Source organism: Acinetobacter sp. B-6, from assembly GCF_056930735.1.
Genome location: NZ_JBXPBY010000011.1, coordinates 114,850 through 163,543, shown reverse-complemented (window position 1 = coordinate 163,543; position 48,694 = coordinate 114,850). Strand labels below are relative to the sequence as shown.

At 36.8% G+C, this 48,694-nt stretch carries 48 protein-coding genes (1 of these 48 cut by a window edge); 22 read left to right on the top strand and 26 right to left on the bottom strand.

What is annotated here, in order from left to right:
- Nucleotides 1-177: 177 nt before the first annotated feature.
- The 8 genes from glmS to AC1Z3T_RS14735 form a co-directional block, all read right to left on the bottom strand.
- A complete protein-coding gene (glmS, locus tag AC1Z3T_RS14770; RefSeq protein ID WP_100886187.1) occupies nt 178-2,016 on the bottom strand; it encodes a glutamine--fructose-6-phosphate transaminase (isomerizing) in 1,839 nt (612 codons plus the stop codon).
- Nucleotides 2,017-2,028: 12 nt separating this feature from the next.
- Complete coding sequence (glmU, locus tag AC1Z3T_RS14765; RefSeq protein WP_005035042.1) at nt 2,029-3,393, bottom strand: bifunctional UDP-N-acetylglucosamine diphosphorylase/glucosamine-1-phosphate N-acetyltransferase GlmU; 1,365 nt, start codon at nt 3,391-3,393, stop codon at nt 2,029-2,031.
- Between the two features lie 21 nt (nt 3,394-3,414).
- The gene (locus AC1Z3T_RS14760; protein WP_167387403.1) at nt 3,415-3,891 is read right to left on the bottom strand and encodes a phosphatidylglycerophosphatase A family protein; all 477 of its coding nucleotides are present in this window, start codon (nt 3,889-3,891) and stop codon (nt 3,415-3,417) included.
- A gap of 22 nt (nt 3,892-3,913) precedes the next feature.
- Entirely contained in the window at nt 3,914-4,831 is a 918-nt protein-coding gene (gene thiL, locus AC1Z3T_RS14755; protein ID WP_004825934.1) for a thiamine-phosphate kinase, read from the bottom strand.
- Nucleotides 4,832-4,842: 11 nt separating this feature from the next.
- Nucleotides 4,843-5,292, bottom strand: a complete 450-nt coding sequence (nusB, locus tag AC1Z3T_RS14750) for a transcription antitermination factor NusB (protein WP_004825937.1) — start codon at nt 5,290-5,292, stop codon at nt 4,843-4,845.
- Between the two features lie 3 nt (nt 5,293-5,295).
- Nucleotides 5,296-5,766, bottom strand: coding sequence for a 6,7-dimethyl-8-ribityllumazine synthase (ribH, locus tag AC1Z3T_RS14745; RefSeq protein WP_004718750.1), 471 nt, complete (start codon nt 5,764-5,766; stop codon nt 5,296-5,298).
- Nucleotides 5,767-5,867: 101 nt separating this feature from the next.
- Nucleotides 5,868-6,989 (bottom strand): bifunctional 3,4-dihydroxy-2-butanone-4-phosphate synthase/GTP cyclohydrolase II, encoded by a 1,122-nt coding sequence (ribBA, locus tag AC1Z3T_RS14740; protein WP_004825939.1) that lies wholly within the window; start codon nt 6,987-6,989, stop codon nt 5,868-5,870.
- 291 nt (nt 6,990-7,280) lie between these two features.
- Nucleotides 7,281-8,585 carry a hypothetical protein gene (locus AC1Z3T_RS14735; RefSeq protein WP_100886185.1) on the bottom strand — a complete coding sequence of 435 codons (1,305 nt, stop codon included), beginning with the start codon at nt 8,583-8,585 and terminating at the stop codon, nt 7,281-7,283.
- A gap of 59 nt (nt 8,586-8,644) precedes the next feature.
- Between AC1Z3T_RS14735 and serB the strand changes: the two genes are divergently transcribed.
- The 3 genes from serB (at nt 8,645) to AC1Z3T_RS14720 (ending at nt 11,299) form a co-directional block, all read left to right on the top strand.
- The gene (gene serB / locus AC1Z3T_RS14730; protein WP_005035050.1) at nt 8,645-9,865 is read left to right on the top strand and encodes a phosphoserine phosphatase SerB; all 1,221 of its coding nucleotides are present in this window, start codon (nt 8,645-8,647) and stop codon (nt 9,863-9,865) included.
- 425 nt (nt 9,866-10,290) lie between these two features.
- On the top strand, nt 10,291-10,605 hold the full coding sequence (gene aciT, locus AC1Z3T_RS14725) for a ciprofloxacin tolerance protein AciT (RefSeq protein ID WP_004825944.1): 315 nt from the start codon (nt 10,291-10,293) through the stop codon (nt 10,603-10,605).
- A 214-nt stretch (nt 10,606-10,819) separates the two neighbouring features.
- Nucleotides 10,820-11,299, top strand: a complete 480-nt coding sequence (locus AC1Z3T_RS14720) for an SCP2 sterol-binding domain-containing protein (RefSeq protein WP_004825947.1) — start codon at nt 10,820-10,822, stop codon at nt 11,297-11,299.
- Between the two features lie 77 nt (nt 11,300-11,376).
- Here AC1Z3T_RS14720 and dtd read toward each other — a convergent pair whose 3' ends face one another.
- Entirely contained in the window at nt 11,377-11,817 is a 441-nt protein-coding gene (gene dtd / locus AC1Z3T_RS14715; protein ID WP_004825949.1) for a D-aminoacyl-tRNA deacylase, read from the bottom strand.
- Between the two features lie 272 nt (nt 11,818-12,089).
- Between dtd and pncB the strand changes: the two genes are divergently transcribed.
- The 3 genes from pncB to asd all read left to right on the top strand — a co-directional run bounded on the left by pncB (nt 12,090) and on the right by asd (nt 15,105).
- Nucleotides 12,090-13,301: a nicotinate phosphoribosyltransferase gene (gene pncB, locus AC1Z3T_RS14710; RefSeq protein ID WP_004825951.1), complete on the top strand. Its 1,212-nt coding sequence runs from the start codon at nt 12,090-12,092 to the stop codon at nt 13,299-13,301.
- Between the two features lie 107 nt (nt 13,302-13,408).
- Entirely contained in the window at nt 13,409-14,257 is an 849-nt protein-coding gene (locus AC1Z3T_RS14705; RefSeq protein WP_010590830.1) for a sulfurtransferase, read from the top strand.
- A complete protein-coding gene (gene asd / locus AC1Z3T_RS14700; RefSeq protein WP_005035058.1) occupies nt 14,254-15,105 on the top strand; it encodes an archaetidylserine decarboxylase in 852 nt (283 codons plus the stop codon). Before AC1Z3T_RS14705 ends, asd begins: the two co-directional genes overlap by 4 nt.
- A gap of 539 nt (nt 15,106-15,644) precedes the next feature.
- Here the strand turns inward: asd and AC1Z3T_RS14695 are convergent.
- From AC1Z3T_RS14695 to AC1Z3T_RS14680, 4 genes are all read right to left on the bottom strand, one after another.
- A complete protein-coding gene (locus AC1Z3T_RS14695) occupies nt 15,645-16,076 on the bottom strand; it encodes a hypothetical protein (RefSeq protein ID WP_004825956.1) in 432 nt (143 codons plus the stop codon).
- A gap of 16 nt (nt 16,077-16,092) precedes the next feature.
- On the bottom strand, nt 16,093-17,451 hold the full coding sequence (gene phoR / locus AC1Z3T_RS14690) for a phosphate regulon sensor histidine kinase PhoR (RefSeq protein ID WP_004825958.1): 1,359 nt from the start codon (nt 17,449-17,451) through the stop codon (nt 16,093-16,095).
- 25 nt (nt 17,452-17,476) lie between these two features.
- Entirely contained in the window at nt 17,477-18,187 is a 711-nt protein-coding gene (gene phoB, locus AC1Z3T_RS14685) for a phosphate regulon transcriptional regulator PhoB (protein ID WP_004825961.1), read from the bottom strand.
- Between the two features lie 274 nt (nt 18,188-18,461).
- Entirely contained in the window at nt 18,462-19,139 is a 678-nt protein-coding gene (locus tag AC1Z3T_RS14680) for a TetR/AcrR family transcriptional regulator (protein ID WP_005035061.1), read from the bottom strand.
- Between the two features lie 213 nt (nt 19,140-19,352).
- Between AC1Z3T_RS14680 and AC1Z3T_RS14675 the strand changes: the two genes are divergently transcribed.
- Together AC1Z3T_RS14675 and AC1Z3T_RS14670 are read left to right on the top strand one after the other, a co-directional pair.
- Nucleotides 19,353-20,198, top strand: a complete 846-nt coding sequence (locus AC1Z3T_RS14675; RefSeq protein ID WP_004825964.1) for an SDR family NAD(P)-dependent oxidoreductase — start codon at nt 19,353-19,355, stop codon at nt 20,196-20,198.
- A 205-nt stretch (nt 20,199-20,403) separates the two neighbouring features.
- Entirely contained in the window at nt 20,404-22,671 is a 2,268-nt protein-coding gene (locus tag AC1Z3T_RS14670; RefSeq protein ID WP_100886184.1) for a YncE family protein, read from the top strand.
- A 61-nt stretch (nt 22,672-22,732) separates the two neighbouring features.
- Here AC1Z3T_RS14670 and AC1Z3T_RS14665 read toward each other — a convergent pair whose 3' ends face one another.
- Nucleotides 22,733-24,100, bottom strand: coding sequence for an MATE family efflux transporter (locus tag AC1Z3T_RS14665; protein ID WP_100886183.1), 1,368 nt, complete (start codon nt 24,098-24,100; stop codon nt 22,733-22,735).
- 124 nt (nt 24,101-24,224) lie between these two features.
- Nucleotides 24,225-25,379 (bottom strand): methionine aminotransferase, encoded by a 1,155-nt coding sequence (locus AC1Z3T_RS14660; RefSeq protein WP_100886182.1) that lies wholly within the window; start codon nt 25,377-25,379, stop codon nt 24,225-24,227.
- A 304-nt stretch (nt 25,380-25,683) separates the two neighbouring features.
- On the opposite strand from AC1Z3T_RS14660, the gene AC1Z3T_RS14655 reads away from it, so the two are divergent.
- Nucleotides 25,684-26,592 (top strand): hypothetical protein, encoded by a 909-nt coding sequence (locus tag AC1Z3T_RS14655; protein ID WP_100886181.1) that lies wholly within the window; start codon nt 25,684-25,686, stop codon nt 26,590-26,592.
- Here AC1Z3T_RS14655 and AC1Z3T_RS14650 read toward each other — a convergent pair.
- Nucleotides 26,573-27,589, bottom strand: coding sequence for a DNA cytosine methyltransferase (locus AC1Z3T_RS14650; RefSeq protein WP_046759481.1), 1,017 nt, complete (start codon nt 27,587-27,589; stop codon nt 26,573-26,575). The genes AC1Z3T_RS14655 and AC1Z3T_RS14650 overlap by 20 nt on opposite strands.
- Nucleotides 27,590-28,225: 636 nt before the next feature.
- On the opposite strand from AC1Z3T_RS14650, the gene AC1Z3T_RS14645 reads away from it, so the two are divergent.
- Entirely contained in the window at nt 28,226-29,050 is an 825-nt protein-coding gene (locus AC1Z3T_RS14645; RefSeq protein ID WP_100886180.1) for a hypothetical protein, read from the top strand.
- A 169-nt stretch (nt 29,051-29,219) separates the two neighbouring features.
- On the opposite strand, the gene AC1Z3T_RS14640 is transcribed toward AC1Z3T_RS14645, so the two are convergent.
- The 3 genes from AC1Z3T_RS14640 to AC1Z3T_RS14630 all read right to left on the bottom strand — a co-directional run bounded on the left by AC1Z3T_RS14640 (nt 29,220) and on the right by AC1Z3T_RS14630 (nt 33,429).
- Nucleotides 29,220-29,468, bottom strand: a complete 249-nt coding sequence (locus AC1Z3T_RS14640) for a hypothetical protein (protein ID WP_100886179.1) — start codon at nt 29,466-29,468, stop codon at nt 29,220-29,222.
- A gap of 404 nt (nt 29,469-29,872) precedes the next feature.
- Nucleotides 29,873-32,074 (bottom strand): calcium-binding protein, encoded by a 2,202-nt coding sequence (locus AC1Z3T_RS14635; protein WP_419320231.1) that lies wholly within the window; start codon nt 32,072-32,074, stop codon nt 29,873-29,875.
- A gap of 665 nt (nt 32,075-32,739) precedes the next feature.
- The gene (locus AC1Z3T_RS14630; protein WP_100886177.1) at nt 32,740-33,429 is read right to left on the bottom strand and encodes a hypothetical protein; all 690 of its coding nucleotides are present in this window, start codon (nt 33,427-33,429) and stop codon (nt 32,740-32,742) included.
- An 88-nt stretch (nt 33,430-33,517) separates the two neighbouring features.
- Here AC1Z3T_RS14630 and AC1Z3T_RS14625 point away from each other — a divergent pair, with 88 nt between their 5' ends.
- The 6 genes from AC1Z3T_RS14625 (at nt 33,518) to AC1Z3T_RS14600 (ending at nt 37,336) form a co-directional block, all read left to right on the top strand.
- The gene (locus AC1Z3T_RS14625; RefSeq protein ID WP_100886176.1) at nt 33,518-33,841 is read left to right on the top strand and encodes a hypothetical protein; all 324 of its coding nucleotides are present in this window, start codon (nt 33,518-33,520) and stop codon (nt 33,839-33,841) included.
- A 1-nt stretch (nt 33,842) separates the two neighbouring features.
- Nucleotides 33,843-34,673, top strand: coding sequence for a hypothetical protein (locus AC1Z3T_RS14620; protein WP_100886175.1), 831 nt, complete (start codon nt 33,843-33,845; stop codon nt 34,671-34,673).
- Nucleotides 34,674-34,693: 20 nt separating this feature from the next.
- Entirely contained in the window at nt 34,694-35,209 is a 516-nt protein-coding gene (locus tag AC1Z3T_RS14615) for a hypothetical protein (RefSeq protein WP_100886338.1), read from the top strand.
- 125 nt (nt 35,210-35,334) lie between these two features.
- Nucleotides 35,335-35,766, top strand: coding sequence for a hypothetical protein (locus tag AC1Z3T_RS14610; RefSeq protein WP_100886174.1), 432 nt, complete (start codon nt 35,335-35,337; stop codon nt 35,764-35,766).
- Between the two features lie 147 nt (nt 35,767-35,913).
- Nucleotides 35,914-36,333, top strand: coding sequence for a hypothetical protein (locus AC1Z3T_RS14605; protein ID WP_100886173.1), 420 nt, complete (start codon nt 35,914-35,916; stop codon nt 36,331-36,333).
- Between the two features lie 109 nt (nt 36,334-36,442).
- Nucleotides 36,443-37,336 carry a hypothetical protein gene (locus AC1Z3T_RS14600; RefSeq protein WP_167387377.1) on the top strand — a complete coding sequence of 298 codons (894 nt, stop codon included), beginning with the start codon at nt 36,443-36,445 and terminating at the stop codon, nt 37,334-37,336.
- 73 nt (nt 37,337-37,409) lie between these two features.
- Here the strand turns inward: AC1Z3T_RS14600 and AC1Z3T_RS14595 are convergent, their stop codons facing one another.
- The 3 genes from AC1Z3T_RS14595 to AC1Z3T_RS14585 form a co-directional block, all read right to left on the bottom strand.
- Nucleotides 37,410-37,901: a flavin reductase gene (locus tag AC1Z3T_RS14595; protein ID WP_004825996.1), complete on the bottom strand. Its 492-nt coding sequence runs from the start codon at nt 37,899-37,901 to the stop codon at nt 37,410-37,412.
- A 204-nt stretch (nt 37,902-38,105) separates the two neighbouring features.
- Nucleotides 38,106-39,134: a methionine synthase gene (locus AC1Z3T_RS14590; RefSeq protein WP_100886172.1), complete on the bottom strand. Its 1,029-nt coding sequence runs from the start codon at nt 39,132-39,134 to the stop codon at nt 38,106-38,108.
- Between the two features lie 23 nt (nt 39,135-39,157).
- Entirely contained in the window at nt 39,158-40,138 is a 981-nt protein-coding gene (locus tag AC1Z3T_RS14585; RefSeq protein WP_100886171.1) for a DUF1852 domain-containing protein, read from the bottom strand.
- A 540-nt stretch (nt 40,139-40,678) separates the two neighbouring features.
- Here AC1Z3T_RS14585 and AC1Z3T_RS14580 point away from each other — a divergent pair.
- Nucleotides 40,679-41,116 (top strand): hypothetical protein, encoded by a 438-nt coding sequence (locus AC1Z3T_RS14580; protein ID WP_100886170.1) that lies wholly within the window; start codon nt 40,679-40,681, stop codon nt 41,114-41,116.
- Nucleotides 41,117-41,317: 201 nt separating this feature from the next.
- On the opposite strand, the gene AC1Z3T_RS14575 is transcribed toward AC1Z3T_RS14580, so the two are convergent.
- Entirely contained in the window at nt 41,318-41,755 is a 438-nt protein-coding gene (locus AC1Z3T_RS14575; protein ID WP_100886336.1) for a GNAT family N-acetyltransferase, read from the bottom strand.
- A gap of 151 nt (nt 41,756-41,906) precedes the next feature.
- Between AC1Z3T_RS14575 and AC1Z3T_RS14570 the strand changes: the two genes are divergently transcribed.
- Entirely contained in the window at nt 41,907-42,665 is a 759-nt protein-coding gene (locus AC1Z3T_RS14570; RefSeq protein ID WP_100886169.1) for an SIMPL domain-containing protein, read from the top strand.
- 139 nt (nt 42,666-42,804) lie between these two features.
- Here the strand turns inward: AC1Z3T_RS14570 and AC1Z3T_RS14565 are convergent, their stop codons facing one another.
- The gene (locus tag AC1Z3T_RS14565) at nt 42,805-44,124 is read right to left on the bottom strand and encodes a DUF445 domain-containing protein (RefSeq protein ID WP_005035114.1); all 1,320 of its coding nucleotides are present in this window, start codon (nt 44,122-44,124) and stop codon (nt 42,805-42,807) included.
- A 29-nt stretch (nt 44,125-44,153) separates the two neighbouring features.
- Nucleotides 44,154-44,720, bottom strand: a complete 567-nt coding sequence (locus tag AC1Z3T_RS14560; protein WP_004826010.1) for a CC0125/CC1285 family lipoprotein — start codon at nt 44,718-44,720, stop codon at nt 44,154-44,156.
- 211 nt (nt 44,721-44,931) lie between these two features.
- Here AC1Z3T_RS14560 and AC1Z3T_RS14555 point away from each other — a divergent pair, with 211 nt between their 5' ends.
- Nucleotides 44,932-45,459: a dihydrofolate reductase family protein gene (locus tag AC1Z3T_RS14555; RefSeq protein WP_042087817.1), complete on the top strand. Its 528-nt coding sequence runs from the start codon at nt 44,932-44,934 to the stop codon at nt 45,457-45,459.
- A gap of 38 nt (nt 45,460-45,497) precedes the next feature.
- Here AC1Z3T_RS14555 and AC1Z3T_RS14550 read toward each other — a convergent pair whose 3' ends face one another.
- Nucleotides 45,498-46,037 (bottom strand): DUF924 family protein, encoded by a 540-nt coding sequence (locus AC1Z3T_RS14550; protein ID WP_004826015.1) that lies wholly within the window; start codon nt 46,035-46,037, stop codon nt 45,498-45,500.
- Nucleotides 46,038-46,248: 211 nt separating this feature from the next.
- Here AC1Z3T_RS14550 and gshA point away from each other — a divergent pair, with 211 nt between their 5' ends.
- From gshA to AC1Z3T_RS14535, 3 genes are all read left to right on the top strand, one after another.
- A complete protein-coding gene (gene gshA, locus AC1Z3T_RS14545; RefSeq protein ID WP_100886168.1) occupies nt 46,249-47,826 on the top strand; it encodes a glutamate--cysteine ligase in 1,578 nt (525 codons plus the stop codon).
- Nucleotides 47,827-47,855: 29 nt separating this feature from the next.
- Nucleotides 47,856-48,350 carry a disulfide bond formation protein B gene (locus AC1Z3T_RS14540; protein ID WP_042087820.1) on the top strand — a complete coding sequence of 165 codons (495 nt, stop codon included), beginning with the start codon at nt 47,856-47,858 and terminating at the stop codon, nt 48,348-48,350.
- A gap of 86 nt (nt 48,351-48,436) precedes the next feature.
- Nucleotides 48,437-48,694, top strand: the beginning of a protein-coding gene (locus tag AC1Z3T_RS14535) for a hypothetical protein (RefSeq protein ID WP_228153642.1). 258 nt of this gene lie beyond the right edge of the window; only the first 258 of its 516 coding nucleotides appear in the window; it begins with the start codon at nt 48,437-48,439; its stop codon lies beyond the right edge, outside the window.

Genomic DNA, 48,694 nt, shown 5'->3' with positions numbered 1-48,694 from the left:
CTGCTCTATTTTATTATTGATCAAAATATTTAAAGTCTGATGTACTTCTATACAGTCTTATATAAAAAAATCCACACATCCATGCCATTTTCATGCATGAATTGTGTGGATCTTTTACTATGGGTATATATTAGATTTTATCAATCAGATACATATACTCAATATCTAAAACATGAATTATTCAACAGTGACTGATTTAGCCAAATTACGCGGTTGGTCTACGTCAGTACCACGTAATACCGCAACATGATAAGATAATAACTGTACTGGCACACTATAAACAATCGGTGCTAACCATCCATTGACCGCAGGTACATTAACAACATGTTGGCGGTCTTTATTGACGATTCCACTGTTCTCATCGGCAAATACGAATAATTCACCGCCACGCGCTTGAACTTCTTCCATGTTTGATTTGAGTTTATCCAACATATCATCATTCGGTGCAAGAATAACCACAGGCATATCATTGTCAACCAAAGCCAATGGACCATGTTTCAATTCGCCAGCAGCATAACCTTCAGCATGGATATATGAAATTTCTTTAAGCTTTAAAGCACCTTCCAAAGCGATCGGGAATTCTGTACCGCGACCCAAGAATAAACAGTGTTGTTTCTCTTTGAACAGGTCTGATAAACGTAAAATTTCCGCATCATTTTGTAAGGTATCAAGAATAACCTTTGGAATATGCCATAACGCAGAGGTAATTTGTTCAATAGATTCTGCACTGATGCTTTGTTTAACCTGACCCAGTTTCAGTGTTAACAGCATTAAAGCGGCAAGCTGAGTGGTAAATGCTTTGGTTGAAGCAACACCAATTTCAGGACCAGCAAGGGTTAAAAGATGATGGTTGGTTTCACGAACCATTGACGATGTTGCAACGTTACAAATGGTCATGGTGCAAATATTTAAGCCTTTTGCCTGCGCGCGTTTTTGTGTATCACGTAAGGCAGCTAAAGTATCCGCTGTTTCACCTGATTGTGAAATACAGATATACAGGGTGTTTGCTACAATCACTGGCGAGCGATAACGGAACTCGCTGGCAATTTCAACTTGGCATGGCAAATCGATCAGTTGTTCAAACCAATATTTTGCAATCATCCCCGCATGGTAGCTGGTTCCACAAGCAAGAATTTGAATTTGTTGGACATTTTTAAAATCAACTTCAGCATTTTGTAAAAAGTCTTCACGCAATGCATTGCCATTTAATGCTTGAGAAATGGTTTGCTGAATTGCTTCAGGCTGCTCATAGATTTCTTTGAGCATATAATGCTTGTATTCACCTTTTGATGCATTGCTTACTGCGGCATCTAACTCCTTAACAGGACGCTCAACCAATTGATCTTTAACAAAAACCTCAATAGTTTCACGGGTTAAACGTGCAATATCACCTTCTTCAAGATAAATAAAACGATTGGTGACAGGTAAAAGCGCCAATTGATCAGAACTGATAAAGTTTTCGCCAATACCTACACCGATCACTAAAGGTGAACCTTCACGCACAGCGATCAATTCATCAGGAAAATCAGTATGTACGATACCCAATGCATAAGCACCTTTCAGTTGAGGAACAACTTCTTCAACTGCTTTCAGTAAACTTGGCGTTGATTTGAGTGCTTCAGAAATTAAATGTGCAACAACTTCAGTGTCTGTTTGTGAAGTGAATATATAACCAAGCGCTTCAAGATCATCTTTGAGTTCTTGGTAATTTTCAATAATACCATTATGTACAACAGCCACATGCCCAGAAATATGTGGATGGGCATTATTTTCAGTAGGTTTACCGTGAGTTGCCCAACGGGTGTGCGCAATACCCAGGGAACCTAAAATATTTGATTCAGAAATTGCCCCTTCTAAATTGGCAACTTTACCAACACGACGTTCACGCAAGATTTGACCTTGGTCAACAAGGGCAACACCAGCAGAGTCATAACCACGATATTCAAGGCGCTTTAGACCTTCAATTAAAATATTTGTAATGCTTCGTTCAGCAACGCCACCAACAATACCACACATATTAATATCCTCTTATTTCTTGACCTTTTGGGGACGTTGATAATTTTCTTTAGAAATTTGTTTTGCACGTTCAAATGCAAGACTGTTGTCAGCGACGTCATGGGTAATCACAGAACCAGCACCTGTGGTTGCGCCATGACCAATCTTGATTGGGGCAACCAGAGAATTATTGGTGCCGATAAAGGCATTATCACCAATGATTGTTTTGTGCTTATTGGCACCATCATAGTTACAGGTGATGGTACCTGCACCAATATTCGAGCCTGCACCAATTTCAGCATCACCTAAATAGGTAAAATGATTTGCTTTTGAGCCTAGACCAACTGTGGAGTTTTTAACTTCTACAAAGTTTCCAATATGCACTTCGTCTGCGAGTTGAGCACCTGGACGAAGTCGCGCAAATGGACCAATCAATACATTCGAACCCACCACAGCATCTTCAAATACGCTATACGCTTGAACTTTAGTACCTGCAGCGATTTGAGTATTTTTAATCACACAGCCTGCACCGATTTCAACACCATCACCAAAGCTACAATTGCCCTCGATAATCACATTGATATCAATACGAACATCGGTACCCACTGTGAGTTGACCACGTAAGTCAAAACGTGATGGATCGATTAAATGCACACCTTGTTGCATCAACTGTTTGGCCTGATAGTTTTGAAATTCACGTTCCAAAGCCGCAAGTTGGATACGATCATTAACGCCTTCAACTTCAAATGCCAATTCAGGTTGAATTGAGGCAATTTCCATTCCGTCAGCCAATGCCATTGCAACGATGTCAGTCAGGTAGTATTCACCTTGCGCATTGTCATTACTGAGTTGAGGTAACCATTCATGCAGTTTGGCATTGCTGACACAGTAAATACCTGTGTTAATTTCTTTAATCTGGCGTTGTTCTTCAGAAGCGTCTTTATGTTCAACGATTGCTTGAATTTTTCCATCTTTACGAACAATACGTCCATAACCGGTTGAATCTTCAAGCGTCAATGTAACTAAGCCAATACCTGTTGTCGTTGACACATCGATTAAACGTTGCAAGGTACTGTGTTGCACACAAGGTACATCACCAGAAAGGATTAACGAAATTCCATCTTTAGGTAAAACAGGTAAGGTCACTTTAACGGCATGCCCTGTACCCAATTGCTCAGTTTGTTCTACCCATTCAACGTTTTCTTGTGCGAATGCCTGTTGAACCAGATCACCGCCATGCCCAAAAATGGTAATAATATTTTTTGCTTGTAATTGTTTTGCTGTTTCAATTACATGACCGAGTAATGGACGTCCTGCTAAAGGTTGAAGTACCTTCGGTAAACGTGAGCGCATACGCGTTCCTTTACCCGCCGCAAGAATGATCACAGTTGTAGACATATCACACCTAACAGATCTGGCTTAAGCCATTTTAAAATATAAATAAATCATGATACATATTGTTGCCCAGACCCCTGCAATAATGTCGTCGAACATGATGCCAAAACCGCCATCGACTTTTTCATCAATGATGCGAATTGGCCAAGGTTTCCAAACATCAAATAAGCGGAACAATGCAAATCCAACCACCACCCATATCCAATTCATTTGTCCAATATAGATCAAGGGAAGAAATGTAATAGATTGCCCTGCAAACTCATCCCAAACGATTCGACCATCATCATGCACATGAATAATGTCTGCCGTTTTTCCACAAATCCAGATGCCGACCAAAGACATAATTATGATTGCCAATATGGCGCCATAAAAGCCAATTGCAAGCCAAATGGGGATAAACAATAGGGCAAAAGCAGAGCCGAAAGTGCCTGGTGCTTTGGGTGCTAAACCAGAACCAAAGCCTACACCACAGAACACAATAAAGCGTTCTGTCCATGTCATATTTTTAAAGACAATCGGAGGTTTATGCAAAGTGTTGGTACCCTTGAAGTTGCAATGAATGGTCTAAGCCATCTTTCTCAAATGCAATGCCACATTGTTGTGTAACTTTTCCAATAATTGTAGTGCTTACATTGGGTTGTAATTGCAAAAGTTTATCATAATTTTGCATACTTATTGTAAAGCATAATTCATAGTCATCTCCGCCAGCCAAAGCATATTTCCATTGCTGATTTTCACTTAAATCCCTTAAAGCAGGATTAATCGGGAGTTGATTTAAATTAATTTTAGCACCGACCTTAGAAGCGTCCAAGATGTGCCCAAGGTCTTGAGCTAAGCCATCTGAAACATCAATCATGCTGGACGCTAAACCTTTGAGCATTGCGCCAAGTTCACAACGAGGCGTTGGGTAGTCTAGACGTTGTTGAAGGGGATGCCCTAAATGTTGTAGCGCAAATGCGGCATCACCTATAGAACCACTGACCACAATCAGATCATTCACTTGTGCTTGCGCACGCGTCACAGCTTGACCAGTTTCAATCCAGCCAAGTGCGGTTACGGTGATGGTCAGCTGAGGGCTTTGTGTGGTGTCACCACCAATTAAACGTACCCCAAATTGATCACAACAATCATATAATCCCTGACTAAAATCTTTTAGCCAGTCATGATCGATTTGGGCTAAGCTCAATGCTAGAAGAATGCTATGCGGTTTTGCACCCATGGCAGCAATGTCTGAAAGATTGACAGCGACAGATTTCCAACCAATGGCATGGGCAGAAGTATCTAAGGGGAAATGCCGTCCTGCGACAAGTGTATCTGTGCAAATCACCAGTTGGTGATTTAAAGGCGGGGTGAGCAGGGCTGAGTCATCTCCAACACCTAAGTCAACATCAGACTGTTGCTGACGATTGAAATAGCGTTCAATAATTGAAAACTCAGCCATGTAAAAACAACTTATTTCGCTTGTTGTTTTTCTGCTTCACGCAGGCTTGTTGCTAAACGGTCTAATACACCATTGATGTATTTGTGACTGTCTGCACCACCAAAGTGTTTTGCCAATTCAATGGCTTCATCCAGTACCACGCGATATGGAATTTCAAGATGATCTTTGAGTTCATATGCGCCTAAACGTAATGTAGCAAGTTCTACACCGTCTAATGCATCAATCTCACGATCAAGTACTGGAATAAGTAAAGCATCCAATGCTTCATGGTTTGCGATCACAGTAGTGAGCAACTCATGATAATAGCTCAGATCCACTTTATGCATAGCATTTTCAGCACGTGTACGTGCTTCGATTTCATGCACTGGGTTGTGGCTCATTTGCCATTCATAAATCCCTTGTACAGCAAAGCGACGTGCTTTACGTTTCGCTGCATAAGTAGCTTGGAGTGTTTGCGACATGCTTTAAATTGCCTTTAACAGGTTAACCATTTCAATTGCAGTAAGGGCAGCTTCACCACCTTTATTACCTGCTTTTGTACCAGAGCGTTCAATCGCCTGTTCAATACTATCCGTAGTCAATACACCATTAATTACAGGTAAACCAGTATCTAAACCAACTACACCTAAACCTTTGGCACATTCACCTGCAACGAAGTCGAAATGTGGTGTACTTCCACGAATCACTGCGCCAAGAGCGATCACTGCATCAAACTTACCTGAAGCTGCAAGTTTTTTAGCGACAACAGGAAGTTCCCATGCGCCAGGTGCATGAACGACAGTGATATTATCGTCGCTTACACCATGACGATGCAATGTATCAATTGCACCTTCTAATAAATGTTCAACAACAAAGCTGTTAAAACGACCAACTAAAATCGCGTAACGGTCTTCGCTCGCGAGATGTAATAAACCTTCAATTCGGCGAATCGCCATAGCAACCTCGATAATTTTACAGATAAGTTATTTTACAGATTTCTTTGATCAAATGCTTTCTTTCATAGGATCATCCAGATCAAAGAGATCAATTGAAACAATTATGAATCAATCTCTTGTTCAGCGGTTATATACTCAACCACTTCCAGATTAAATCCTGATAATGCATTGAAACGGAGTGGCGAGCTTAGCAACTTCATTTTTTCTACGCCTAAATCACGTAGAATCTGAGCACCTACACCAATCGTTTGATATTGCTGAGAAAGTGCGGCATTTGATTTGGTCGGCTTTGGTTTGCCCAATGCTTCTAACGCTGGACCTAAATCAGATAAATGACGTTGCCCGATCCAGACCAATACACCACGATCACTATGGGCAATCGTTTTCAGTGCTTTATCTAGATTCCACGCAGGCTCACCATCTTTTTTATTGAGTTTAAGTAAGTCGCGAGCAGGATTGAAACCGTGTACACGTACAGTGGTTACACCTTGTTTAGGTTCACCTTTCACCAAAGCCAAATGAATATCTGGGTTACCGATTTCACGGTAACGGTAAAGATCAAATGTTCCATATTCAGTATCAATGCTTTGCTGATCCAAACGTTCTACCGTTTGTTCATTGGTCATCCGATAATGGATGAGGTCTGCAATCGTGCCAATTTTCAAACCATGTTTTTCTGCAAACACTTCAAGATCTGGACGACGTGCCATTGTACCGTCTTCATTGATGATTTCGCAGATCACTGAAGCTGGTTCTAAGCCTGCCAAACGAGATAGGTCACAACCTGCTTCGGTATGCCCAGCACGGTGAAGTACACCACCTGGTTGAGCCATCAATGGGAAAATATGACCTGGTTGTACAATATCAGAAGGTTTGGCATGTGCAGCAACCGCAGTCTGAATGGTATGTGCACGTTCTGCCGCAGAAATACCTGTTGTAATACCGTTTGCCGCTTCAATTGAAAGCGTGAAGTTTGTGCTGTGTTGTGCACCGTTGTGATCGACCATCAATGGTAAATCCAGTTGCTTACAGCGATCACGACTCAAGGTCAAGCACACTAGACCACGTGCATGTGTAATCATAAAGTTAATGTCTTCAGGACGTACATGTGTTGCAGCAATCACCAAATCGCCTTCATTTTCACGATCTTCGTCATCCATCAGGATAACCATTTTCCCTGCACGGATATCTGCTACAAGCTCTTCAACGGTATTGAGCGGCATCAACCTTCACCTTTTTGTTCTGTCGTGTGACATTTTCATTGGATTCATTCGGCACATAGTCTAACGCGTTTTTACGTATTTTGCCTATGCTTATCATCTTCCTTTACCGCTCATAGTTATACACAAGCTTATAGGGGTATGAAAAGAGAAGGAAAATTGATTTATGCAGATTTTGAACAAACATTAAACGCTTATTTCGAAAAAAATAAGATGAGCTTATGAGTATTAAAGCAAGTAAAAATAAAAAAGCGCTCTACCTTTATGGGTAGAACGCTTTTATGCTGATTTGAATTATAGGTCTGAAACAGGTTCAGAACTGACGTTTTGTTTTTTTCCTTTTAAAATTTCTGTACGAATATTTTGTGCAAGCTCAGCACACTCATTATTCATTCCATTAATCATAAAGGCGTGGCGTGTCAGTACATTGGTAGGATTTGGCAAAGCGACCAATTGATAACAATCACCAATATGTTTGAGTTGATCATTGCTTAAGTACAGTGCCATTTCTTTAGCAATTAAATGATTCACCAAACGTTCTGCTGCATGTTTAGCATCCAACTGCATTGCTTCTACAGAAGTGGTCACGGCACAGCGTGTTTGTAAAACGAAGCGTTTGTCTTCGCGATAACGTTTGTACAGAACCTCAGACAGCAATTGGAACACTGAACCAATCATCAGTATGGATTGTGCAGCATCGGGCTTTTCAGCATCAATACTCAAGATCGCCCCGTGTTGATTAAACGCTTGATGAATGACGAAATCTTTAGAATTGAGTTTGAAATGTTGTGCACAAAGTTCAATGCTTTTATTCAGGAAAATCTGACATAAGTTAAAATAAGGTACAGATACAGATTGATTGACGGTATTCATCAATTGTTTTGGATCATAATACTGAATATTCAATGCAAGAATTTCTTGATCATCATCGACAGCAGAAGTGACCGCAACTTTAGGTTCAGGTTTAACTTTGTTTTGAGCCTGTTGCTGTGCCTGAGCAATTGCTAAGGTGCGATTGGCTTTTTCAGCCTCCAAAGCTTCTGTTAATTGTTGAATTTCGTGTTTTAAGCGCGCCTCATTATTGATACGTGCCAAATATTCACTACGCGTTGGGCGTGCAATTGCACGATAAGCCAACCAAAGAAAAGCGTGGATTAAAAGTGAAACTAAAATCGCAAGCCATTGGGTCCGTAAAATTTCACCAATACTCGGTTTGATTAACGTAATTTCAATCGTTCCGACTTTTTTCTCGTTCTGCAATGCATCACGAACAAATACTTCGCCTTGGCGAGTTTTTGCCATGCCGCTGGTTGCAAGCACTTGTTTTTTAGCATCAAGTATTCGAATCGAAGCAACGCTTGGATTGGTCGCATAACGATTTGCCAACAGTGCCAATGAAACTGTATTCGCAGGTTCAAGCTCAGACAGGCTGTCTGTGACCAGTTGACTGGTCATCAGTTGCCCTTGACTGGCACGGTTTTCATTTAACTGATGTGTTGTTGCAACTACCAATAAAAAGGTATGAAATGCAAAACTTACAATAAGTAGGCTAGCAAATAGCCCTTGTCTTGGCGCATTCAACGTAAACTTCCAAAGCAAAAAATTTCGATTTCGATTATGATTCTTCCAATTGTTGTAGCTCAGACCCGAGTCAATTCATGCGAGAAATCATTCTTATTTCATTTTTAGGACCTGACCAACCCAATCAGTTTACTCGATTAATGCAAGTGTTGTCCGTACATTCTTTGCAAATATTAGATGTAGGGCAGGCGGTCATTCACAATCAATTGACTTTAGGTATTGTAGTGTCGTCAAACGACCAGACTGCAACAGCTTTAGCAATGAAAGACATCCTTATTTTAGCACATGATATTGGTCTTACCGTTCGTTTTAAACCAATTTCAGGTACAGAATATGACCAATGGGTAAGCGAAGGTGGGCGTACCCGCTATATCGTGACGGCATTGGCACCTGAATTAACTGCTGCACACTTACAAGCTGTAACAAATATTGTTTCAAGTCAGGGATTTAATATTGAAACAGTGACTCGTTTGTCTGGTCGTCCTGAGCGTGATGGGCATCAAGATATACTCAAACGTTCATGTGTCCAATTTGGTTTAAGTGGACAGATGCTAGATGCACAAGCGATGCGTGCAGCATGTTTACGTCTTTCGGCTGAATTAAACATTGATGTCGCTGTGCAGGAAGACAATGCTTACCGACGTAATCGCCGTTTAGTTTGCTTTGATATGGACTCAACTTTAATCGAACAAGAAGTCATTGATGAGTTGGCGAAAGAAGCAGGTGTGGGAGACAAGGTTGCTGAAATCACCGAACTTGCCATGCAAGGTGAATTGGATTTTCAGCAAAGCTTCCGTGCACGTGTAGCCTTGTTGAAAGGCTTAGATGCTGAGGTTTTACCAAAAATTGCCGCACGTTTAACCATTACTGAAGGTGCGGAGCGTTTAATTTCTACCCTGAAGTCTTTGGGCTATAAAACTGCAATTTTATCGGGTGGTTTTCAATATTTTGCAGAATATCTACAAGAGAAATTAGGTATTGATGAAGTTCATGCCAATATCCTTGATGTTGAAAATGGTCAAGTCACAGGTGAAGTGAAAGGACATATCGTAGATGGTGCACGCAAAGCATATTTATTGACTGAATTGGCTGAAAAAATGGGAATTTCACCAGAGCAGGCGATCGCTGTGGGTGATGGTGCAAATGACTTGCCGATGCTGTCTATCGCTGGTTTAGGCGTGGCATTCCGTGCTAAACCTTTGGTTCGTCAAAATGCCAATCAAGCCATTTCAAGTGTTGGTTTAGATGGTGTACTTTACCTCTTGGGTGTTCATGATAAAGACCTCACTCGTGCTTAAATGCTTTAAATAAGATTGCCGAAACATGAAAAATAGCGACATAATGTCGCTATTTTTGTTTGAAAATGAACCACTTTGCTGTCATCAAATCTAAATAATACTTTTTGAAAAAGAGATTCGTTTTAAAACTTAAATTTTTTTATTTCTATAGAAAAACAACATGTATTTTTTTGTAATGACACTGCATGATTGATGGCAATTAGATTTTGAGAAAAACAGGATTCTTAAAAAATGTAATGACAAATGCATGTTGCGACAAAGTGTGTCGTTTACCCGAAAAACAGCACTTTCCTTCTCATAAAAACCATACATAATGCAATGCATAAGCTTCTATAAGATGGTTAAAGAAAAATTATAAAGCTTGAACTTGTTGTGAAACACCACTTAGACGGTTTATGAGAGACATCATTTTGACGGAGGTTGTTATGGTATCAGCGACATTTGCAACATTGATTGGATTCGCTCTAATTGCTGCAGCGTTGGCTACTGTTTTCTTTTCCCCTTATCGTCATTGGTTAGGGTTTATGTTTGCGGGTATGATCTTCTGGGGCACTCTAGAAGCAATGCGTTACAGCGTACAGAATATTTTCGATCTTTCGGTAGCATATAGTTATTTAACGGCAATCATGCTTGCAATGTCTGCATTGATTGCGTTGTTATTACGTGAAGACAGCCGTGCCCAAAAAGCACTGGCAAATCGTCAATATATTGAACATACCCCAGTCTATGAAGATGAATAAATATTGAGTGAACAGAATGACAATATGCAAACCAAGATAACAATAGTGACTTTAATTACACGAAAAAAATCAATTTAGACATTTTAAGGTATATCAAAATGGTATACCTTTTTTCAGTTTATACTTTGTTCTCAAAGCCATGTCTAAGAAATGACAAGTTATGCTAGGATGAGCAAATTCGGATCTAATTTAAAAAACAACAGGCTTAAATGTCATGAAACTTTCTGCAATTCCAGTTGTGAAGTTACCAATCGTTGATGCAAGTACAGATCCATTGGATTTACTTGTATTGGGTTTAGCGCTTCGTATGAAACAATTGGCGCGTACCAGCCCAAAATTTATTGAATTGACCCATGATCGTCAGTTCCGTATCCAGATTGGTACAGACTTAGGCGTGGCTCGCCAAATTATTGTCAATAACGGTCAAATTGATACAGTTTCAGGTGCTGAACAAAAAGCGGATTTCGTTTTACAGTTTGCTGACAGTGATCAAGGTGTGAAAACTTTGGTCAAAGGTGATCCAACTGCATTTATGACGGGTATGCAAAACGGCACGATTAAAATGGAAGGTGATTTTAGTTTACTGGTGTGGTTTAACCAAGTTGCTAAGTTAATCCCACCGAAAGTACCAAAACCTGTCAAAGAAAAAATCAAATTGGCACGTCAGTTCTTAAAGGAAAAGACAGGTCGATAATTGTTTTTCAAACATTAAAAAAGCCCATTCGGGCTTTTTTATATTTTAAACAGCGATTTTGTATTGTGTATGCGAGCTTATTCGACCTCTAGGTTGAAGGTCACAGGTCCGTCATTGACCAAATGCACTTTCATATCTGCGGCAAAGATTCCTGTTTGTACATTTTCAAATTGTGATTGCGCATATGCAACCAATTGTTCATACAGTGCTTTGGCTTCAGTGGGTGGCATTGCTGGTCCAAAGTCGGGACGCAAGCCTTTTTGCGTTTGCGCCATTAAGGTAAATTGCGAAACCAGCAAAAGTCCACCATTGGCTTGGCTGACGTTCCAACCCATTTTTCCTTGTTCATCATCAAAAAATCGATATTTTAAAATCTTATCAATCAGTTTTTGACCCTTTTCAAAGTTATCCTCTTTACCTAAACCTAAAAAAACCAAAATTCCTGTTTGGATTTCTCCTGTGACTTGACCATCAACCACGACTTTGGCTTCTAACACTCGTTGTAATAATGCACGCATAAGAACAATAAGACTAAAATATGATAAGACCATTCTAACAGTTATAGAACATCAAGATTGTCTAAAAAAGCCCAACTTTAAAACATTATAAATATTTGAATAAGCATGGTTTTTGTTTGATTATTCAGCATTTTCCGATATGAAAAAGACCTAGGTGTTCGATTTTTAAGCACTGTTAAATTGCAAATATAGCCATTCACAGCGAAATGATTACGTTATGCACTTCAAAAATATGCTTTAATAAAAAAAGCATAGCGAAATTACAAACAGATATGGCTCCAATCATTCAATCTTTGCTGGATACCGATTTATATAAATTTACCATGTTGCAAGTGGTACTGCATAAATTTCCCCAAACTCACAGTGTCTACCATTTCCGCTGCCGTAATCTGGATGATACCGTTTATCCATTAACGGATATTTTGGAGGATTTGAATGAACAATTGGATCATCTTTGCTTACTAAAATTTAAAGAAGACGAATTACAATATTTACGCAGCATGCGTTTTATCAAAAGTGATTTTGTTGATTATTTAGAATTATTCCAACTGAAACGCCGTTTTATTAAAGCGGGTATAGATGAAGAAGGTCGTTTGGATATTTGGGTAGAAGGTCCAATGGTTCAAGCGATGATGTTTGAAATTTTTGTTCTTGCGATCGTCAATGAGCTTTATTTTAGCCGTATTCGCAATGATGAGGTGTATGCTGAAGGCGAACGACGTTTACAAGCCAAAGTTGAGTTATTAAAGAAACTTGAACAGCAGCAACAGACGGATAAGCCCCCATTCTTGGTATCTGACTTTGGTACGCGTCGTCGTTATAGCTTGGACTGGCAGCGACATGTCATTCAAACGTTCCATGCAGCGGTACCCAATGTTTTCAGAGGAACCAGTAATGTTCTCTTGGCAAAAGAATTAAATATTTATCCAATTGGAACAATGGCACATGAGTTTTTGCAAGCTTTCCAAGCCTTGGATGTGCGTCTAAGAGATTTTCAAAAAGCCGCTTTGGAAACTTGGGTACAAGAGTATCGTGGAGATTTAGGGATCGCCTTGACCGATGTTGTTGGTATGGACGCATTCCTACGAGATTTCGATCTGTATTTTGCCAAACTATTTGATGGCTTGCGCCATGACAGTGGTGACCCTTTTGAGTGGGGTGATAAGGCGTATCATCATTATCGTAAATTAAAAATTGATACCAAAGCGAAGATGTTAACCTTTAGTGATGGTTTAGATATCGAAAGAGCTTGGGCATTGTACCAATACTTCAAAGACCGTTTCCAAGTCAGTTTTGGTATCGGCACCAATTTGACCAATGATATGGGACAAACTCCATTGAACATTGTTTTAAAATTGGTGGAGTGCAATGGTCAGTCTGTCGCGAAAATTTCTGATAGTCCAGGAAAAACCATGACAGATAATGATACATTTTTGGCATATCTGCGACAGGTCTTTGAAATACCAGAAGTTGTCGAAGCATAGAAAATTCTTATCTGATTTTTTGCTAAAAGAATGTGAAAAATCAGCTTATTGGAAAAAAACACTGTGCTAAGATCATGCATATTCAGGGTCTTAAAATAGAAAAACTTATGACTACACCTGCCTTTAATTTTGAATTACTCATCGAAGCAGAACAACTCGTGCCTTTTTTAGGACACGATAAGATTCGTATCGTCGATTTGAGTCGTAGTTCCGTCTACGAACAATTACATATTCCTCATGCTTTACATGTTAAACCACAATTGTTGGTAAGACAGGAAGAACAAGCTTCAGGGCTTTTACCTGATGAAGACGGTTTAAATGCGTTGATTGAATATTTAAATATTTCGCCTGAGCATCATGTTGTGGTTTATGACGATGAAGGAGGCGCTTGGGCTGGACGTTTGATTTGGAATTTACATTGCCTTGGCTTTTACAATACCAGTTTATTAAATGGCGGTATTCATGCATGGTTGGCAGAAGGTTTTCCAACCTCATCTGACGTTGAAGTGTTTGAACCAGTAGAAACATTGGTTCCAGTCAATTTAAATCACCTTGAGCAACATCGTATTGAATATGCAAAATTGTTGGAAAAGGTTCAGCAACAAAGTATTCAAGTCTGGGACTGTCGGACATCCGAAGAATATACAGGACAACGTTTGGCAGCTAGACGAGGCGGTCACATTCCAAATGCACAACATTTTGAGTGGAGTACTGCAATTAATCGTCAAAATCATTTAAAATTGCATCCTCTAGAGCGCACGCAACAACGTTTAGAACAATTAGGCTTTCAATTTGATCAACCTGTGGTGGTGTACTGTCAGTCGCATCATCGTTCAGGCTTGGCTTACATTTTAGGTCGGTTACTGGATTGGAATATTCAAGCCTATGATGGTGCGTGGAGTGAGTGGGGCAATCGCCTCGATAGTCCAATTATTACTGGAGAATCACCTGCGTGAGTCTTACATCAAACTTAAAAAAACAAATTTTTATCCAAGCTCAAAAAGTTGTTCCACAGCAACAACTCAGCCGTGTGGTAGGTAAAGTTGCAGCCAGTGAAAATCCGATTATTAAAAATATAGCGATTCAAGCGTTTAAAGCTCAGTACGGGATTGACCTGTCGATCGCTGAACAAACGGATGCATTGAAATATAAGTCGTTTAATGAATTTTTTACGCGTGCCTTAAAACAGGGTGTGCGTGAAATTGATACAGACCCGAGTAGTATTGTTTCTCCTGCTGATGGTGCAATTTCACAGTTGGGTAAAATTAAAGATGGAGATATCTTTCAAGCCAAAGGTCAGAGTTTTACTGTAGACCAATTGATTGGTGACCCAAAGTTGGCTGCACCTTTTGTGCAAGGTGAGTTTGCCACAGTGTACCTATCACCACGCGATTATCATCGTGTGCATATGCCATTCGCAGGAACACTGACAGAAACTTTATATATTCCAGGTGAATTATTTTCAGTCAATCAAACCACGGCTGAAAATATTCCGGGCTTGTTTGCACGTAACGAACGTATGGTGTGTTTGTTTGATACTGAACTCGGTCGTATGGCTGTTGTTTTAGTGGGTGCGATGATTGTGGCAGGCATTGAAACTGTGGCAACGGGTAAAGTGAAGCCAACTGGGCGCTTAGAATTAAATCATCATGAATTAGCACTAGAAAAAGGTGCTGAGCTTGGACGTTTCTATTTAGGCTCAACTGCAATTGTATTGTTTGAGCAAGATAAAATGAATTGGGATGCACAATTTAAAGCCAACTCTGTTGTTGTGATGGGTGAAGCTTTAGGGCATACACTTTAATTTGCTTTATTTATAAGGGGTTGTGTTTTTTCATGTAAGAAATACAACTCTTCTTAAATGTTACAGTTGCCTATATAAAACCAAACGTCAAAATAAGTTAACCTGAGTTTGATAAAAATCCTTGATGAAAGATGGTACAGCCAAACCGCCTGATTATTCATACAAGTGATTTGGATGATTCATTTATTTTGTACTTTTGAATCATCGATGGTCTTGCGATCTTGAGGCGACATGGATGTCGCCATGTTGAGTGGGGGTATGAGGATGTACCCCTCGCTCATCGAAAGATTTTTGTCACTTTTCTCACAGTTTTTTGTTTAAGCACATTCTTGTTCATATACCCCTGCTAAACATGGCGAGCCGCAGGCTGATCCCAAAAATGGATGGAAACCCAGCAAGAATCTGCAAATACTTATTATTTTTCAATGTGTTGATGTGTGGTTGCATCGAACTCACATTATTTAAATTATGTCGAACTTACGTTAAGTGAATAATATTGATTGGTCTCATATAAAACTTGTTTTAGTTTTTAGAATAAATCAAAACCCATGTGCTTTTAAATAAGACAGTTTTAAAGCCTGTGCATCTGCTAAAGCGTTGTGTGGGTTTTGAGAAGGTACATGAGTTTCGATCGGATCTTGCATCCAAAGTTGCATGGAAAGTGGTGGTGTTCGTATACATTTTCCTGCTGAAAGCACTAAACTCCGCATAAATAAAGCGAAATCTTCAGGCCAATCTGCAATGATTTCAATCTGATCATATTGAAATAGAAAAATCTGCAAACGACTTTGAAATTTTTTGAATTGAATGGGTGGTTGGTTTAAACGTGGTATCACATGATCGTTTACCCAAGGTACAGGGTTTGGGCATTCTAAAACTTCATAAAAAGATTGATGCTGTTCATCGACCAATGCCAATGAAATCAGTTCACCACCAAAACCATTAAATTCACAATCTAAAAATAATTTCATTTGGATTAATCAAAAATCAGCCTGCAAAATCAAGGCGCTCTTTCGGGAACACCACTCTAAAAACTGAACCTTGGTTTTCTTTAGAATCAATTTCAAGATAAGCATTATGTTGCATTAAAACATGCTTTACGATCGCTAAACCTAGACCTGTTCCACCTGTTTGTCGGCTTCTCGCACTGTCTACACGATAAAAACGTTCAGTTAGACGTGGAATATGTTTGGGATCAATCCCAATGCCTGTGTCTTCAACTGTAAAATAACCATGTTCAGTGTCATCATGCCAACCAATCGTCACAGTACCGCCTTTAGGTGTGTATTTAATGGCATTGGTAATTAAGTTACTGAAAGCACTGGCGAGTTCTGCATCTGAACCAATCAGGTCACAATGACTGTCAATATCCAGATTTAAAGTATGTCCATAATCGACGTTATAGGCTTGCGCATCATCAAAAAGCTGATTCATTAAATTGGGCATATCAATAATTTGATTTTTCGCGACCTGTTTATTGCCTTCTAATCGCGAAAGTAACAATAAATCATTCACCAAAGCATTCATACGTCGCGTTTGTGACTGCATCTGTTCAAAGGCGCGTTTCCAACGAGGATTTAGATCTTCTTGGTCGGTAAAAGTTTCAATATACCCACTGAGTACAGTCAAGGGGGTACGAAGCTCATGTGAGATGTTATCGACAAAGTCTTTACGCATCTGCTCAAGATTATGCACACGGGTTACATCATAAGCGACCAACAAGCGACTTTCACTGCCAAAGCGAGTCAGTTTGATTTGTACATAATGTTCTTCATAGACCGAAGACTTTATTTTTATACCATCAGGTGATTGGTCAATATTATTAAAGTATTCAATAAAACTCGGCTGGCGGATAATGGTTAAAATATTACGACCACGATCTAAAGGTTGAATACCTAAAAGTTTTTCCGCAGCAGGATTCCACCATTCGATTTGATGAAGTTCATCTGTTAAAACGACAGCTTCAGCCAAAGCCACTAAGGAGGATTGTGCACGATCAATCAAGCCAACCATTTCAGCTTGAACAACGCGTTCTTGGCGCTGTGCACGATAGACATTAAATAGAAGCGCTCCCCAAATACCTTCGAGATTTGGCGGAGAATCATAAGGACGATTGGAAATCCATTCATTGACCAAATACAAAGAGCGCAATTGAAATATAAAAAAAACGGCAAAACCGATGGAAATACAAATCCAAAAATAACCGATCCCTAAACCAATAAATCCGCCAATCACCAATAAAAAAGCCAACAGGCGTAAGTCTTGTTTTGCAAACTCCCATAAACTGCTGTAGCGAAACTTTTTATGTTCACGTGCAAGATCTGGGACGGGATAGGGTTCATACATAGAAATTTATTTACCTTAACAGTGCTTAACCTATAGCGACATCTGCGCGTGTAGAGAAGCGATAACCTGTTCCACGAACAGTTTGGACATAGCGATCTGCGCCATAAGGTTCAAGTACTTTGCGTAAGCGACGGATATGCACATCGATGGTACGGTCTTCAATATAAACATTTCCACCCCAAACTTGGTCAAGTAATTGGGCACGTGTATAAGCACGTTCTGGATGGGTCATAAAGAAAGCCAACAAACGGTATTCTGTTGGTCCCATATCTAAAATACTGTCACCAAAACTAACTCGTTGGCTGACAGGATCAAGCACTAAGCCGTTCGCATCAATGGTTTTTTCACCACTCAATGCATTGGCACGACGAAGTACAGCTTTGATACGAGAAACTAATTCCCGTGTTGAAAATGGTTTGGTCATGTAGTCATCCGCACCTGCATCAAGACCTTGAACTTTATGGTCTTCTTCGCCACGTGCAGTTAACATAATCACTGGAATTTCTGCTAGATTCTCATCTCGTTTTAAGCGGCGACACAAATCTACACCACTTACACCACCGGGCATCATCCAATCGAGTAAGATTAATGATGGTCGTTGGTCTACGATCATTTGATGTGCTTGTTTTGCATCTTCAGCTTGCAGGCATTGAAAACCTGCCATATCCAGTGAGGTATGGATCATTTCTCGAATCGGAAGCTCGTCATCGACGATTAATATATAGTCATCTTTCACAACGCAATATCCTATGTATGAACGGTGTACCGTCTTTTATTTATGACAGGCTTATTACAAAGATTAATTATGACAGTATCATTGCAAAAACAAGATGTAGACGAATTTTTGCAAAAAAATGTGACAAAAAATGGGCGATGTGATGAAAATTAGATGACATTTTTAAATAATCTTTGCAGTTTCAGCTTAAAAAGAGCATCAAATTGGTGACTAAAAATGCAAATATGACAGTTTGATGACACCGTTATACTTACTTCACACTACTCAAATCAGTCTAGGGCTGAGGAGCAAAGGTATTAATCAATGACACAAAGACCACTTCACATGCTGAAACAATTTCGTCTAAGGACTGTTTAAAACCACCCATCACCCAACGCACAGCAATTTGTGTAACATAACCATTTAGACCAGTCGCAACCAGCGAAATTTCCTGTTCACTTCGTTCAATATGCGGCATCATCAGCGTCACAAAAGAGTGAATTAAGCGATCAAAACGTCCCATAGTTTCGTGAATAGTCGCATGATTATGTAATTCTTGAACCAGCATGGCATCGATATAAATAATACGAGCAACACGTGGGTCATTTTTTAACATGGTAAAAATCGCTGTCAAACCGCCTTTGATCATGTTTTTAGGCTCTGGCGCACCTTGCATCACGCCTTGCATCACGGTTTGTTGTAACTGTTCAATCAATTGTAAAAAAATAACTTGAAACAGTTCCTCACTCTTTTTAAATGACTCATAGAAGTAGCGTTCAGTAAGTTTTGCTTCATTACAAATATCTTTAACAGTCACGGAAAAGAAACCATGTGTTCCATATGCCGCGATGCCTGCTTCAATCAATTTTTCACGACGGGCGAGCTTTCTTTCAGACAAGGACATGCCTTTGAATTGGCGTTCTTTTGTGGTTTTATTTATGGTTTTCTTTTCAGTTAAGCGAGATTCAGTCATTGTAAAAAATTACTCGTGTCATGTTCGATTGTCACAAAGAAGTGGTTATTTTAGCAATAAAAGTCATTGAAACCTATTTAAGATTTTTTGTATAAAAAAACAACTGCTCATTCACAATATAATATTGACAATAGTTATTGTCAAAATTATATTGGGCAGGTGAGCTGCACATTATCAGTATTATTGTGTGCGGATTTTAATAAAGGATAGACAATGAAAAATTTTAAAAACAAAGTCGCTGCAATTACAGGTGCTGGCTCTGGTATGGGACAACAGCTTGCGATTTTACTGGCAAAAGCAGGCTGTCATTTATCAATCAGTGATGTGAATGAAAAAGGTTTAGCAGAAACGATCGAATTGGTTAAGCCTTATAATGTTCGTGTTACTTCAAAGAAAGTGAATGTGGCAAATGTCGAAGAAATGCGTACATGGGCTGCTGAAACCGTACAAAATCATGGCTCTGTGAACATGATTTTCAATAATGCTGGTGTTGCTTTAGGTTCGACGGTAGAAGGCGCGACCTATGAAGAGCTTGAATGGATTATGAATATCAATTTCTGGGGTGTGGTATACGGAACCAAAGAGTTTCTACCATACATCAAGAAAACAGGTGATGGTCATATTATCAATATTTCAAGCTTATTTGGTCTAACGGCTCAGCCGACGCAATCTGCTTATAATGCATCAAAATTTGCGGTACGTGGTTTTACTGAATCTTTACGTCAAGAATTAGATATCGAAAACTGTGGTGTATCTGCATTATGTGTACATCCGGGTGGTATTCGTACCAACATTGCCAATGATGCACGTATGAATGACAGTTTACGTTCTTTGGGCATGAATCCTGATAAGTCAGCAAAAGCATTTAATAAATTATTACGTATGCCTCCAGAAGATGCTGCTCAACAAATGCTTGATGCGGTGCTCAAAGATAAACGTCGTTTATTGATTGGTAATGATGCAAAAACGTTAGATTTGATTCAGCGGATCTTACCAACGGGTTATCAAAAATTGACAGGTTTTGCGACCAAATTTAGTAAAAAATTAGAACCAAAATAAACCTTTCTATGAAAAGCCGCCAAATTTGGCGGCTTTTTACTTTCTCAGGAAATGTGTCAAGTTCCTTGATTGATAATAAAAATCTTCATACTTTTACTGTACCGATCATCTACGGATTGGGATTGATAAAATAATTTGTTAGACTGACTCAGAAAATATTAAATTTTTTATTTTTATTATAAAGATAATTTGAATTGAGCATTTTATGAAAAAAGCCATTTTAAGCCTCAGTATAGGTATGATTTTATTTGCGTCACATTTAGCCTATGCGTCTACTGATCAAGAGAATGCCAGTATTTTAGACAGCATTGCAGGGGTACCAGAGCATTCAAGCCCTGATCCAGCAGACGATAGAGCGCTTTATAGAGCAGAAGTGGAGCGACTCTATCCACAATATATCAAAGAGGACGAAGGGGATCAGTTATATTCAACGTTCTTAGCAGATTATCAATATAGAAAATTTTGGTCAGCATATTTTGATCGCTCTATACAATATTTAGATTTATATCAAAGCTCAATTCAACAAGAGCAATTGCGCAAAATCGATCCTGAGCTTTCTAAACTGGATGCGATGTTATATGCAGATTTAACCCGTATTCATCAGTCGCTTGATCAGATTCAAAATCACTTAAAACCCGTGGTTGATTTTAACCGTGTGATTGTCGATCAGATTCAATTTGATCAGCCTTATCCATTGCTGGATGAGGAACAAGGCAGTGCCTATCGTTCGGCATTACGTAACATGAATGATGTTCAGAACGCAGAGAAAAAACAACTCGTTTTACTTGCCCAAATGATCGATCAGTACCAAGATCGAGTAGATGAATTTGCAAAGATTGTATCAAAACGCGTAAAAAAACAGCATCAGAAAAATATCGATGTGTTGAATCGAAAAGTGGCATTGATTGGGCATTATTTATCTGCTCAACTGCAAGGCTACGATGCATTTAAGGCGACCTATAGTGTATTAGATTCCTATGATGCTGAAGCGCATCCAGCCTATGCTAAAAAATACCAACATGCTGCGCAGTCTGAGCAGAACCTAAAAAAAGTAAATGCGATCATGGCGGCGATTGCTCAAGAACAAAGTCCAGATACAGCGTCATCTGAAGCGCCAGATCAGGTTGGGGCTTTACAGGATTCTAGTCAATATTGTGATTATTTATGGAATGGTGAAGAAAGGGATGAGATTGCAGGTTACTTAGGAAAAACCCAACAGCAATATATTCGGGATTGTCAGGAACAAAAGACCAAGATTCAACAATTTTATAAAAGTCAGGTCTTTTTGGAAGCAGTCCCACAGCAAACTGTTACTTTACCCAATATGAATGCAATGGGAGATTTTCGTCGATATAGGGATGATCTTTACTATACCGAAACAGAGAAAAATGCAGTCTATCGATTTAATCTTATTTCATTCAAAGAGGAACTGCTTTACCAATATGCTTTAGCTGATGATGAAAGCGGTTGTATGCACAATATGTGCCGTGGTGTGGGGGCAACCGATGTGGTGTTAAGCCACGATGGTCAAATTATCTATGTAGCATCTTTAGATTATGATCAAGTTTTTGCAATTGATTTAAAGACCAAGCAAATATTGCAAAAGTTTAAAGTTGAACGTTATCCACGCAAACTATTATTGGATCAACAGGGTGAAAATCTATATGTTTACAATGGTGTAGGGAACAGTATTTCACGCATCCAGTTGAAATCAGGCAAAATCACCACAGCCGCATTGCCAGCAAATTATCAGGAACACTTTTGTCGTGAAATCGATATGGTATTTGAACCAGACCAAAAAAGCATTCGTATTTTAGGTGATTGGGCAAATCGTCCTTTTATCTATATGAATACTGCCGATTTAAGCTTTTTTGAACTGAATTTTGATGTACCACAAAAAGTGCTCTATACAGTCGATGACTATCGTTCAGTGGTGGAGTTTTATCAAGATTCAGAAAATCAGATCGGGATTTATGATCAACGGATTGCAGATTTGGTCAGTGTGATCAATGTGCAGGATGAACCCTCTCAAGATCAAGATGAGCAAGAAGACAATCGCTATACGTATCGAGATGTCTATAACAGAAGCATACCAGTGATGATGGGATATTTAGCGGATCAATATTTTTATTATGCTGAGAAGGCAAACTTTAATCGATTTAATTCATTAAATAGTGCCTTAGATCAGCAAGACTTAGATATTTATCTGCTGAATCTTGTTGACCAAACTCAAGAAAATAGCCAAAAAGTAGCATTTAAACTGCCGAGCAAACCTCAGCACATCGAACTGCTGGAAAATGGCAAAATTTTAATCTTGTTTGCTGAAAGCTATCTCAATGATCAGAAAATTTTACCGCAAGTCTTAGTCTTTGATCCAAATGATCCAGCAACGCAACAAGTCTTTACGCGCAACAAAACCAAACGCTTAGCACAATCGGAACTGAAAGTGATCAAGCTTCATCAAGAAGATTAAAATCATCTTGGGGTGAGATCATCATGGCTGATTTAAATGCATGAGCACAGGGTTGATGCATTTAAATCAAAATTTCGATGGTTTTCTTTTTCCAAACGAATTGATAATACAGACCTTGCATTACACAGAGGCTGAAAAAGGTTAGCGCAAGTGCATACCAGATGCCTTGTAAGCCAAACCACTGACTAAATAAATAAGCACAAGGCACTTCGATTAGCAAGATCGATAAAATGTTAAAAATCATCGGCACAGTGACCGTACCACTGGCACGCATGATAGAGGCAAAAATGGCACTTGCACCAAAAAATATAATCGACCACAACACAATAAATAACAATTGCTGGCCCAGTTCAATCACGGATGGATCGGTAATAAACAACGCCATCAAATATTTTGAACAAATATAGGCCAACAGTACCAATGAACCTGTAATCGCAATATTGCTGACCAGCGCTGTACGGGTTACTTTTGCCAGCAATTCGGATTTGCCCGCCCCAATGGCTTGTGCTGCAAAGATTGAGCCTGCAATTGCAATGGATAAGGCAGGAAATTGAATATAGTTGAGCACTTGGTTGACTGCACCATAGGCGGCTGTGGCGTGTGCGCCATGTTGGTTGACCAGCCCGATCACTACCAAACCGGCAACAGAGTTGGTGACCATTTGGATACCTGTCGGTATGCCTAAACGTAAAATACTGCGACTAAACTGCGGATGAAAGCGCACATGTTCGATTAATGCCACATCAGGCTTCAAAGCATGGTCTTTTTTATTTAAATAGACGATCAGAAACGCGAGGGTAGAAATAAAACCTAAACCACTGGCAATTGCTGGGGCAATAATTCCCAGTTTTGGCATACCCAAATAGCCCCCAATCAATATAGGAGTGACGATCACACCGACAATAATGGTGAGGCTGGAAGCCATAAGAGGCGTGGTGCTGTCACCGACCCCACGCAAAATGGAGGTATAGGTGATATAGATAAATAAAAATGGGCTACTCATTAACATCCATTGCACATAAGGTAGTGCAAGATGCATGATTTTCGGGTCGATTCCCAATAGCAATAAAATCTGCTTCGCGAAAAGCACGCCTAAAAAGGCAATAATGGTTCCGCCAATCAAAGTCATAAATAACAATGCGCCAACAATGGTACGCACTTTTTCAATATCTTTGGCGCCCCAAGCTTGTCCCACCAACACAGTTGCCCCTGTCGAGAGACCAATCACAAAAGCCAGCAATAAAAATAGGATCGGAAAAAAGACTGAAATCGCAGCAATTGCTTCAACGCCCAGCATCTGTCCGACAAAAATAGTGTTAATTGTCCCTGACAGATTTTGCAAGATATTGGTTAAGATCAATGGACCCAAGAAGATTAAAAAAACCTTCCAGAATTTGGGTTGGTGGAGCATGTCGGGACGAGCTGGCATCTTTTGTTCTACTGTCTATTTTCGAGTATCTTTATCTTATTGATAATATACAACTACTCAGTAAAAAGCCTGAGTATTTGAGTAACTCAAGCTTTATTTTATGAAAATTCAGAATTTATTCGGTTTAAATTCGATTTAAAATTTCACATGCCTGTACTAAAGTTTGATCTTTTTTAGCAAAACAAAAACGGATTAAACGTAAGTTTTCAGGGGCTTTCTGATAAAAAACAGAGACTGGAATTGCCACGATTTTGTGTTCTTCTGCAAGGAATTTACACATCTCAACATCATTTAAATCTGGACGAATTTGGCTGTAGTCAACATTTTGGAAAAACGTTCCTTTGGATGGAATAAAGCTAAATTTTGAATCTTGAATACCTAAATTAAATAGATCGCGCTTTTGTTGATAAAAACTGGCTAAGCCATCGATATGTTCAGAGTGCTGTTGCATAAAATTGGCAAGTGCCATTTGTACAGGTGTGACACCACAGAAGTTGGCAAATTGATAAATTTGACGAAACACCTTCATCAGCTCAGGCGAGGCAATGCAATAGCCGGTTTTCCAACCCGTCACATGAAAGGTTTTTCCAAAAGAACCCACGACAAAACTACGATCTCTAAGCGCTGGAAATGACAACGCTGAATAATGCTTTTCGCCGTCAAAAATCAGGTGTTCATAAACTTCATCTGAGAGCACGATGATATTTTTATCTTGAATCAGTTCAATTAAATTCAGCCAGTCTTGCTTAGACCAAATTGCTCCAGTTGGGTTGTGCGGGGTATTTACGATGACCATTCGGGTTTTATCAGTGATTGAAGATTTGACTTGATCCCAATCCACAGAAAACTCAGGTGCATGAAGTGGAATATGAACCGCTTTGCCACCGACCAATTGTACGCTAGGTGCATAACTGTCATAGCTTGGATCAAAAATAATCACTTCATCCTCTTGGTGGATGATGGCTTGTATGGCACTGAAAATCCCAATCGTTGCGCCCGGTGTAATGGTAATTTCTGTAAGTGGATCAAGTTGTAATTGATCTCGTTTTAAAAACAGTTGAGCCAGTTGTTCTCTTAGCGCTAATAAACCATCACCCGCTGCGTATTGGTTAAAACCGTCTAATGTGGCTTGGCTCAGTGCTTGTAGTAACGCAGGTGGTGCATCAAAGTCTGGAAAACCTTGTGATAAGTTTAGCGCATTGAGTCGTTGTGCCATTGCGGTCATGATACTGAAAATGGTGACGCCTTGAGCAGGAAGTTTGGAGTGGATTTCGATCATGACCAGACTGTTTTAATGAGGTTTGTGATTGTGAGTGTAGCAGGTGATTTTTAACAGCAAAATAGGTTGTTGTAATTTGTGGCGGGGAAGGAGATAGACAAGAATTAAATTTTAAAAACCTTGTTACAGTATATGTTGAAAGTATTTAAGATAGCAGGAACGAGGTAAGACCTATAATTCAAAGGGATATATAGCCTTCGTATAAGAGATTTTATGTTAAATAAAAATCAAATTATTTAATAAAAAGATTAAATATTAATATGTTATCCATCATAATACCCTCGATTTTTTTGAGGGTATTATCATGAGAAAAGCATATAGAGAGTTAGAAGATTATATTGTTGACTTATTTAATAGTTTTGATGATTTAATTCATTGGAATGGTAAAAGTTATGATAGGGTTGCAGCATGTAAGCCTTATCCTCAAAGAGGTGGAGGTGAATGTAAAACCGATGTTTATGTATTATTAAATAATATATATGAGGGGACATCTGCTGAAATTAAAATTTCAGTTAAAAAAGACGATGCAGAGTTTTTGGCTAATAAGTTAACAGCGCCTGTTGCTGAGGATTTATTAGGACAAGATTGGAAACAGATTTTAATTGAAAGCATTGGTCTTGTAGAAGATAATTTTTATAATAAAAAGAATGAATTAGCATTCTTAAAATCAAATTCAGGTGAGGTAGATGCCAATTTTACATTAGGGTGGAAGTTAGAAGTCACTAATAAAGAAAGAACTTTAAGTTCACCTCTAAATCTATCAAATAATGAAATTGTGAAAATCATTTTTAAAGGAGAAAATCAAGTTCTAGAAAAAAAAGATGCAGTCATCTTTAATAATGTAATTCAGAAAAACTCAGGTATTGCAGAATTCCTCATCAATGGTAGTGTCGATAAATACTCAAGCGCTCAAGATGTCTTAAATGATTTAATAGACCTAAATACTTATGATGCCGGAGATATTTATTTAGCCTTTACTGCTAATAACTTTAGATATAAAGCGAATAAAGCAGATGGTGCTAGGACTTTGGCTATTGCTGTTAAGTGGTCCATAAAAAATAATAGGTTAAGTCCAGAAATTATTTTTAATGAACCATTAATTCATCAAGGGGAACGAGACATGATGCCATTTATTAAAAGATGCCTCGTCCAGCTAGGGATTAATAGCTATTCCGATATTGATATCGAAGCTATTAAGCCGAACGAAGATTAAATTTAGATGAATATGATAGGTTGAGTGCTTGTGAAATACTTTCAGCTAAAATTTTAGCGAAATCTACATTAACAGCGTTCCCTATCATCTTATACCCATGATTTAAATCAGAATATTTAAAAATAAAGTTATCAGGGAAACTTTGAATTCGTGCACATTCTCTAACACTCAGACGTCTCAATATATTTTCACTATGAGTAAACATAAATTTATCTATATCTACTTTTATCATTTTGGGGGAACTAGGATGAATTGGGGCATGGCGACCACCAGCTTGGATTGTAAATGATGGTTCATTCCAGGCCCGGACCCGGTTTCTAGACATATACATTGATGAGAAGCCACCAGTCATGTATTCATGATTTGCTATAGCAACATCAGGATTCGGTTTTGATTTATTCAGGGCTGGCACAACGTTATATTCTAGATCTCGAATAATGTCTTCTAAGCAACGAACTTCATTGGTTTCTTCAGGGAATGAATACTGAATATTTAAATCGGTTCTAAAACCAATGAAAATGACTCGTTTTCGATCTTGAGCAATCCCAAAGTCTGCAGCATTTAGAAGTTTAAAATGAAGGTCATAGCCAGCTTTTAGAAAGGTATTTTTGATGTTTTCAAGCGCATCTTTATGTCTAGGTGCTAGCATTCCACTGACATTCTCAGCCAAGAAAAATGCTGGTTTTTTAGCTTCTAGAATACGGATAAAGTCAAAAAACAACTGTCCTCTTTTATCTTCAATCCCTCTTTTTGATCCTGCTTCGCTCCAGCTTTGGCATGGTGGACCGCCGATAATACCATCACAGTCTGGAACTTCGGCTTCATCAATTAAGGTAATGCTGCGTTTATCTAATGTTGTTTCAGGGTGATTGTGTTCATAGGTCGCCCAAATATCTTTATCAAATTCATTAGCAAAAATGATATCAAAACCTGCTTGTTTGAAGCCTAGGTCTAAACCACCTGCACCAGAGAAAAACGAAGCTATTTTAAGAGCCATATTGAATGCACCATTGAAGATCTAAGGGTAATTTTTACATTTTTGCATGCAAAAGGCCAGCTTTTTTTTAAACAAAACGTCGCCTTATGTCGCTTGAGAGTTTTATGAGTAATTTAAACATATAATCTGAGCGGTGTTAGAAAGACATTCTATAAATTTAATAGAAATTCGTTAAATTTGTGTAGTATTTGGTTCGCATCAAATCTATGATCATTATGTGGTTAAATCTAATTATGAAATTTTTAAAATTAAACGATTGAAATGGAATGTAAAATTTCTATTGAATTTCAAATAAACATTCTCACTTCGGGGTCATGTCAAGCGGTCCCTTCATTTAAGCCAGTTCCCTTAAAAATAAGACATTTTTCATATCAATATAACTGACGTTTCAGGATAAATTTGTGGTTGAGATTATAAGTTTGATACAAGTTTTCTTGATTATTTTATCTCAAACGACTTGGATTTAAATCTTAGTTACAAGATGATAGCAAAGATTATGAATATTGATTTTACTAAACTTTTAGAAAAATTTCTTACAGAATCACTCATATAAAAAATATAAAGTGGTTAAAATAACTTTCAATTTCACTCATTTTTATCGATTATATGTCTTCTACAACTACAAAGAGAATGCATATGTCAGCTTATACTGATAATTTTGAAAGCCAATTAAAAACGATTATTTCCAATTATTCTAATCAAGCTTTACCACAGAATTTACCTCAATGGGTTAAGGACTTAGGTATTTCAAGCTCTAATAAAATCGTAAAAGCAGAAAGAATAGGAAGCTCAGGTTATAAAACAGATATAATTGTTTATTTTGATAATCATAAAGTTTTAAAAATTTCAGCAAAAATGAGCAGTGCTGACTATTTTGGTAATTGGTATTCTCACAAACGATTGATTGAGGAGTTTGGCTCAGATTGTTTCCAAAAACTTACTCGAGATTGTACAAAATGGGCTAATAATTGGATTAAACATTCAAATGCCGCTTTATTTGTTGGTGTAAGCATTTGTTTTGGGAAAAGGTCTGGAAACACTTCAAGAGATTTTTCAGAAGTTTTTAGCCCTAGCGATATTATTAAAATTGTAGCTGGAACAGGTACTGGAAATGAAACAGCTAATTGCTTATACAGCACATCAAATTTGCCAAGTTCAATCGGTCAATTCTTTGACATCTTAAAGCCAATCAATTCGTCAACTATTTTTGAGCTTAGCCATAATTTTAAAATCGCATATAGACCGATTAACCCTATGACTGAAGGAACAAACAGAGGTAAATGTACATATACCCAATTTGTGCCTTTTCAAAAGTTATCACAACCACTTGAAGTAAATAATTTAAGTGATTTAAATGAGTTAGGAGATTTTCAAGTTGTGGAGTCAAACAATTTAAATCATAATAGAATATTAGATAGCCTTAAAAAAGATTTTAATATTATTGTTCCTCGGAAAAGCTAATTTCAAAAAATAAACAATAATCATTGATTGGAAAATTCTTTTAAATCAAATTTCATTTATGAAATTATTCTCTATCATTGTCTACATATATTTTGTTCTAGAGGACTCTCTTCTAGAACAATTTTTTAAAGATTTTACATCAAAAGATATAACTGTATGACGGCCATAATTATGACTTAGTGATCAGTCTTTTTACTTCTAAAGGCTTGTCCTGAGTATTAGGCACATGTCCAAAGAAATATTTCTCTTTACTTTGAAAGAAAACATCAAAGCTTTGGCTCATAAATGAATCACACTGTCTTTGTTTCTGATAAATCACTGCTAATCGATTATTGATGTAATGATTGATCCAATCCGTTTCATTGTTAAAAGCTGAGTAGTCTTTGAGATCTCTATAGAGGTATTGTAGATTAGTCATTGTGCCATTGCGGTCATGATACTGAAAATGGTGACGCCTTGAGCAGGGAGTTTGTAGTGGATTTCGATCGTGACCAGACTATTTTAATGAAGTTCGTAGAGCTGAGTTAGCAGGTGATTTTTAACAACAAAATAGGCTGTTATGGTTTGTGGCGGGAGGTGACTGCCCAAAGTCTAAATTAACGGTGTTTACAAAATTAGTGGCTACTCAAGTCGAAAAAATGGAAGCTTAAAACTTCCATTTTTTATTTGAAACAAGACTTAAGCGTGTATCCAAAATAATAAGATTTACAGGGCAGTTTAGTATCTACGACCTTGCTTGAAGATTCTGAATACACGAAAAATTATTTTCAAATTGAGTCAATATCAACCAACAAGAAGTTGGTAAATTTACTTTAGGATAAATTAGAAGTAATAGTGTTGTTGATACTCTAAAGTTTGTAAATCTAAACGATCACCACTACTAAATTGAATAGATTCAACCTGATACTGACTACCCTTAGCAGCATCTTTAATCGTAATTTGATCTGTAGATCCTTTTACTGAAATCACTTGATTTGAGCCAATATACGAAACAATTAAATCATCTATATTAATATCTTTACCGAATTTAATAGTATCGTTACCTCCAGTCTCCTGAATAATATCCTTACCAAAACCTCTTTCAAATTCGTAGGTTTCGTTACCTGAACTACCAATCAATTTATCATTGCCTGTTCCACCATTTAGAACATTAAATAAGCCCCCAGTAGCTTCTAGAGTATCATCTCCTCCAAATCCATAAAGATGATTGCTTCCAGTATTTCCTTTAATTATGTTATTCAATTCGTTACCTGAGCCAGAAATGTCTGTATTGCCTGCTAATGTAAGATTTTCCACATTTTTTGTTAGAAAAAAATGCTTAGCTGAACTAATGACAGTATCAATACCTTCATTATTATGTTCTAAAACAAAATCAGAGTTTGATTGAACATAATAGGTATCATTACCCTTACCCCCAACCAAAACATTAACTCCTGATCCCCCATCTAGAATGTCATTACCCCAACCACCAAATAATAAGTCATCTCCTTTACCACCGTATAACTTATCATTGCCTATTCCACCATTTATGACATCATTACCATTTTTTCCAGTTAATGTTGCACCGAAAGGAGATAATGTAGAAATCACATTGGTATTAGGATTAAGGAAATTAGTCACTACAGCAACTGGTCCAGCTAAATCACCCGCATATGCATAAGCAATTTGAGTAAGTGTATTGACCAATTGATCTTTAGAAGAAAAACCGTTTTGAAATACTTCTCCTTGTATTAATAAATCAATATAATTCAGACCTTCTTTTGTGAATTGACTGATTACATCAATTAAACTTGCTCCACTTTTTAGCGTTTCCTTAACCACATCACCTAATAATTCTAAATACCATGATATGGGACGACTATCTCCACCATTTAGTTCTGAAGTATCAACACCTAAGATATGATCTAAAAGACCAAAAGGTGTAATCCCAGACCAATCTGAAAGTGTGCCACCTAGATTTTGTAGTGCTTGAGTTGCATCCATATGTACAAGACCAAATGTTCCTGCTGCACTTGGAACATAACCAGCAGGAATTATAAGATTGCCATCTGTATCATTCACGCCATACAGTAAATTATCAGCCAGCGTTTTAACTAAAATATTCGATGCTTTATAAAATTCACCATCCGCAAAATAAATCCCTTTATCCCCTAAAGCCTTTTCAGTGCCTAATCGTACATATTGGTAAAGAATATTTGTCGGATCTGCTGTTGCAACAGCCTCAGCCACATGGAACCAATTGAGAGTGCCTGGATCGATGCCTTCTTTGCCTTTCAGGTCATTAGCAATTAATGAATAAATTGGGCGCCATAAATTATTAACATATTGCGAAGGAGCTTGCTCAAATTGCTGATAGAGTTCAGCCACTTTGTTTAAAACATTGGAGCTAACTTGATAACTTGTTTGTCCATTTTTTTCGTATATTAGTACATGTTCAGCTTGGCTTTGATTTCTCCATTCATTTTCATAATGGTTGTTTTGAGCAGATAAAGTTCCTCCAATACCTTTTCCAGTATTAACAATAATATTTGAAATTTGATTAATAAAAGCATCACCAGCCTTATGTATGGTTTCGAAACCTTTACCAAATATATTATTACCAGCAAGACCTAATGGAGCGACTGTATTCAACAAATCATTCGCAAGATTAGTTCCACCAATTAAGGCATTACCAATTACTTCGCTAGGAACATTTAACAAACCTTTAGTTGTAAGCTCTTTATCTATCCATTCATTTTTGAAATGTGTATCAGTAGGTTTTACTGTTGCACCTAAAGAAACACCAATATTTGATACAGCATTAGAAATTGAACCAATAACTTTATCACCCACTACATGAGCAATTTCAAATGGAGCACCGAAAATTTTATTTCCTGCTAAACCAATTGGAGATGTAATATCAAGAATAGTATTAATGGTATTTGCAGCAGTGACTAACCCATTGGCTACTAGTTGAAGTGGGATAGTAAATACTGAACTAAATTTGAAGTTTGGTAAGTATTGATATGTATTAAATAATTTCATGTGATTACCTTTTATTAATTTTAACTAAACTAAACAAAAAAATAAAGCAGCACGATAGTCACATATATCTCAAAAAGGTGTTTTATTTCTGTAAGACAATTTGGATATAAATTTATATAGGTGAAAAATTATAAATCGTAAGAATTTTAATTTTTTATATGATATATAACGTATTTATTGAACTAAGATTTTATTTTAAAAATAATAGACATAAATGTATTTTAAAATAATATATCTTTAAGGCTGAAGTATTAAAATAGTTGAAGATGTTTATAAGTTATTTATTAATTTGGAGTTTTATTTAATTAAAAAATAGGATGCTATTTGAAAAAAAGCTTGGTGATAAAATTCAGAAGCTATTTTTCAGTTGTTTAATATCATCTTATTATACTAAAAATTTTTCAATACGAAATCTACAATCTATTACGGATAAAAAGATTTTTTATGGAATTTGTATAATATGTTTCACATGAAATTTTTTAAGTTTTATTTTATATATCAATTGATTATTAAAAAATTTCTTTATAGTATTTAGTAAATTGAATCGGATTATTAGTTGATTGTTTATTTGAATTCTTAGAATTTCTAAAAATTCATAAATTCTTTTGTTACTAAATATTTTTAAATATACGATGTCAAAACATCGAACTGTATAACGTCTATACTTATGGCTTAGTGACCAGTCTTTTTACTTCTAAAGGCTCATCTTGAGTATTGGGCACATGCCCAAAGAAATATTTCTCCTTACTTTGAAAGAAAATATCAAAACTTTGGCTCATAAATGAATCACACTGGCTTTGTTTCTGATAAATCACTGCGATTCGATTGATATAATGATTGATCCACTCCGTTTCATTGTTAAAAGCTGAGTAGTCTTTGAGATCTCTATAGAGATCCTGTAAGTCAGTTGATATGTTTTCAATATTAGGGTGAAACAGCCAAACTGATATATCTAGTGGTTCAACGGCAACTAATTTGTATGGTTGTAATGGGTCAAATCGTTCGACTTTATAAAGTTGAGCGCCATTATTACTATAACTTGAACATAATAATTTCGTATTTTCCACTTGGTAATAATTTGTACCAATTTCTAACTCTCTCATTTGTCTTGAGGTTTTAAGGCATTGAGGAAGTTTACGAATATTGGATTGAGCTAATTTTTTAAATAGCTCTACAGACCTATGAACAACATGAGCTTCGCCAGTACCTGTAATGATACCGTTATCCCACAAATAAATTTTTGAAGCCATTTCTACATTTAATTGATTTTCCATAGATTCTTTCAAAATAACTCTTTTATTATCAGCAGCAATGACCACGCTGTCATTTAATTGTATTGCGACGATAAAAGTCATACTTTTACCCTAAATTTTGAATTATTGATTTTTTATATTAAACTAAAATTATAAATTATTTTATAAAAACTTAATAAATGGTGGGTTTATGGCAGGTGGTTCACAAATTATTATCAATAAAAATGGCGTCACAATCATTACTCCAGCAAAGTTTGAAGTAAAAGCTGGACAGCATGTTTTTAAGAGTGGAGAAAAAGTGGAAACACAATTGCCTTTCCTCCCAGAAGGTAGTGCATACAATTTACGATATTTTTTTACTGATGATAATGGAGTTCCATATAAAAATACGCCATATACAGCAATCTATCCGAATGGGTCTGAAATAAGAGGTATGACAAATGAGGATGGATTTACATCTACATTTTTCTCAGATGAGGAAAAAGATGTGAAAGTTCATTTGGAGTTAAAATAAAATGGGTATTTCACCAAGAAAAATTTCAATTGCAAGAACTTCTATTCAAGAAAATAATACACAACATATTAAAATTACAAGAAAAAAGCAGTTGTTTTTATTGTTCTATACAACAGGAAATGCTAGAGGTGATAATTTGATGATTTACTCGGCAATAACAAGACGTATAAATATAAAAAATGAAAAGTGGTTTGATAAAAATCAACATCTAGTCTTTTTAGTGCCTATACAAGATATAGCAGAAATCATTACTACAATAGCTAGTTCTATAACAAAAAGAGGTGGAATTGGAAATGTTGAAATCAAAGAAGTAAGTATTTTTTCTCATGCTTGGTTTGATGGTCCAACAGGTTCTGCCATTTGTACAATTGACCCTGTAAGTTTCAAACAAATGGGATTATCTGGTTGGAGTCAAATTGATTTTCAATGGGCAGATAAATCAAGATTTGTAATGTTTGGCTGTAATACGGCAACTGATACTAAAGATGCGAGAATTTTTGCTAGAGATCTATCGGAATGTGTTAATTTTAAGGGGATTGAAGTGTGGGGGCAATCAGCGCCAGCTAAACCATCTTATTATCCAGATAAGCGCGATTCAAGTATTTTAAGAAATGATGACAAAGGCTGGCATATAAACTTTACATATATGGTTGGATCAAAACCAGGAGATGGTCTAAGAGCTACTAGAGGTGTGCCTTTACCATTTCCGCCAGCCCAACCTATGAAAAAATATATAAATGGAAAATTGATTGAAAGAGCTTTTCAAAATCAATTCAATGATCACGGTAGCCATTCATATCCTATACCTAACATAAAGGAAGTAAGCTTCTAAGAATGATTAAGGGTTTAACTATGGTTTTAAAGTTATTTACAATTTTTATAGGATTAATAGTCATGGTTTCATGCTCAAAAATATCTTCACAGAATTATGAAACAAAAGTAGATGTTATCTTTGATAAATACATAGATAATAAAGATTTAAAAATTGTGGTGAATCCGTATGGATATCTCTTGGATGGATATGAGTTAAAAAAATATATAGGAAAAACTAACAATTATACTGTTTTATTTAAAGAAGGAAGAATGCAAAATTATAAAAAAGAAGATATAAATACTTTTAGTGATTATTATATCTACGCAAAATATAAAAATCAGTATGCAAAAATGAAATATACCAATAGTTTGGTAATGGGAAGTAATGAAACTGATATAAGAATTTTTATTAATATCTTTGATAACCTAGTGTATTTATCTTCAAGTGAAACTGTTTTAAGCCCCGAAGCTATTCATCAAAATTCATTTAAAAATAAACAAGATTTTGATCAAGTTGATACAAAATTTTTAAAAATTTTAGATGATTTAAATTAAGAAATGTATTTAAGTCTTATGAAAAAAATACTTTTCATTGTTATTTTCATATTCTTATTAGGATGCTCAGAAGATATCAAAGAATCTACTCATTTCCCTTTTTTAATTTATCAAAGCGTGTCATAATGAAATATATGGTTTTTTTAATTGCTTTATTATCAATAGTTAGTTGTAAAGATAAAAAGGTTGATTATTTTCAATATGAAATTGTAAATAATGAGATAATTTGTTCATTGAAACCGAAAGAAGTTTTTGAGTCTAAAGAATTTGCAAGGTTCAATACATTTTTTAGAGATCTGAACGGGAATCCTAATGATGAATTATCAAATAGTATTTATACACAAAGTTTAAAAAATTTATCAAATAAAAAGAGTAAATATATTTTTTGTTTTCTAAAAAAAGATATGAAATCAGATTTTTTAGAAACATATATTCAAGTTGAACTACAAAAAGGAAAAACATTTCGACAATACGAATTCAGAAATTATTTTTGTTTAAAAAATAATAAGTTAATAAATTTTAGTGATAGAGAAAAAAGTATAGAAATGTGCGAATAATCTAGAATTTAGATATCAATAAGCTCTAGAGAATATCATAACAATATCTTTTTTAAATACAATTTTGTTAGCTTCTGAGTGTAGTAAAAGCTAAAAATTTCAACTGAAAAGAAAGATATTTAGTCTTAAAGTTTATAGTGATATAAAATGAAAATTAAATTTATCCTCTTGGCTTTCATATTTTTTGATTTAATAGGTTGTAAAAAAACATATGAAGATACCTTTGAATATAAAATATTAGATCAAAAAATATGTGCTATAAAAAGTAAAACTATAGAAAATGCTAATAAAATAAACTGGTTATTTCCTGAAGTTAGAAATTTTAATGGTGAGGTGATAAGTGGAAGTTTAAAATTTGATAAAGATGACAAAAATTATCTATTTTGTTATAACCTAGACGAATTTAAAAAAGAAGTTGGAAAAGGACCAATTCAATCAGATATTGTCATAGAAATAGATTTAACTTCATCAGTACAAGAATATAATTTAAGAAATTATTCTTGTATTCTTGATAATAGAATAAAGTTAAATATATCTAAAACAGATTTAGCAGAGATTTGTATTTAGTAAAATTAATATAAAAATCTTAAAAAGACGTAATTTTTTAGAAATAGAATTAGGAATTATTGCAGGATGGGGGATAGTAAAGCCGACTCTATCATTAGAAGAGACAGTAATGATGGGAAAATTTAAACATTCTACTTATTCCATAATTATTATTTTTATATGTGGGTACTTACTCACGGCATGCCAACCAAAGGCAAAAGACATCGAGAATAACGCAATGAATCAAAAGATTTATATTTTACATTTTGGTCAACAAGGTGTTCAAGATTTTTCGAAATACAATGATGGACAGGTAGATCATCAACCAGCAGGCGCGAGCTTTAGAGAATTAGATTTTTCTCCTCCTAGTCTAGGTCAAATTAAAATAGAAAATGGAACAAATAGCCTAGTCATTGACCATGTTTTTTCCGTACTAGGGACACAATGGAATACAACTGATGGAATTCAAATATTTGATATTGATGCTGGTTTAAACAAGGAAGAATTTGTAAGCCCTGAGCAAGCTTATCACGGTTATGTTGAGTTAATGAAACGCTTAAATCAAGCAGGATGGAATACTTATTTTGCTAGATATAACCCAAGAGTAGCAAAAGAGGACAATATTAGATATTTAATGGAAGGGCATGACATCGTTGATATGAGTTATATATTTAATTTTGAAGAGTGGAAAAAAATTATAAACTCTATAGCAGGTAAAACGATAGGTTACCGTTTATACGCAAATGGTATTCTACTAGATATTAGCCTAAAACAAACTAAAAAAAATGAAGAAGGTAAAGAACAATATATTGTACGTTATAGCTTTCAAACAGTCCGTTATAATGAAAGAAACCTAATGTCTGATACCGATAAGATGACACCTCAAGAATTAGAGAATGCATTCAAACAAAGTTTAATTAAAGATAAACGGTCAAGAGGAATAGATGAAAAAGATATGAGATATCAAGGTTATCATATAGATGAAAGCTATATAGATCCTGATGTTTGGTTGTATGTTAAGTAATTGATTTTATTTGAACTAAAAGGCTGTATTTATGTGGTCTTTATATAAATACCATTGAAAATCAGCCGTAAATCTAAGCAATTTCCGTCTGTCCCACATGATGATAAGCACGATTAAAATAAACCAAGCTTTGATCATGTTGGCTCTGTTGAATCGCAACAATACGACAAATCAAGATTGTATGCGTGCCAACTTCTTGCATTTGCTCAATTTCACAATCGAAATTCACCAAAGCATCTTTTAAAACAGGTGCACCAGTTTCTAACTCGGTCCAAACACCATGTTTAAATCTTTCTTCTGGGCTTAACTTAGACGAAAAAGCTTTAGAAATATGCTGATGATGTGCGCTGAGTACATTGACAGTTAAAATTTTATTTTCAATAAAATGTGCGTGTGAACTAGATGCCTTGTTCATACATACCAGTAAGGTCGGTGGTGTATCGGTTACACTACATACAGCTGATGCAGTGAATCCGTAACGACCCGACAAGCCCGTTGTTGTAATCACACTAACCGCGCTGGTGAGCAAAGACATTGCATCTCTATAGTTTTTTGCTTCAATCATTACATCATTCCTAAATTGAACCGTACCACTTTTAGATTTAGCGATACCTTGCTATTGAGTCTAGTCGACCATTTTAACTGAATCAGATATGCGTAGGGCGGATAATTACACAGGATTAAAAATGGGGGTTATCAGTTTGCGTAGAAATATATATCCAAACAAACTGAAATGGTTCCCCTTTATACCGAATACTACGAATGAAAACTAGCGAGAAAGCTCTTTACGCACAATTTCTGCACCTGCACTTAGGGCATTCAGTTTACCTCGTGCGACTTGACGAGAGAGTGGTGCCATTCCACAGTTGGTTGAAGGATAAAGCTTATCCGCATCGACAAACTGCAGTGCTTTACGCAGTGTATTGGCAACTTCTTCTGGCGTTTCAATGTTGTTGGTCGCAACATCAATCGCACCCACCATCACTTTTTTACCACGAATCAATTCAATCAAATCCATGGGTACACGAGAGTTTTGACATTCTAAAGAGACAATATCGATTTTAGACTGTTGAAGTTTAGGGAATGCCTCTTCATATTGGCGCCATTCTGAACCCAACGTCTTTTTCCAATCGGTATTGGCTTTGATACCATAACCATAGCAAATGTGCACCGCAGTTTCACATTTAAGTCCTTCAAGCGCTCGCTCTAAAGTTGCAACACCCCAGTCGTTAACTTCATCGAAGAATACATTAAATGCAGGCTCATCAAACTGAATAATATCTACACCTGATGCTTCTAACTCTTTCGCTTCTTCATTAAGAATCTTGGCAAATTCCCAAGCCAGTTTTTCACGGCTTTTATAATGCGCATCATAAAGCGTATCAATCATGGTCATTGGACCAGGCAACGCCCATTTAATCGGTTGCGAGGTTTGTTGACGTAAAAACTTCGCATCTTCAACGAAAACTGGTTTTTGACGTGACACCGCACCTACGACTGTAGGGACACTCGCATCATAACGATTACGGATGCGAACAGTTTCACGTTTCTCAAAATCGACACCATTAAGGTGTTCAATAAAAGTCGTTACGAAATGCTGACGAGTTTGTTCACCATCACTGACGATATCAATACCCGCGTGTTGTTGCTCTTGCAATGACAAACGCAAAGCATCTTGTTTACCTTCAATTAATTGCTCATCTTGTAATTTCCAAGGTGACCAAAGTTTTTCAGGTTCTGCAAGCCAAGACGGTTTTGGTAAGCTACCAGCAGTTGAAGTCGGTAATAAAATTTTCATAATCGATATCTTGTCTATTTAGGTTATACAGCAACGTAGTTTGAAGACCACTGCTCAAGGATGCTTTTGTACGGCTTGATGAATTGTTCTTCAGTAAATTTGCCTTGCTTAATGGCCAACTGGCTGCGCTCTTCTCGGTCATACACAATACGGGTCAGTGAATAATCCTGATGCTTTAAGCTTGGTTGATAAGTCTTTCCAGCAACAGAGTTCGCATTGTAAATTTCTGGGCGATAAATTTTTTGGAAAGTTTCCATGGTGCTGATGGTACTGATCAATTCAAGGTTGGTGTAATCACTAAGTAAATCACCACGGAAATAGAATGCTAAAGGCGCAACACTATTCGGCGGCATAAAATAGCGAACCTGCAAACCCATTTTTGCAAAATACTCATCTGTTAGAGAGTATTCATCTTGTTGATATTCAACGCCTAAAACAGGATGTTGATTTGCAGTTTGGTGATAGGTTTTGCTGCTAGAAACACTCAAACAAATTACTGGTGCTTTACTAAAATTATCTTTATAAGTATTCGAATGAACGAATGAATTAAAAATGTTACCGTGAAGCTCACCATAGTTGTCTGGAAGGCTAAATTCAGTTTTATCTTTATTATGTTCTAACAGAAGTACACTAAAATCATAGTCTCGAACATAAGAAGAAAAATTATTTCCAACAATACCTTCAATACGTTGATTGTTTTTGTGATCCACAATATTGGTTTTCAAAATTTCTATTGTTGGGAAAGTTTCACCATTGCCCTCAATATCAATATCCACTGAAATAATTTCAAGTTCGACAGCGTAACGGTCTGCTTTCGGGTTATCCCAATGTGCCAAAGCATTGAAACGATTGTTGATCATCTTCAGAGTATTGCGCAAGTTGTCTTGACGACTCTCACCTCTTGCCAAATTTGCAAAGTTGGTTGTAATGCGCGTACTGTCAGCTGGATGATAGTTTTCATCGAAACTAATGCGCTTAATCGTAAATGTAAACTCTTTACTCATTGTGATAACCCTAATTTCTGAGATAAAAACCTGAATTTATTTCATGCTCTTGTCGACTGCCTCAAAGTATTGTTGAAACTTATTCATCCATAGTTTTTCAATATTTTCTTATCTGAACTGCATGAAAAATTGAAAATCAATGTTGATACGGTCTGTAGCGAGGAGCATGGTGTAATTTATACCCCAAACCAGACATGAATAAAAATGATATTAATTCATAAAAAGTTGAATGAAATTCATGGTTGGTAATTTTATTCAATTAAGAAAGACTTGCGTGATCAAATAGTCTTATCACATCTGAATATTTCACCGCTTAAAACAATGGAATCATTACAAATGAGTCACATACTGAACTGGATGACTGAATATGTATACAATGATATTTGAGAGCTTTCTTTGCTGAGTGATTGAACGGTTGATTAGGGGATAATAATTTAAGACCATTGATGTTCAGGATCTAAGTCAATAATAATGACATTTTGTCTCTTTAAAATGAGAACTGAAATAGAAAACATATACTTATAAAAGGAGGGTTGCTTCATGCATCTCGTTAAGCTATTGATGGGCTGTTTCATTTTTATCTTAGGTAATCTTGCTGTAGCTGCGGATTTTCCAATCTATCAGCTCAAAGCTGCACAAAATCTTCAAGATGGAATTTGGAGCTGGAAATCAACCATGCGACCACATAAGTCTACAGCAGCAGACCATTCTGAACGTGGTTGTATCAAGATTAAAGATTTCATCAAACAACAAACAGATGAGATGCGAGAAAGCATTCCTCAAGAATGTAAAACTCAAATTACCAGTGATCAGCCGAATGAGGGACGTATGGCTTTACAATGTTCAGGTGCTTTCAGTGGATTTAAAGTCAATTATCGAGTACAGCGTGTTTCAGCAAATCATTTAATTGTTGAAGCGAAAATGCCATCCAATACAACATTAATTCATGAATATAAACGAGAAGGTGTATGTAAATAGTTGATGATTTGAATAAAGAATTTAATCTATCCCAATCCATTCCCTTAAAGAAAAATATAGTCATAATTTATTTGTTATTGCTTATATTGATGATGAACGCGTTAATTATATACAGCCATTGATGTTTAAGATTCTTTAATCCAAGCTGAATCTGATTTTTAGAATAAACGTCAGATTCATGTATAAATCAATACAATCAAATTATTTTATCCAATACATTAAAAATTCTTTTGAATTGGTTTCTAAATCGATGCCTTCTTCTAAAATTTCAAAACCTAAAGTTTTATAAAATTGCACACTTTTTGGATTTTCTCGATAGACATTTAATTTTAGTTCAGTCCGTATGGCTTGAGCGTATTGGATCAGCCTTGTACCTATACCTTTTTCCTGATGTTGTGGTGAGACAAAAATTGCGGCTATTTTGGTGTCTAGTAAAGCAATAAATCCACAGATTTGTTGGTTATGTTCTGCAAGATAAACTTCGGACATAGGAAGATAAACATGCTGCATTTTGAGTTTATGCGCTTTCCAATATGCTTCTGGAATAAAATGGTGAGCGATTAATGATGCTTCAAGCCAGATTTCGGATAAAATATTAAAATCTTCAATATCGGCTTTTCTTATATTAATTAAACTCACTAATTTTCTCTCCGAATTTAAATAAACATTTATTTTAGCTAGGATACAAGAAGACGATTTATTTAGCATCTTATTCAGTATCATATATGGTTGACTTAGTGCTCATTTATTATTATAAAATCTATATGATAATTTTGATGAAATTAGAATAATGGAAAATAAATCAATTACATATAAAACCTTATGGGTTTTTGCACTGATTCTGAGTTTAGGTTTTATTATTTCGGCAAGTGTATTGGGATATGCTTTTAAGCAATTTGGTGGTGAAAAAAATTCAATTATTGTGAAAGGTTTGGCAGAAAAACCTATCCAAGCAGATTCTGCACGTTGGGAAATCAACCTTCAAACCAGTCGTGCGACGGACAGTGTGGCAGCGTCCTATCAATTACTTGATCAAGAAATAAAGACCTTACAATCGTTCTTTGTTGAACATGGTTTTAAAGCCACAGAAATGAAATTAGGCAATAAAAGCTCGCAACCCTATTATCAAGATGTAGATCAGGGTGATGGAAAAACAATTCGTGAATTTAGAGGTTATGTTGCGATGCAGTCGTTGGTGATCACTACCCGCGATATTCAAAAAATTGAAAAAGCTGCAAAAGATGCATACTTATTGGATGAAAAAGGTATTTCAATTGAACAAAAACCACAGTATTTGGTTTCGAATCTAGAAGAAATCAAGATGTCATTGATTGCCAATGCCACAAAGAATGCTCATAGCCGTGCCAATGAGTTTGCAAAAGTGGGTGGTGTGAAAGTGGGTGCAATGCGTTCTGCAAGCCAAGGTGCGTTTTATATCTTGCCTGAAAGTGGCTCAGATGATGACAGTGACTATGGCGGTGCATATGACAAAAATACCATCAATAAAATTGCTCGTGTCGTCGTCACGATTAATTATTCAATTGATTAACCAACCCTTAAAGCTCAATTTGAGCAAATTATGTCTTAACATCATCAATGTTTAAGTAAAGAGAATGGGAGCTCAGCTCCCATTTTTAATTCATTTTATACGTGTGATTGAATGGATTTCATCGTATGCATTGTCATCGTTAGATCGCAAAATCAATGACAGCGCGAATAACACCTAAACTCAAACCAATAAATGCACCTACGACTACACCGTTCACGCGTATCATGTGTAAGTCGCCACCGACTTCATTTTCAATTTTGGCAATCATCTCTGTAGAGTCCCATTCATGAATTCGTTGACTAATAAACGTAATCACTTTTTCACTATATTGATCGCTTAGATTAACAGCAATACCGCTGATTCGGTCGTTGAGCAGGTCACGAACCGATTGGTTTTGTACGAGGTTTTCTCCCACTTGTTGAATTGCAACACGAAGGTTCATCGCAATACCTGAGTCTGCTTTAAGCAGGTCAGATTTAATCGCATCACATAAAATGACTACTGCGCCAGTAATAAAATTTAAAACAGGTTCACTGTCTAAAAGGGCATTTTTGGTTTCGTTTAAACGTATGCTGGCATTGCTATTATTATCTGCCAATTGCACCATCAGTTGATGTGCTGCTTGTTCTATTTTTTGGCGGATTGGATGCTCTTCATCTGCCAGCATCGACTCAACTTTTTCAATAATTGAATCAATGGTGCGTTGCTCAACATCAATCCCGATCCAGCTTGCACCTTTGGCAAGGCGTGAAACGCCCAGCTCTTTAAACAGAGTTTGAGTGAGTTCACGTGTTCTTTCAGGATGGGTCATCATCCATTCATGGGCAATGTCGAGTCCACGTTGTAACACATCTTGATGGAAATCATTGTCTAAAACCGCACGAAGCATTTCACTGGCAAGTTGATTCATACGGGTATTGCGAACCCATTGCACGCTGTTATTTTGGATAAAACGTCCAATTTGATCCTGACCAACAAATTCAAAAATTTTCGGTACTGTTTGTTGAATCACATCCACCACTTGACCGTTATTTTTTGGATGTGCCAACCATTGACCTACGGCTAAACTCAGGTCAGTATTTTTTAAACTCCGTTCAACGATTTGGGGAGAAAGGAAGTTTTCCTGAACAAATTTACCCATCGATTCCGCAATACGTGCCTTATTACGTGGAATAATTTCAGTGTGATCTTTTAAAAACTTAGGAATAGGGATTTTCCCAAAGGGATTGCGGAACAAGACCGTAATTGCATACCAGTCGGCTAGACCACCAACAACTCCAGCTTCAGCACCTAACATGAGGATATGAATAAACCATGCATATTCAGGGAGCAACTTGGCAGAAATGATTAAAGCAATCCACGCCACGACTGCCACAATCAATGCAATTGTGGCAAAGCGTTTGCTTCGATCTAGGCTGGGAATACTGTTGGCGATTTCACTGTGTTCAATTCCGCTCATTCATTTTCCTAAAACAAGTGTCTTTATCTTTATTGCTTTGATGTTACCGTATCAGGTTGTGGTTGTAGTACCTGTCCTGTCGGACTAACCCCATATTTAGGTCCTAAAGATTGCAAAATCAGACGAGCATCAAAAGCATCGTTGGGTGATGATTTCTTATCTTTATAACATTCAATCGTATAGGAAATCTGTACGGGATCAATATTGACGACTTGTGGCATATCGTAAAATGGGTCATTCCAGAACATTGGGTGGCGACGATACCCCCAACCATATGGATAGTAGTTTGTGGATGGATAGACCACAGCTTTACGAGGAGGTTGCTGACTTCGATTGCTCGGATCATCTAGAACTTTAAAGTATGTGAAACCATTTAATAGGGTAGTTTGAGCAGCTTTGACGAGATTAATTTCTTCAGCAGTTCCAAAACTCATATTACTATTGCCTTGAAAACTAATGCGATAGCTATGATCATTGAGTGGAACTGTGGTGTATTGTCCAAGTTGGTCAAAGGTGCGTGGTTTGCTTGGTGTAGTGGCACAACCCGTAATGGTGAGTACAGCTACAATTGTCAGACCAATCAGTGTTTTTTTCATCTGTTGCTCCTTGTCCATTTTGTGGGATGGAAGTGAATAAATTTCTATGTGCTATAGTGTTCTAAGTTGATGGACTGACAATGAATTTCAAGAAGATTTTTGTTAAATCGCCATAGAGAAGATTGTAATTTGAAATTAGCTCAATTCTGAAATTGCCCTATGCGCCTATCAAAAGTTGAATATTAAACATAAATTATGTGTAGAGAATTAAATGACGATTCAAATTAGAGGTTATATTGCCACCAGTGCAGATGGATATATTGCAACGCTTGATGGATCCGTGGAGTTTTTGACACCATTTCAAAGTATTGACTGTGGCTATGATGATTTCATCAAGGAGATTGATATTATTCTGATGGGGCGTAAAACTTATGAGGTGATATGCTCTTTTGGTACAGAATGGCCTTACCCTAATCAAAAAGGGTTTATTGTAAGTTCCAATCCCCATTTAACATTATGTGATTCATCTCTTTCAGTATGGACAAATGGAGTGAGTGCTTTAATTGATCATCTTCAGCAGAATTATTCTGGCAATGTGTGGGTGGTTGGAGGAACTCAATTACAAAATACATTAATAGAACAAAATCTTATCAATCAGTTAGATGTCTTTATTATGCCTGTTTTATTGGGAAGTGGTATTCCTCTATTTCCTCGCTTTAATACAACTGAACGCCAATTAAAGTCATTACAGGCGGAAATGATTGAAAATAAAATCATTAAGCAAAGCTATGTTTTTTAGTGGCTGATGCAATATGAATTTTACATCAGCCACAGCGATTAAAAACTGCTATTCGGTTGTTTTAAAAACTCAATTTCTTCAGCAGTTGAGGTTCTTCCCAAAATTTGATTACGATGTGGGTAACGTCCAAAACGGTCAATAATCAGTTTATGCTTTTTCTCGAAGTCCAAATTGATTGGATTACCCAACGTTTCAAAAAGCTGTAAAGCCTGAGCATGAATGATTTTCGATTCACTGTGCATAAATGGCATATATAAGAATGAACGTTGTTCAGGCTTTAACGCTTGATCTAATTTAAGCTGAATCGCTTCTTGTGCCAATGCAAGTGCCAAAGCATCCTGAGCAAATGCATTGGCTTGATCTCGATATAAATTACGAGAGAATTGATCTAGAACAATAATTTCAGCAAGGCGACCTTCGGCTGTTGCTCGCCATGTCCACAATTCACACTGTTTGGCTTGATCTAAGGTATGTGCAAAGCGCTCATCTAAGGTTTGATCAAATGCGTCACTTTTGGCGAACCAAAAAGGTTGCGTTTCTGCACTAAACCAAAAATCGATAATTTCTTGATAATTCATAATGTTTACAATTCTTTAATGGTGATTTTTCTATACAAACACAAATTTTTGATGTCTTGTAGTCGAACTTTGTGATAAAAACTTTTTTCGAAATAAAGTGAATAATTGATTTAAAACAACGATGGTTATACGTGTATATCGATAAATAACGTTATACTGCGCGCATCCAAATATTTTATTTTAAAAAATTCTTTAAGATAAGTGAGTAAGTATGAGTCAACCCGAAATGATTTCCCAATTTATCGTGCCAGATTGGGTGGATTCAACCTTATTCAAAGGGATGTTACGTGGCATTGAACGGGAAAGCCTGCGTATGCAAAATAATGGCTTTTTATCACAAGCCGATCATCCGCTGTCTTTAGGTTCTGCTTTGACGCATCCGCATATCACAACAGATTATTCGGAAGCGTTGATGGAATTTATTACGCCTCCAAAAGAAAGTATTGCTGAAGCGCTAAATTTTTTAACGGATATACATGCTGTGGTACATCGCCATTTAGAAAATGGTGAAAAGCTTTGGACATTGTCTATGCCATGCATGTTGGATGAAAAAGAAGAAAATATTCGTTTGGCACAATACGGCACATCCAATATTGGTAAATTTAAAACCCTGTATCGTCATGGTTTGGGTATTCGCTACGGTCGCCGGATGCAGACGATTTCAGGCGTGCATTATAATGTCTCGTTTCCTGATGCTTTATTTGAACAACTACAACAACATGAACAAGACGATGCATTAAAATCATTGAGTTTACAAGACTATCGAAGCCATCGTTACTTGGGTTTAATTCGTAATTTTATTCGTTTAACGCCGTTAGTGATGTATTTGGTGGGCGCGAGCCCGTCGGTATGTAAATGTTTTATGACCGGACGTGAGCACCAGTTATTGCCATTAATCAAAGGCACTTTGTTCTTACCTTATGCGACTGCATTGCGTATGGGGCGTTTTGGTTATCAAAATTCTGCTCAAAAACAATTAGGCATTCACTATAACAATTTAGACAGTTATGTGGCTGAATTGCAGAAAGCGGTGAATTCACCTTATGCGCAATTTAGTCATTTGGGGCTAAACAATGCCGAAGGTGAGCCGATCCAAATCAATGATCATGTCTTACAGATTGAAAATGAATACTATAGTCTTGTTCGACCTAAGCAAGTTCCACGAGCAGGGGAAACCCCATCTCAAGCATTGGCAGATCGTGGTATTGGTTATGTTGAATTACGTGCTGTAGATGTCAATCCATACAGCGCAATCGGGATCAATCAAGATACCGCAGGCTTCTTGGAAGTGGTTGCCTTATATTGTTTACTTCAAGATAGTCCAGATTTATGGGATGAAGAGCAAGATGTGATTGAACAAAACCAAACTGAGGTGGTCAATCGTGGACGTGCGCCGAATGCCAAAATTATTGAGGCAGGTGCTGAATATCCATTGTTAGAATGGTTACAACAACATCTCAATGCCATGCAACCGCTTGCAACTTTACTGAATCAAAGCTATTCGACCGATTTGTATCGTCAAGCGCTCAATGTGATGCAAACACGGATTGATGATGTTGATGAGACTTTATCAGCACAAGTGATTGCCGATACCATGGAGCAAGGTGGGACATGGAGTTTTGGCAGTTATATGGCAAATCAGCATATCGAAAGTTACGAACAACATGTATTAAGTCCTGAAACTTTAGCGTATTTTGAGGGTCTTACTCAAACTTCTCTCGCAGAACAACAGCAACTTGAACAAGATACAAGTATAAGTTTTGAAGATTATCTGAGTAAATTTAGATAAGGCATTGATTATATTAACGAGGAAGCTCCATGCAATGGCGTAGTTATCGCTTCGTAAGTGGTCTTTTATTTTTAGCAAGTGTGGTCGGGATGTCTTTTGCACTCTATTTAGAGCATGTGCAAGGGCTTGAACCATGTCCACTTTGTGTTTTTCAACGTATTGGGTTGATCGGTCTTGGACTGATCTCTTTAATCGCATTTTTACATCATCCTAAAAATAATGTATTGAAACGCATTTATAGTTTCTTGGGTTTAGTGACAATCTCTTGGTCAGTCGGTGTTGCTGCTCGCCATGTGTGGCTGCAAAACTTACCTAAGGATCAAGTGCCAAGTTGTGGTCCTGGTTTGGACTACTGGGTAGATACTTTGCCTTTAAAAGCTGTTTTTGAAAATGTTTTAAAAGGTTCTGGTGAGTGTGCAATGGTGGATTGGACCTTTTTAGGTCAGTCTTTACCTGTATGGTCATTATTGTTCTTTAGTGTTTTGGCACTGATTAGCTTATGGCAGTTGTTTAGAAAGTACTAAAAGCACTATAAAAAAGAGTTGGTATTGATCAGCTCTTTTTTATGATCTTATTTCATTACAATCACAGTCAATATCGTCTTATTAAAATGATGAAGTCTAAAATATATTTAAGTTGTCTTGGCGCAATTGCGCTTTGTGTATCTACACCCGTTTTAGCCAAGACACCACCACTTGCCAGTCAAGATGTATCCTGTCACTTTAAATCCGAATTTGATGACACCATCCCAGCAGATGTTTCTTATGTCAAATTTGGCGCCCAACCTTTTAAAGTGTTTAAGACCAATCCTGATTATTTTTCGAGTCATGTTGAAGACTGCCAATTACATCATGGTCGGTACTATGTG

What these genes read in the sequence shown, in the direction of transcription:
- glmS (WP_100886187.1), bottom strand. Translation starts at nt 2,016, where the DNA reads ATGTGTGGTATTGTTGGTGGCGTTGCTGAACGAAGCATTACAAATATT.
- glmU (WP_005035042.1), bottom strand. Translation starts at nt 3,393, where the DNA reads ATGTCTACAACTGTGATCATTCTTGCGGCGGGTAAAGGAACGCGTATG.
- AC1Z3T_RS14760 (WP_167387403.1), bottom strand. Translation starts at nt 3,891, where the DNA reads ATGACATGGACAGAACGCTTTATTGTGTTCTGTGGTGTAGGCTTTGGT.
- thiL (WP_004825934.1), bottom strand. Translation starts at nt 4,831, where the DNA reads ATGGCTGAGTTTTCAATTATTGAACGCTATTTCAATCGTCAGCAACAG.
- nusB (WP_004825937.1), bottom strand. Translation starts at nt 5,292, where the DNA reads ATGTCGCAAACACTCCAAGCTACTTATGCAGCGAAACGTAAAGCACGT.
- ribH (WP_004718750.1), bottom strand. Translation starts at nt 5,766, where the DNA reads ATGGCGATTCGCCGAATTGAAGGTTTATTACATCTCGCGAGCGAAGAC.
- ribBA (WP_004825939.1), bottom strand. Translation starts at nt 6,989, where the DNA reads ATGCCGCTCAATACCGTTGAAGAGCTTGTAGCAGATATCCGTGCAGGG.
- serB (WP_005035050.1), top strand. Translation starts at nt 8,645, where the DNA reads ATGCGAGAAATCATTCTTATTTCATTTTTAGGACCTGACCAACCCAAT.
- aciT (WP_004825944.1), top strand. Translation starts at nt 10,291, where the DNA reads ATGGTATCAGCGACATTTGCAACATTGATTGGATTCGCTCTAATTGCT.
- AC1Z3T_RS14720 (WP_004825947.1), top strand. Translation starts at nt 10,820, where the DNA reads ATGAAACTTTCTGCAATTCCAGTTGTGAAGTTACCAATCGTTGATGCA.
- dtd (WP_004825949.1), bottom strand. Translation starts at nt 11,817, where the DNA reads ATGCGTGCATTATTACAACGAGTGTTAGAAGCCAAAGTCGTGGTTGAT.
- pncB (WP_004825951.1), top strand. Translation starts at nt 12,090, where the DNA reads ATGGCTCCAATCATTCAATCTTTGCTGGATACCGATTTATATAAATTT.
- AC1Z3T_RS14705 (WP_010590830.1), top strand. Translation starts at nt 13,409, where the DNA reads ATGACTACACCTGCCTTTAATTTTGAATTACTCATCGAAGCAGAACAA.
- AC1Z3T_RS14695 (WP_004825956.1), bottom strand. Translation starts at nt 16,076, where the DNA reads ATGAAATTATTTTTAGATTGTGAATTTAATGGTTTTGGTGGTGAACTG.
- phoR (WP_004825958.1), bottom strand. Translation starts at nt 17,451, where the DNA reads ATGTATGAACCCTATCCCGTCCCAGATCTTGCACGTGAACATAAAAAG.
- AC1Z3T_RS14680 (WP_005035061.1), bottom strand. Translation starts at nt 19,139, where the DNA reads ATGACTGAATCTCGCTTAACTGAAAAGAAAACCATAAATAAAACCACA.
- AC1Z3T_RS14675 (WP_004825964.1), top strand. Translation starts at nt 19,353, where the DNA reads ATGAAAAATTTTAAAAACAAAGTCGCTGCAATTACAGGTGCTGGCTCT.
- AC1Z3T_RS14670 (WP_100886184.1), top strand. Translation starts at nt 20,404, where the DNA reads ATGAAAAAAGCCATTTTAAGCCTCAGTATAGGTATGATTTTATTTGCG.
- AC1Z3T_RS14665 (WP_100886183.1), bottom strand. Translation starts at nt 24,100, where the DNA reads ATGCCAGCTCGTCCCGACATGCTCCACCAACCCAAATTCTGGAAGGTT.
- AC1Z3T_RS14660 (WP_100886182.1), bottom strand. Translation starts at nt 25,379, where the DNA reads ATGATCGAAATCCACTCCAAACTTCCTGCTCAAGGCGTCACCATTTTC.
- AC1Z3T_RS14655 (WP_100886181.1), top strand. Translation starts at nt 25,684, where the DNA reads ATGAGAAAAGCATATAGAGAGTTAGAAGATTATATTGTTGACTTATTT.
- AC1Z3T_RS14650 (WP_046759481.1), bottom strand. Translation starts at nt 27,589, where the DNA reads ATGGCTCTTAAAATAGCTTCGTTTTTCTCTGGTGCAGGTGGTTTAGAC.
- AC1Z3T_RS14645 (WP_100886180.1), top strand. Translation starts at nt 28,226, where the DNA reads ATGTCAGCTTATACTGATAATTTTGAAAGCCAATTAAAAACGATTATT.
- AC1Z3T_RS14640 (WP_100886179.1), bottom strand. Translation starts at nt 29,468, where the DNA reads ATGACTAATCTACAATACCTCTATAGAGATCTCAAAGACTACTCAGCT.
- AC1Z3T_RS14635 (WP_419320231.1), bottom strand. Translation starts at nt 32,074, where the DNA reads ATGAAATTATTTAATACATATCAATACTTACCAAACTTCAAATTTAGT.
- AC1Z3T_RS14630 (WP_100886177.1), bottom strand. Translation starts at nt 33,429, where the DNA reads ATGACTTTTATCGTCGCAATACAATTAAATGACAGCGTGGTCATTGCT.
- AC1Z3T_RS14625 (WP_100886176.1), top strand. Translation starts at nt 33,518, where the DNA reads ATGGCAGGTGGTTCACAAATTATTATCAATAAAAATGGCGTCACAATC.
- AC1Z3T_RS14620 (WP_100886175.1), top strand. Translation starts at nt 33,843, where the DNA reads ATGGGTATTTCACCAAGAAAAATTTCAATTGCAAGAACTTCTATTCAA.
- AC1Z3T_RS14615 (WP_100886338.1), top strand. Translation starts at nt 34,694, where the DNA reads ATGGTTTTAAAGTTATTTACAATTTTTATAGGATTAATAGTCATGGTT.
- AC1Z3T_RS14610 (WP_100886174.1), top strand. Translation starts at nt 35,335, where the DNA reads ATGAAATATATGGTTTTTTTAATTGCTTTATTATCAATAGTTAGTTGT.
- AC1Z3T_RS14605 (WP_100886173.1), top strand. Translation starts at nt 35,914, where the DNA reads ATGAAAATTAAATTTATCCTCTTGGCTTTCATATTTTTTGATTTAATA.
- AC1Z3T_RS14600 (WP_167387377.1), top strand. Translation starts at nt 36,443, where the DNA reads ATGATGGGAAAATTTAAACATTCTACTTATTCCATAATTATTATTTTT.
- AC1Z3T_RS14595 (WP_004825996.1), bottom strand. Translation starts at nt 37,901, where the DNA reads ATGATTGAAGCAAAAAACTATAGAGATGCAATGTCTTTGCTCACCAGC.
- AC1Z3T_RS14590 (WP_100886172.1), bottom strand. Translation starts at nt 39,134, where the DNA reads ATGAAAATTTTATTACCGACTTCAACTGCTGGTAGCTTACCAAAACCG.
- AC1Z3T_RS14585 (WP_100886171.1), bottom strand. Translation starts at nt 40,138, where the DNA reads ATGAGTAAAGAGTTTACATTTACGATTAAGCGCATTAGTTTCGATGAA.
- AC1Z3T_RS14580 (WP_100886170.1), top strand. Translation starts at nt 40,679, where the DNA reads ATGCATCTCGTTAAGCTATTGATGGGCTGTTTCATTTTTATCTTAGGT.
- AC1Z3T_RS14570 (WP_100886169.1), top strand. Translation starts at nt 41,907, where the DNA reads ATGGAAAATAAATCAATTACATATAAAACCTTATGGGTTTTTGCACTG.
- AC1Z3T_RS14565 (WP_005035114.1), bottom strand. Translation starts at nt 44,124, where the DNA reads ATGAGCGGAATTGAACACAGTGAAATCGCCAACAGTATTCCCAGCCTA.
- AC1Z3T_RS14560 (WP_004826010.1), bottom strand. Translation starts at nt 44,720, where the DNA reads ATGAAAAAAACACTGATTGGTCTGACAATTGTAGCTGTACTCACCATT.
- AC1Z3T_RS14555 (WP_042087817.1), top strand. Translation starts at nt 44,932, where the DNA reads ATGACGATTCAAATTAGAGGTTATATTGCCACCAGTGCAGATGGATAT.
- AC1Z3T_RS14550 (WP_004826015.1), bottom strand. Translation starts at nt 46,037, where the DNA reads ATGAATTATCAAGAAATTATCGATTTTTGGTTTAGTGCAGAAACGCAA.
- gshA (WP_100886168.1), top strand. Translation starts at nt 46,249, where the DNA reads ATGAGTCAACCCGAAATGATTTCCCAATTTATCGTGCCAGATTGGGTG.
- AC1Z3T_RS14540 (WP_042087820.1), top strand. Translation starts at nt 47,856, where the DNA reads ATGCAATGGCGTAGTTATCGCTTCGTAAGTGGTCTTTTATTTTTAGCA.